We start from the raw sequence: 54319 nt of genomic DNA, 5'->3' as shown, positions 1-54319 counted from the left end.
GTCCACCTGGATGCCGTCTCGCCAGACCCTCGCCTCCTCAGCCGAGGAGAGGTCGTCGGTGAAGCCAGCGGGGTTCAGGGTCAGCTCGGCCTTGTCGAGGCGGCCTACCCCAGCGACATGATCCGCGATCTCGGCGGTCAGGCGGCCGTAGCCGGCGGCTGGGAGCGGTACGACGACCTCGGGTCGGCTCGACCAGGAGCCGCGCCACCGGGACAGCGCCGCGACTGCGCCCGCCTTGAGCGCCTCGAGCGCGTCGGGATCCGGCGGACCGTCGGTGAACGTGCTCCGGAGCACCTCGCGCCACTCTGGGGCGTCGGCGTAGATGATCGTCCGGCCGGGCTCGGCGCCGAGCCCGGGAGGGATCCGCCCCTTCGCGCCGAAGGCGCCACCCGGCCACATCTTCCGCGGCTCCAGCACGTGCACCTCACCGCGCAGCAACCGGATGATCGACTGCACCGTCTCCGGCGACGGCGCGGCCTGCAACGGATCCGGCAGCTCCCCGAGGCAGACCGAGCAGCGGCCGCACGGCTCGGCCGACGGGTCGTCCAGCGACTCCTGCAGAAGTTGCATCAAGCAACGGTCACCGCGGGTGTAGGCCCGCATGATGTCCGCCTCCCGGCGCCGCACCGCCACGATTCCGTCGTAGTGCGCGGCGTCGAACGTCCACTCCGCGCCGGTCCGCACCCAGCCGCGCTCGACCCGGTCGACCACCCCGTCGACTGCCAGCTGCTTCAGCATCAGCTCGACCCGAGTCCGCCGCAGACCAGTCTCGGCTTCTAGCGCTGGAACGGTGGCTGGCTGGTCCGGACCGTAGCCGTCCAAACCGCGTAGTAGGCGGTTCACGTTCTCCGGGACTGGGATGGTCGCGGTCGCGAAGTAGTCCCACACTCCGGCGTCCGCATCCGACGGCAGCAACGCCACGACGGCGTGGTCGATCCCGCGGCCCGCTCGCCCGACCTGCTGGTAGTACGACACCGGTGACGGCGGCGAACCCACGTGCACGACGAACCCCAGGTCCGGCTTGTCGTACCCCATCCCGAGCGCCGAGGTCGCGACGAGCGCCTTCAACGCATTCGCCCGCAACGCGTCCTCGAGACTCTCCCGCTCCCCCGCGTCCAAACCACCCGTGTACGCCGCCACCGGTACGTCGCGACCGTGCACCTCCTGGATCGCTGCCGCCAACCGCTGCGCGTCCGAGACCGTCAACGTGTAGACGATTCCTGAACCCGGCAGCTTCGGCAGATGGTCGACCACCCAGGCGAACCGATCCAACGGCGACAGCGCGTCGACGACCGCCAGTTGCAAACTCGACCGGGCCAGCGGTCCGCGCAGCACCAGCGTGGACTCACCCAGCTGATGCGCGACGTCGTCCGTCACCCGCGCGTTCGCAGTCGCTGTCGTGGCAAGCACCGGCGTCTTCGGGTTCAACTGCTGCAGCACGTCAGACACCCGCCGGTAGTCCGGCCGGAAGTCGTGCCCCCAGTCCGACACCGCGTGCGCCTCGTCGATCACCAGCAGCCCGACCTGCCCGGCCAGCCCGTCGAGGACCCGGCGGCCGAAGCCCGGATTCGCCAGCCGCTCCGGAGACACGAGCAGTACGTCGATCGCGCCCGAGCGCAGGTCGTGCTCGATACTCGACCACTCGTCGATGTTGTTCGAGTTCAGGGTCGCCGCCCGCAGTCCGGCGCGGCTCGCGGCCGCAACCTGGTCACGCATCAACGACAGCAGTGGTGACACCACCAGCGTCGGCCCGGCGCCCTCAGCGCGCCGGATCGCCGTCGCAGCCCAGTACACAGCCGACTTGCCCCACCCCGTCGCCTGCACGACCAGCACCCGCGCACTGGCCTCGCACAAGGCGGCGACCGCGGTCTCCTGATCGGCCCGCAATCGCGCGCTCTCCCCCGCGATCGCCCGGATCACGCCGCCGGCGATCCCGGCGCGCGCCTCGGTCAGCGTGCTGGTGGTCGAACTGGTGTCAGCCATGCCAAGCACCCTAGACGCCCGCACCCCCACATTTCTCGTCCCGATCGCCGGCCTGTGGACAACCCGGCGGGAGACCCAGGTCACGTCCGCGCCGGCCAGATCAACGGCTGTGGCTACTGCATCGACATGCACAGCAAGGACGCCGAGCACGCCGGCGAGACCTCGGTGCGGCTCAACCTGGTCGCGGCCTGGCGGGAGGCGACGGTCTTCACCGATGCCGAGCGTGCGGCCCTCGAGCTCACCGAGGAAGGCACCCGGATCGCCGACGCGGCCGGTGGCGTCAGCGACGAGGTGTGGGCCAACGCCGCCAAGCACTACGACGACGACCAGCTCGCCGCACTGCTCTCGCTGATCGCCCTCATCAACACCTGGAACCGCCTCAACGTGATCACGCAGCGGCCCGCCGGCGACTACGTGCCCGGTCAGTGGGGCTGACGGGTCAGGCGCACTTCCCGGGATGACATGGTTCGCCGCTGGTCGACACCAGCCGTTGCGGCCCCGGTCCCTTTGCGGCCAAGGCGTCGTACGGGTTGGCCAGCGCGCACCGGTCGAGGGACAGGCAGCCGCAGCCGACGCAGTCCTTGAAGTCGTCCCGGAGCTGTTCCAGGTGCAGGATCCGCTTGTCGAGCTCGGCCTGCCAGCACTCGGAGATCCGCTCCCAGTCCTGGCGGGTCGGGGTCCGGTTCTCCGGCAGCAGGGCCAGGATCGCGGCGACCTCGGCGAGCGGGATGCCGACCCGCTGGGCGATCCGGATCAGCGCGACCCGGCGGAGCGTGTCGCGCTTGTACCGGCGCTGGTTGCCCGACGTACGGCGGCTGACGATCAGGTTCTGCCGTTCGTAGAAGTGCAGTGCCGAGATCGCCACCCCACTGCGCTGCGACAACTGCCCGACCGTCAACTCACCCGGCTCGATGTCCACCCGTCATCCCTCCGACCTCGACCTGGATCGAGGCTAGCCGACGGATTCAGGCAGTCACGAGTCGGCGTCCGATGCTCGCGGACATCAACGCGGCCGCTGCGCAGAGGCCGCCGGCGAGGTACCACGCGAGGTTGTAGCTGCCCTGGACGTCGCGGATCGCACCGGCTCCGGTAGCCGCGAGTGCGGCGCCGATCTGGTGCGACGCGAACACCCAGCCGAACACGATCGGCCCGTCCACACCGAACCACTCGCGGCACAGCGCGACCGTCGGCGGCACAGTCGCCACCCAGTCGAGACCGTAGAAGATGATGAACACCCAGACGCTCGGCTGCGCGGTCGGACCGAGCAGGGACGGCAACACGAGCAGCGACAGCCCGCGCAGCGAGTAGTAGGCGATCAGCAGGTACCGCGGATCCCACCGGTCGGTCAGGTAGCCCGACACGATCGTGCCGCCGACGTCGAAGATGCCGACCACCGCCAGCAGCGACGCGGCGGTCGTCACCGGCATGCCGTGGTCGTGCGCTGCGGTGACGAAGTGCGTGCCGATCAACCCGTTCGTGGACGCACCGCAGATGGCGAAGCCACCCGCAAGCAGCCAGAACGCCGGCCGATGCATCGCCGACCACAGCGCAGTCAGCGCCCGCATCGCACTACTGCCGGTCGTCTCCACCCGCTGGCCCGCGGTGCTGCCTTCCGGAGCGCCGTACGCCCGCAGGCCGACATCGCTCGGGTAGTCGCGCAGGAAGAGCAATACCAGTGGTACGACGGCCAACGCCGTACCGGCCGCGACGAGTGCAGGGACCCGCCAGCCGTACGCGCCGGCCAGGCTCGCGATCAGGGGCAGGAAGATGAGCTGGCCGGTAGCACCCGCAGCAGTCAGGATGCCGGTGACCAGACCACGCCGCGCGACGAACCAACGACCGGTGATCGTCGCGACGAACGTCATCGACATCGACCCCGTGCCGACGCCGACCAGCAGGCCCCAGGTCAGCAGGAGCTGCCAGGACGAGGTCATGAAGACGGTCAGCCCGCTGCCGAGCGCGATCAGTACCAGCGCTCCGCTGACCACGCGGCGCAGGCCGAGGCGGTCCATCAGGGCCGCCGCGAACGGCGAGATCAGGCCGTAGAGCAGCAGGTTGATCGACACCGCCGACGAGATCGTCGCGTGCGACCAGCCGAACTCGTCGTGCAGCGGGTCGAGCAGCACCCCCGGCACCGAACGGAACCCGGCCGCTCCGATCAGCGTCACGAACCCGACCGCGGCGACTGCCCAGGCAAGGTGCACCCGGGCAGGCTTCTTCGTCTCCAGAATCTGCGTCACCCGCCTACTGTGCCGTCAGCCCGACCCGTGAACCAGTGGCCAGAACGCCAGCATGTGTCAAGATATGGCCATGAGCTCACCGACGAAGCGACGACTGCACGCCGTCGGCCCGCACGTGGTCGCGGTGCTCGCGCTCGAACCGGTGGTCGGGTTCGACCTGACCATTCCGCCGACCGTGTTCGGCGCCGCCACGAAGGCCGACGGCACCCCGCTGTACGACGTCCGGATCTGCGGCCTCGAGATCGCGCCGATCCGGGCCGGCGCCGGCTTCAGCCTGATCCCGGACTACGGGCCGGAAGTCCTGGCCGAGGCGGACACGGTCATCATCCCCGGCACCTACATCGCCCAGCCGCGGTACGAAGGCACCCTGCCCGACGACCTGGCGCAGGCGCTCGACACCATCCGGCCAGGCACCCGGATCGCGTCGATCTGCACCGGCGCGTTCGTGCTCGGCGCGGCCGGCTACCTCGACGGGCGGCCGGCCACGACGCACTGGCGCCGGGCCGAGATGTTCCGCGACCTCTACCCGCAGGTGAAGCTCGACGAGGACCTGCTGTTCATCGACGACGGCGACATCATCACGTCGGCCGGCCTCGCCGCGGGCGTGGACCTGTGCCTGCACCTGATCCGCCGCGACTTCGGCAGCGAGGTCGCCAACCGGGCCGCCCGGCACTGCGTCGTACCGCCGTGGCGTGACGGTGGGCAGTCCCAGTTCATCGAGCGGGTCGTGCCGGACGAGGGCAGCGAGGGTACGGCGCCGACGCGAGCCTGGGCGCTGGAGCGGCTGGACGAGGAGTTGAGTCTCACCGCGCTGGCCGCGCACGCGCAGATGAGCGTCCGCACGTTCAGCCGGCGGTTCAAGGCCGAGACGGGTCAGTCCCCCGGCACGTGGCTGCTGCAGCAACGCGTCCGGCACGCGTGCCACCTGCTGGAGACCACTGATCTGTCCGTCGACCGGGTCGCCGAGTCCGCTGGTCTCGGCACCGCCGCATCGCTGCGTCATCACCTCCGCTCCGAGTTGGGTGTCTCTCCACTCGCCTACCGCAAGACCTTCCGGGCGGGCTGAACTACAGCACCACAAGCTCGTGGGGCCGGTGGTTCATCGACTCCACACCGTCCGCGGTGACCACGACGATGTCCTCGATCCGCGCACCCCACCGCCCCGGCTGGTAGATGCCCGGCTCGACGCTGAACGCCATCCCCGGCTCGAGAATCAGCTCGTTCCCACTGACAATGTACGGCTCTTCGTGCACGTCGAGCCCGATGCCATGTCCCGTCCTGTGGATAAACAGCTCACCGAAGCCGGCCGCCGTGATCACGTCCCGCGCGGCCGCATCGATCGACTCCGCGGACACCCCGGGCCGCACCGCGTCCACCGCCGCCTGCTGAGCATCCCGCAGTACGGCGTAGGTCGCGGCGACGTCCGCATCCCGTGGCTCGCCGACGGCGTACGTCCTGGTCGAGTCGGAGTAGTAGCCCTCGGCAACCGGTCCGCCGATGTCGACGACCACCACGTCGCCTGCCTCGATCACCCGGTCGGACACTCCGTGGTGCGGGCTCGCGCCGTTCGGCCCGCTGCCGACGATGACGAACTCGGCCAGTACATGCCCCTCGTCGACGATCGCCGCCGCGATGTCAGCCCCCACCTCGGCCTCGGTCCGCCCAGGACGCAGCCACTCGCCGACCCGCGCGTGCACGCGGTCGATCGCCGCGCCCGCCTTCCGGAGTGCCTCAACCTCGGCCGCGTCCTTGCGCATCCGCAACTCGCGCACGATCGGACCAGCCAGCACCTGCTCCGCGTCGGGCAAGGCGTTGCGCAGCGCCAGCACATGCAGCGCAGGCGTGAAGTCGCTGACCGCCACCCGCTCCGATCCACGCAGGCGGTCGGCGGCCACGCCGTACGGGTCCTCACCGTCGACCCAGGTGATGACCTCGGCCCCAAGCTCGTCCAACGGCAGGTCGGCGAAGCCAGGCGCTTCCAGCTTCGGTACGACGAGCGCCGGCGAACCGTCGGCCGGGACAACCAGCGTGGTCAGCCGCTCGAGCGAGCCACCGGCCTGTCCGAGCAAGTACCGCAGATCCGACCCGGGTGCGATTAGCAGCCCGGTCCCGGCGGCGGCCTCCCGGGCACGCTCCAACCTGGCACGCAGTACGGCGACATCGGGGACAGGACCTTGTGGGCTTCGACTCGACATGCAGCCGACTCTAGTCAGCCACCGCGTGCACCAGCTGGATCGAGAGCTGCCGAGCGGCCAGCAGGCGGGCCAGACGCTCCACCTGGCGCGCAGCCAACGCGTATGCCTCGTCGGTCCGGTGCTTCGCTGCGATGGCCGCCGCCACCTGCTCCGCTCGGCGCGACCAGGACAGTGGGCAGCCGTCGGGGCGGGTGACCTGCTCCATGAGCTCGAAGCCGGCGTCATCCAGCAGCCCGATGAGCTCTCCCTGGGTCGGGAAGTGGTTACCCTCCGGCAGCGGCAGCAGCTGCCCCTGTCGGGCGACAAGCACGAGCAGACCGAGCGACGCGCCCGGCCGCATCACCCGGTGCATCTCGCCGAGCAGTGCCGCCTTGTCCTCGACTGTGCACAGCACGCCCAGGCACCACCCGACGTCGACGGAGTGTGTCCGTAGCGGAATCCGTCCGCCGTCGGCCGTCACGACCGGCAGCCCGAACAGCCGCGCCGCAGCCCGGCAGGCCGGGTGCATCGGCTCGACAAGGATCGGCCGCACGCCGAACCGCTCCGCCGCCCAGGCCGCCGGACCGCCCACACCGGCGCCGACATCCAGCAACCTGTCCCCCGGCGCGAGCTCGCACGCCTTGGCCAGCCAGGCCAGCCCGGCCGGGCTCGAACTGCCGCGGCAGGCGGCCGGAATCGCGTGCCCGGGCCCGAGCTGCTCGACCGCGTCGGCAGTCCATCCGGCAACGTCCCCGAACTCGGCAACCATCGCAGCTGTTGCCATGGTCAACCCCCTTGCACCCCCTACCGACAGGTGTAGCACCGATCGCGCACAACCGCACAAGCACATTGCTTACCGGGCTGTGACGGGAAACTGTCGGCGAGGGTTGCTAGAACTTGTCCCGGCTCGATCGAGACCCGGTCGGCACCCGGCGAAAGGCAACCACGATGGCGCTCCACCACGAGTCCTTCGGCGCAGGCGTTCCGGTGCTCGCGCTGCACGGCTGGACCCCCGACCACCGGCTGATGACCGGCTGCCTGGAGCCTGTGTTCGCCGACGTCCCCGGCTACCGCCGGCACTACCCGGATCTCCCGGGGATGGGCCAGACACCGGCCGGCGACATCGACAGCTCCGACGGGATCATGGCCGAGCTGCGCACGTTCATCGACGAGCAGATCGGCGCGGAGCCGTTCCTGCTGATCGGAGAGTCGTACGGCGGCTACCTCGCGCGAGGCCTGATCGCGGAGCGGCCGGAGCAGGTCCTGGGTCTCGCACTGATCTGCCCGATCGGCACCGCCCTCATGCACGCCGACCGGACCGTGCCCGAGCACGTCGCGCTGCGGACCGAGCCGGGAGTGCTCGAGTCGCTGGAGGAGGACGAGGACTTCACCGAGATCGCCGTCGTTCAGACCGCAGCCGCTCTGCACGCGTACCGCTCGGACATCGCGCCCGGCCTGGCCGCCGCCGACACCGCAGCGCTCGACCGGATCCAGAAGAACAGCTGGGCGCTGACGATCGCGCCCGAGAGCGGTCCTGCCTACCAACGTCCGACGCTGATCGTCTGCGGCAGGCAGGACTCGGTCACGGGCTACGAGGACCAGTACGCGTTGCTCCCGCACTACCCGCGGGCGACGTACGCCGTACTGGATGTTGCCGGGCACAACCTTCAGCTCGAGCAACCCGAGCTGTTCGGCGCGTTGATCCGCGAATGGCTGGACCGCACCGCCGAGTGAATCAGCTCGTCTGACCGGTCGGCATGATGGTGACCTGCTGCAAGTTCACCCGGGCCGGCAGGGACGCGATGAAGCCGACGGTCTGGGCGACGTCCTGCGCAGTCAGCCACTCCATGGACTCCTTGGCTCCGGCCAGCCACTGCAGTGCGCCCTCGTCGGTCACGTGGTTCTGCAACTCGGTGTCGGCGATGCCGGGCTCGACGCGCTGACGCGCGCCCTGCAGCTCGACACCGTCGAGCGTGAGCACCTCACCGATCTGCTCGCCAGGCCCAAGTCCGCTCGTCGTACGCCGGCCGCCCCGCAGCGGGTCCGGCCGGGCCTGTACCTCTGCATCTACAACGTCGAGCCGGGCTCCCCCGACAGCGAGCCACGGCCAGCTGACCGGGCCGGGACCAGGTCGGCGCTCCTTGCCTACGGCAACACGGCGCCGGCGGCGAAGCCGAGGAACGAGCAGGTGATGCGCTCGCGGGCTCCGAGCGCGATCAAGAGTGGGCCGGCGCCGGGGGGATAACGGTGGCGCCAGAACGAGGCGGCTCGCGAGCCGAGTCGCTGTGCTGGAACAGTAGGCTGCAGTGGGCCGCCGGTCGCCCAGGCGACCAGAGCAACCTCGCGCTGCGGCGCGGCGACTCCGGCCAAGGGGCGACGTACAGAAGACCGCGCGCCGGCGACGGCGCGAGGGCCGTCCGCTGAGCGGCGGCCGGCGGAGTGCTGAGGCGGTGCACCGGCGGTGACCCCAGCAACCCGGACCCGCGGCTGACGGGTTGTTTTCCGCTCAACCGGCTGACGGGTCGTGGTTGCGGAGGTACTGTCGATGGATGTGGTGGCTGTTTGCCGCCCTTGGGGGCGGTGGGATCGTGCTCGCGGGTCGCTATGTCTGGGACCGGCGGGCTGCGCAGCGTGGTGATGCAGAAGAGCTGGAGGAGATCCGCAAGCTCGCCGACGAAGATGTCACGTTGCTCGGAGAGGAGCTGCGGCGGCTCGACGCCGGTGTGACGGGGAAACCGCTTGATCACGACGGGCAGGCCGATTACCAGGTGGCCCTCGACGCCTACGAAGCGGCACAGCGCGCGGTCCAGCGGATCCGGAAGCCGGACGACATCAGCACTGTCACCGACACCCTGGCGACCGGCCGGTACGCCATCGTCTGCGTGCAGGCGCGGGTCCGGGGCGAGGCGGTGCCGGAGCGCCGGGTGCCGTGCTTCTTCAACCCGCAACACGGTCCGTCGACGACGGACATCGTCTGGACCCAGCCGAAGGTCGGCACGCGGACGGTGCCGGCGTGTGCGCAGGACGCCGCGCGGATCCGGTCCGGCGACGAGCCCGCGGTCCGCTTCGTCGTTCTCGGGAGCCGGCGGGTGCCGTACTGGGAGGCCGGCGCCGCGGTCGCGCCGTACGGTCACGGGTACTTCGGGGCCGGCGCCGGCGCGAGCTACCTCGCGTTGGCCAGCTTCGACCTCCCCAGCGCCACCTCCTGGAGCTCGGGTCACTACCCCGCCGACCACGACGTCGGCGGCGGCCTCGAAGGCGGTTGGGCTGACGGCGGCGGGGGTGGCGGCGGCGACGGTTGAGCTACATGCGCAGGTGTGAGCCGCCGTTGAAGTCCAGGATGGTGCCGGTCGCGAACTCGGCCTCGGGTGAGGCCAGGTAGAGGATCGCGGCCGCGACCTCGGACGGGTCCGCGACGCGCTCGAGCGGGCTCTCCAGCCGCCGCCGGTCGTAGCCCTCGCCGACCAGGTGCACCGACGCCATGTCGGTCGTCGTCCACCCCGGGGCGATCGCCGTCACCGCGATCCCCTCCGGCCCGAGCGCCCGCGCCAGCGACTGGGTGAACGACACGATGCCCGCCTTCGAGGCGCCGTACGCGGGCTGGTTCGGCTCGCCGCGGAACGCGCCGCGCGACGACACGTTCACGATCCGCCCGCCACGGCCCATGTGCCGGACCGCGCACCACGCGACGTTCGCCGGGCCGACCAGGTTCACCGCGAGCGTGTCGGCCCACGCCTGCTGCCACTCGGCGTACGTCGCCTCCCGGATCCGATGCGGGCGGTACACGCCGGCGTTGTTCACCAGTACGTCGATGCCGCCGAGCGCAGCCGCGGCGTCGTCGACCATCGTCTGGATCGCCGCCGGGTCGGCGAGATCCGCGTGCGCCAGCACGTGACCGGATCCCGGCAACTCCTTCAAGACCATCGCGGCAGCCTCGGCGGACGAGCCGTAGTGCACCGCCACTCGGTCCCCGGCCGCCGCGAACGCCCGCGCGGCCGCCGCACCGATCCCCCGTGAAGCTCCCGTCACCAGCACCGCTCGATCCATGCCCCGATCCTTTCATCAGGGTCGTGGCTTGAAATCCCGGCGGTAGGACTTCGAGGCGCGGGCCCACTCCTTCTTGGCCTCGGCGCGGAGGCGGGCGTCGGACCGCCTGGCCATGAAGGCTGCCTCGCGCTGGAGCTTCGTCCAGCTCTCGTAGCGGCGGTGCGGCAGACTGCCGTCCTCGAGCGCAGCCTGCACAGCGCAGCCGGGCTCGGTGACGTGCGCACAGTCCTTGAACTTGCACTTCTCGGCCAGCGCCGTGATGTCCGGGAACGCAGCCGCCAGACCTTCGCCCGACTCCTGCAGCCCGATCCCCCGCAGCCCTGGCGTGTCGATGACGACTCCGCCGCCCGGCAGCACGATCAGCTCACGCCGGACAGACGTATGGCGCCCCTTGCCGTCGTCACGGATCTCCTGCACGTCCAGCAACTCCACACCGGCCAAAGCGTTCACCAGCGACGACTTGCCCGCACCACTCGACCCCAGCAACGCCACGGTCGCGTCACCGGCGAGCAACGCCTGCACAGACGACAAACCCTCACCGGTCGTCGCACTGCACACCAGTACGTCGGCACCGGGCGCAGCCCGCGCCACGTCGTCCGCGATCGCGTCCGCATCGCCGACGAGGTCTGACTTGGTCAGTACGACGACCGGCCGCGCACCGCTCTCCCACGCCAGCGCGAGGAAGCGTTCGATCCGGCCGATGTTCGGCTCCGGATGCAGCCCGACCACGATCGCGATGACGTCGATGTTGGAGGCGAGCACCTGGCCCTTCGACGTACCGCTGACTTCTGCGCGGACGATCGCCGTACGGCGTGGGCCCAGCGACTCGAGCGTGATCCGGTCGTCCGGCCAGAACCGCAGTACGGCCCAGTCCCCTGTACATGGGCCGGCCTGGCTGTCGTGGGCCATCGCGGCGAGCAGCGCACCGGACCACGTGGCCCGGACCGGGCCGTCCTCGGTGAGCACCGTCGCGAGGCCTTTGTCGACGCGGGCGACGCGCCCCGGCACGAGGTCGTCCGGGACAGTGGTGAGGAATTCGGCCGTGGTGCTGTCGAGCCCCAGGGCCTGCAGTGTTGCGGACATGCGGCGAACCTTTCAGAGGGTCCGGCCGCGAGGTCAGCTCAGCGGACGGACAGTGCGGGAGACGTCGGCCCTTTGGGCCCGGTACAAGCTCATGGCGGCCGCCTCCCTTCGAAGTCCTGGGGTCCTGGTCGAGGACCGGCTGGTGCCGTCAGCGTAGGTCGTCGGGGTCACTCTGCGCACCGGATTTTCCGACCGGCGCCGGCTTGCGCGCCGCCGCCTTCCCGTCGGCCGCAGCCTCCCGGCCGACCTCGGGCTGCCCGCCGGCCGCGGTCGTCGGCGCGGCCTCGGTCTTCCGGTGGTGGGACTCGGCGGCCGGCGCCTTCGGCGGCTCCGTCGGCACGACCGGGGGCGGCTCGTCGACCGGGGTCAGCGGGTGCTCGTGGTGGTGCGGGTCGGGCTCGGCCTTCATCACCGGCTCGATTTCGTCCTCCACCTCTGCCTTGTCCGAAGCGGTGCCGGACGCCTTCTCCAGCGCCCGCGACTTGTGCGGCCACAGCCGGTCCACCACCGCGTTCAGCGCCGCCCCGATGAGCACCGCGATCGCCGTCATGTACAGCCACATCAGGACCGCGATCGGCGCCGCGAGCGGACCGTAGATCGAGGTCCCGCCGACCGTGCTCTGCAGGATCCAGCGCAGCACGAAGCTGCCCAGGATCCAGATCGACAACGCCAGGAACGACCCCGGCAGGTCCGACACCCACGGCGTCCGGACCGGCACCGACAGGTGGTAGAGGGTGTTCAGGAAGCCCGCCGACAGGATCGTGACCACAGGCCAGTACAGCTGGTTCAGGAAGTCCAGCCGGTGCGGCAGCAGCGCGTCCACCGCGTCCGGGCCGGCCAGCACCAGCGGCAGCACGATCACGCCGATGACGAGCGCGGCGCAGTACAAGGAGAAGGACAGTGCGCGGGTCCGGACGATGCCGCGCTTGCCGCCCATCCCGTACATGATCGTGATGGTGTCGACGAACACGTTCAGGGCCCGGCTGCCGGACCACAGGGCGAGCACGAAACCGATCGAGATCACGTCCGGCCGGCCACCGCTGAGCACCTGGTCCAGGGTCGGCACGATCACGCTCTGGACCGAGTCGACGGTCAGCGCCCGGGCGGCCAGGTCGGCGATCTGCTGCTTGATCTCGTCGATCGTCTCGACCTCGAAGTACCGGCTGGCGATGTAGCCCAGACTTCCGGCCAGCCCGAAGATCAGCGGCGGCAGCGAGAGGATGGCGAAGAACGCCCCCTCCGCGGCCAGGCCGGTGACCCGGTAGCGCAGGCAGACGCCGACGGTCTGGGTGAGCAGCTTCCAGGTCGTCGCCGGGATCTTGCGGACCCATGCCAATGAGAGGGAGCTCCCACCAGTGGGTCCTGCCCCAGAACGTGCCATACCGCTTACCGTACTGACATGGCGGACCCTTTCGCGGTAACGAATCAGGCCCCACCACTGCAGGGGGTGAACTTCTTCACCCGGGACGTGGGCCTCGGTGACGCTCTGCGTCCGTACGGCGGCCTCGCCGATGATCCCGGCCTGCGCCGGATCGGCGAGCTGGCCGGCTCCGAAGAGGCCCTCGCGCAGGCGCTGCCGGCGAATCAGAACCCGCCGGTGCTGCGCACCCACGACCGCTACGGGCACCGCGTCGACGAGGTCGAGTTCCACCCGTCCTGGCACTGGCTGATGGAGCAGGCTGTCGGCTTCGGCCTGCAGGCGGCGCCGTGGACCAGCGACCGGCCGTCGCCGCACCTGACCCGCGCCGCGGGGTTCTACCTGTGGTCCCAGGTCGAGCCGGGTCACGGGTGCCCGATCTCGATGACGTACGCCGCCGTACCCGCGCTGAAGGCCGACGGGCAGCTCGCCAAGGCGTGGATCCCGCAGCTCGCCTCGACGCAGTACGACGTCCGCCGGCTGCCCGCGGCGGACAAGGCCGGTGTGCTCGCCGGGATGGGGATGACGGAGAAGCAGGGTGGGTCCGACGTCCGGGCGAACCTCACCACCGCGACGCCGACCGGGAGCGACGGCGAGTACCAGCTGAACGGGCACAAGTGGTTCTGCTCGGCGCCACAGGTCGACGTCTTCCTGGTGCTGGCCCAGGCGCCGGAAGGGCTGAGCTGCTTCGTGGTGCCGCGGGTGCTTGCCGATGGCAACCGGAACGCGTTTGCCCTGCAGCGGCTCAAGGACAAGCTCGGCAACCGGTCGAACGCGTCCAGCGAGGTCGAGTTCCACGGCACCGTCGGCTACCGCCTCGGCGACGAGGGCGCCGGCGTCCGCACCATCATCGAGATGGTCGCCGCCACCCGCCTCGACTGCGTCCTGGGATCCGCCGCCCTCCAACGCCGAGCCCTGGTCGAAGCCATCTGGCACACCCAGCACCGCTCGGCGTTCGGCGGGTTGCTCGCGGACAAGCCGGCCATGCAGAACGTGCTGGCCGACCTGGCGATCGAGAGCGAAGCGGCCACCGCGCTGGGGATGCGGTTGGCCGCCGCGGTCGATGCCTCCGTCAACGGTGATGCGCAGGCTGCCGCGTTCCGGAGAATCGCCCTTCCGTTGGCGAAGTTCTGGGTTTGCAAGCGGACGCCGTTCATGGTGGCGGAGGCTTTGGAGTGTCTGGGCGGGAACGGGTTCGTGGAGGAGTCCGGCCTGCCGCTGTTGTTCCGGGAGTCGCCGTTGAACTCGATCTGGGAAGGATCCGGGAACGTCAACGCACTCGACGTACTGCGAGCCCTCCGGCGGCCGGAGTCGCTCGAGGCGTGGCTGACCGAGCTCGCCACGGTTCAGGGCGCCGACCAACGGCTCGACACCGCGGTGAACGACGTACTGCAAGCGCTTGCTGACATCGAAGGAGCCGAAGCAGGCGCTCGCCGGCTGGCCGCCCGGATGGCGTTGTGCCTGCAGGCTTCACTGCTGATCCGGCACTCCACACCCGACGTCGCGGACGCCTTCGTCGCCTCCCGGCTGGCGAACGACTGGGGCGGCGTCTTCGGCACGCTGCCGAGGACCACACCGTTCCAGGCGATCGTCGAGCGCACGATAGGGTGAGGCGTCGCGACTGGCGCGCTGAGGTGGAGAACCACCGGGGAGCGAAATCCGTCGGCACCGTGCGCCTGGGTGCCTTCGACCCACTGCAACCGCAGGAGAGACAACGATGACTCAACCCTTCGATGCCGCCGCCGCATCGGCCGCGTACCGCAATGCGCTCGAGGTGATCGCCTCCGTCGAGCCGACGATCGCCGGCGCGATCAAGTCCGAGCTCGCCGACCAGCGTTCCTCGCTGAAGCTGATCGCGAGCGAGAACTACGCCTCCCCCGCCACCTTGCTGACGATGGGCAACTGGCTGTCCGACAAGTACGCCGAGGGCACCATCGGGCACCGCTTCTATGCGGGCTGCCAGAACGTCGACACCGTCGAGCAGGTCGCCGCCGACCACGCCAAGGCACTGTTCGACGCGCCGCACGCCTACGTCCAGCCGCACTCCGGCATCGACGCGAACCTGGTCGCGTTCTGGGCGATCCTGGCCCAGCGGATCGAGTCCCCGGCGCTCGCCGAGGCCGGCGCGAAGCACGTCAACGACCTGACCGAGGAGGACTGGACCAAGCTCCGCAAGGCGCTCGGCGACCAGAAGATGCTCGGCATGTCGCTGGATGCCGGCGGTCACCTGACCCACGGCTTCCGGCCGAACATCTCCGGCAAGATGTTCAACCAGCACTCCTACGGCACCGACCCGGAGACCGGGCTGCTGGACTACGACGAGGTGGCGCGCAAGGCCCGTGAGTTCAAGCCCCTGATCCTGATCGCGGGCTACTCGGCGTACCCGCGGAAGGTGAACTTCGCGACGATGCGCGAGATCGCCGACGAGGTCGGCGCGACCCTGATGGTCGACATGGCGCACTTCGCCGGCCTGGTCGCGGGCAAGGTGTTCACCGGCGACTTCGACCCGGTGCCGCACGCGCACGTCACCACGACCACCACCCACAAGTCGCTGCGCGGCCCGCGCGGCGGCATGGTGCTGTGCCAGCCCGAGTACGCCGACTCCGTCGACCGCGGTTGCCCGATGGTGCTCGGTGGGCCGCTCAGCCAGACGATGGCGGCGAAGGCGGTCGCCCTGGCCGAGGCCCGGCAGCCGGCGTTCCGGGAGTACGCGCAGGCCATCGCGGACAACGCGGTCGCGCTGGCCGACGGCCTGATGAAGCGTGGCGTGAAGCTCGTGACCGACGGCACCGAGAACCACCTGGTGCTGCTCGACGTGTCGTCGTACGGGATCACCGGGCGGCAGGCCGAGTCGGCGCTGCTGGACGCGGGCATCGTGACCAACCGGAACGCCGTACCGCGGGACCCGAACGGCGCCTGGTACACCTCCGGTGTCCGGATCGGCACGCCGGCGCTGACCACCCGTGGTTTCGGCGCCGACGAGTTCGACCGGGTCGCGGAGCTGATCGTGGACGTGCTGTCCTCGACCACGCCGACCACCACGTCGGCGGGGGCGCCGTCGAAGGCGAAGTACGTGCTGGCCGACGGCGTCGCGGACAAGACCAAGGCCGCGTCCGCGGAGCTGCTCGACAAGCACCCGCTGTACCCGGGCCTCGAGCTCAGCTGACCGGCTCGAACTATCAGAAAGTTGTGATAGTTGCGGTAGGGTGCGGCCATGCCGCACCCTGACCCGGCTCCGGAGGAGATCAGCCAGTTCGTCGAGCGCTTCGCCGGCGTGCTGGCGAACAGCGGCGTGCCGACGATGTCCGCCCGGGTGATCGGGCGGATGCTGGTCAGCCCGACCGGCACGTTGACGTCCGCCGAGCTGGCCGAGTCCCTGCAGATCAGCCAGCCGGCGGTGTCCGGCGCCGTACGGCAGCTGCTGCAGGTCGGCTTCATCTCGCGGGAGCGGATCCCGGGCTCACGCAAGGACCACTATCGGATCCGGGACGACGTGTTCGCCGCACTTCTCGAGCGCCGCAACAACGCACTCGCCGAGTGGGAGTCCACCAGCCGCTCCGGCGCCGAACTGTTCGGCCCCGACAGTCCGGTCGGCCGCCGCCTGACCGAGGCCGCCGACTACTTCGCCTTCATCCACAAGGACCTGGAACAACTCATCAAGTCCTGGCGGGTGGACCACCCGCGATGACCGCCGCCGGTCGTCATGCGTGGATCGGCGGTAGCGGCAGATCGGCCTGAAGGCGCCGTGCCACCGCGAGCGCAAGCTCGTCAAGGCCATGCGGTGCAACGACCTGCAGCCCGACCGGGAGTCCGTTCACCAGGCCTGCTGGGACGCTCACCGCGGGATGGCCGGTCACGTTGAAGGCCCAGCAGGGGTCGGCAGTCACGATGTTGGGCTCGTGCTGGTCGTAGCCGTGGGCAACATTCAGCGTCGTCGGCGTGACGAGCACGTCGACAGTCTCGAACAGGTCAGCGAGTGCGGTGTTGTTGCGGTCGCGGACCTCGCGCGCCCGATTGGCGGCGGCCGCCTCGGCGCCCCGACCGGCGTCCAGACCTGACAGCGTCTGCCACGCCTCGTCCGGCGGGATGAGCTCGAGCGGTGCGTCGATCAGCGTGACGTCGCAGTCGGCCAGCCGCTTGCGGATCAGTACGTCGACCGCCGGGTCGGCCTCGGGTTCGGAGAGCGTCGACCGGTAGGCGACCCGCCACGGCCGGTCGGCGGTGTCCGGCACCGGCCAGTGCGGCAGCGCGCTCGGGTCCAGCCGGTGCGGCCCGCTCGCGATACTCGTCGCGAGTACGACGTCGTCGAGGTCGGATCCGATCAGACCGGCAGTCGTGAGCCCGCCCAACGTCCGCCCGACCGCACGCGGGATGCGACCGTACGTGCCCTTGAAGCCGACTACACCGCAGAACGCCGCCGGGATGCGCAGCGAACCACCGGAGTCGCCACCGGTCGCCAGCGGGACGACGCCGGCCGCGACAGCCGCCGCGCCGCCGGCCGTCGAACCACCCGGCGACCGGGACAGGTCCCACGGATTCCTGGTGTACTCGCGCCCGTTCCACCCGAACGTCTGGGACACCGCACCCGGCCGGGCGCGCGTCGCCGTACCGATCGGAATCGCCCCCGCGGCGACCACTCCGCACCTGCTCCGCGACCGCCGCCGCGGTTCTCGCCGTCACCGGCGCGAGTCTAACCAGCTCCAGGTGCCCCCGCGCGCGGTAGAACCGGGCCCATGTCTGAACAGCGGCCAGGCCCGCCCCCGATGCCCGGCGCGCCGGCGGCGTACGCACCGCCGCAGGCCCTGGGCGATCAGCGCCGGCTACCGGCGCTGGGCGAGGATTCTCAGCTGGCTGGCCATCGTCATCCGGCGGTCATGACGCGGCGCGTGCGGCAGCAGCGGTAGGCGGGAACCTAACGTCCGGTCCAACTGCTGCCGAGGGCGGTCTCGAGCTCGTCGAGTGCGGAGAGGCTGTGCGCGCTGACGACCGAGTCGCAGTACGGCCAGGCTGCGGCCATGCCCCGGACCAGTGGGCGGTAGTGCGGGCTCTGCGTCCGCGGGTTGGCCCAGACGATGCGATAGGCGATCCGGGACAGGCGAGCCATCTCCTGGGCGAGTTGGGTGGGATCGCCTGTCTCCCAGCCGTCGGAGATCACCAGGACCACCGCTCCACGGGCCACGCCGCGGCAGCCGTACCGGTCGTTGAAGTCCTTGAGTGCCGCGCCGATCCGGGTTCCCCCTGACCAGTCCGGTGCCACCGCCGCAGCCCGTGCCAGCGCCGCCGTGGGCCGGGACCGGGCGAGCACCCTGGTCAGTCGGGTCAGCCGGGTCGCGAACGTGAAGACCTCGGCCCGCCGCCCACCCGCCGCGCAGTAGAGCAGTTGGAGCATGGCCCTGGCGTACGGCTCCATCGATCCGGAGATGTCGCACAGGACGACCAGCCGCCGGTGGCGTTCCCGTCGCCTGCGCATGATCAGCCGGACCGGGTCACCTCCGGTACGTCGGGCATGCCTCAGCGTCGCGCGCAGATCGAGACGCGAGCCGTACGACGCGAGGCGGAACCGGCGGGACTGGTAGGTGGGTGTGACCAGCGTGAGCCGCCGCATCAGGTCGGCCAGTGCGAGCAACTCAGCGGGCGTCAGCGCGGCGAAGTCGCGAGTAGCCAGCCGCTCGGTCGCAGTGGCCAGTGCGCGCAGCGGCACCTCTTCCCCGGGCTGTCGACCGTCCGATCCACTCTCCTTCGATGCGCCGGCCTGGAACCAGCCCGGCCGGCCGGATCCGGGTGTGTCGTCCGTGGCCAGTGAGTCTTCGCGGGGCTCGGGTCGACGTACGACGTTCACGTCACCGCGACCCTCGGCCGGATCCACGAGCCCGCCGAACACGGCGCCGAAGACGCGGTCCAGCACCTCGATATGCATCTGATCGGACACCAGAGTCGCCAGTGCGCAACGGTAGAGCTCGGTGGTCGTGTCCGGCCGCACGACGGCGATCGCCCGGGCAAAGCGTTCACAGCGGTCCGGGCCGACCGGCAGGCCGGCGGCGTGCAGCGCCGCTCCGAACCGGGCCACCAAGGTCGGGAGGTCGGCCACTCCGTCCAGCACCGGCTCAGTCACCACCGACCACCGCAGCCAGTCCGGTTGCCCGTACGGTCTCCTGATCCTCCTGGTACTTCAGCACCGCACCGAGGGTCTGCTCGGCGGCGTCGGCGTCGAACGCGTCCACGCCGAGGACGTGCAACGCCGTCACCCAACTGATGGCTTCGGCTATTCCTGGGGGCTTCTGCAGGTCAAGGGTGCGCAGGCGGGCCACCGAGCCGGCGACCCGCTCGGCCAGCCAGTCCGCCGCGGCAGGAACCCGACGGCGGATGATCGCCGCGACGCGACCGGTGTCCGGATAGCCGATCCAGTGGTAAAGGCATCGCCGCTTCAGCGCGTCGTGCAGGTCGCGGGTGCGGTTCGACGTGAGCACGGCGACCGGGGGAAGGGCCGCCCGGCGGGTACCGAGTTCCGGAATGGTCACCGCCGACTCCGCCAGCACCTCGAGCAGGAACGCCTCGAACTCGTCGTCGCCGCGGTCCACCTCGTCGATCAGCAGCACCGCCGGCCGCGGCCCGGGATGCTCGATCGCCTGAAGGAGCGGCCGCGGCAGCAGGTACTCCTCGCCGAACAGATCAGCGTCGCGCAGCACCTCGCCCCGGGACTCGGCCAGCCGGATCGCCAGCAGTTGGCGCGGGTAGTTCCACTCGTACAACGCCTCGGCGGAGGTCAATCCCTCATAGCACTGCAACCGCACGAGCCGGGTGTCGAGCGCGGTGGCCAGGGCCTTGGCGGCCTCGGTCTTGCCGACGCCCGGCTCGCCCTCCAGAAGGATCGGCTGCCGCATCCGAATGCCGAGGAACAGCGTGGTCGCCAGGGACTCGGCTGCCAGGTAGCCCGTCGCCTCCAGCCGGGCACCCAGCTCGGCGATGTCAGCCACCCAGCCTTCGGGGTCACTCATCGAGGTAGCGTCCGGGATCGTCCGCGAACGCCTGCCGGCAGCCGGGTCCGCAGAAGTGCCAGACCCTTCCGTTGTGCTCCAGGCGCAGGCTCGCCGCCGTGACCGCGACAGTCATCCCGCACACCGGGTCGACGGCCTCAGCCGGCAGCACGGACGGCACCGAGACCTGTCTGGCCGGCTGGGGCCTGGTGGCGATGATCTCGGCGAGCACCGACAACGCGATCTCCGGGGCCGCACGGGCCCCGATGTCCAGGCCCGCCGGTGTATGCACCCGCGCCTTCTCGTCCTCGCTCAGGTCCAGTCCGGCCACCACCGCGTGCCCCCGGCGACGGCTGGCCACCAGCGCGACGTAGGGGACGCCGGCCCGGATGGCGGCGGTGAGCACCCGCTCCTCGTGCCTGCCGTGGGACGCGACCACGACCGCTGCCGTGTCGGCCGGGAACGGCTCCTCGGGGTTGCCGACGGCGCGGATCTCGTAGCCCAGCGCCTCGCCGACACGTCCCAGCGCGCGGGCGATGGGCGCATCACCGAACACGTGCACGAGGGTCGGCGGGATCATCGCCTCCAGGAAGATCTCCAGCGTGCCGCCGGACAGGCACGGGTTTCCGACGGTGACCAGCCCGTCCCCGACCACTTCCCGCTCGTCAGCCGCCGGGGTGATCCGGAGCAGCGTCGACTCGCCGGTCTCCAGCAGCCGCAGCCCCTCGAGCCGGACGGTCGACTCGGCGCAGGTTCCGCCGACGAACCCCTCGAGGGTTCCGTCGGGCAGGAGCAGCGCGCTGTCACCGGCCTTGGCGCTGGTCGGCCGTTCCGCGCGGACCACTGTGGCGAGGACGTACGGCGTCCGCCCGGACCGCAGGTGGTTCGCACGGAGCTGCAGGTCGGCTTGGATCATCTGCCTGCACCGGCGTCAGGTGATGGCCAGGTCGGTGCGGAACGGCCGGCCCTGGACCGCCCGCCATACGTTGGCCGGAGTGAGCGGCATGTCCACGTGCCGTACGCCATGCGGCGCAAGCGCGTCCACCACCGCGTTCACGACCGCCGCCGGTGAACCCACCGTGGCGGACTCCCCGACGCCCTTGGCTCCGATCGGATGGTGCGGCGAGGGGGTGACGGTCTCCCCGAGCTCCCACGACGGGCACTCCATCGATGTCGGCAACAGGTAGTCCATGAAGGTCGACCCGAGGTGGTTGCCGTCGTCGTCGAAGGCCATCACCTGCATCAGCGCCATACCGACGCCGTCCGCGAGCCCACCGTGCACCTGCCCCTCGACGATCATCGGGTTGATCCGGACCCCGCAGTCGTCGACGGCGACGAACTTGCGCATCGTCACCTTCCCGGTCTCCGGGTCGACGTCCACGACGCAGACGTAGGCGCCGAACGGGTAGGTGAGGTTGGGTGGGTCGTACACGCACGTCGCGTCCAGGTGTCCCTCCACTCCCTCGGGCAGCTCGAGCCCCGAGTGGGCGGCCATCGCGATCTCCTGAATGGTTCTGCCCTGGTCCGGGTCGCCCTTGACGAACCAGCGGCCCTTCTCCCACTCCAGGTCGTCCGGTGCGACCTCGAGCATGGCGGAGGCAACGATGCGAGCGCGCTCGCGGACCTTGCGGGTCACCACGGCTGTCGCGGCGCCGGACACCGGCGTCGAGCGCGAGCCGTAGGTCCCGAGGCCGAACGGCGTCTGGTCGGTATCGCCGTGCACCACCTCGACGTCGTCCGGCGAGATGCCGAGCTCCTCGGCGACGATCTGGGCGAACGTCGTCTCGTGGCCCTGCCCCTGCGACTGCACCGAGATCCGCAGCACCGCCTTGCCGGTCGGGTGCACACGGAGCTCGGCGCCGTCGGCCATGCCGAGGCCGAGAATGTCCATGTGCTTGCGCGGCCCCGCTCCGACCGCCTCGGTGAAGAAGCTGACGCCGATGCCCATCAACTCGCCGCGCTCACGCTTCGCGGACTGCTCCCGGCGGAGATCGGCGTACCCCGCCATGTCCAGGGCGAGCTCCAGCGCCCGCGGATAGTCGCCGGAGTCGTACTCCCAGCCGGTGGGTGAGTTGTACGGGAACTGCTCGGGCCGGAGCAGGTTCTTCATCCGCAGTTCGGCGGGGTCCATGCCGAGTTCGCCGGCCAGTACGTCGACCATCCGCTCGACCAGGTAGACGGCCTCGGTGATCCGGAACGAGCAGGCGTACGCGACACCCCCGGGCGCCTTGTTCGTGTAGACGCCGGTGACCTCACAGTGCGCCGCCTGGAGGTCGTACGAACCGCTGAACACGTGGAAGAAGCCGGCCGGGAACTTCGTCGGCTGCGCAGTGCCGTTGAACGCCCCGTGGTCGGCGAGAACCTTGACCCGCAGGCCGAGGATCTTGCCGTCCGGCGTGGCCGCGATCTCGCCGTGCATGTGGTAGTCACGGGCGAACCCGGTGCTCATCAGGTTCTCCGACCGGTCCTCGACCCATTTCACCGGCTTGCCGGTCACGATGGAACCGACGATCGCGAGCACGTAACCGGGGTAGATCGGAACCTTGCCGCCGAACCCGCCGCCGATGTCGGGCGCGATCACCCGGATCTTGTGCTCCGGCAACCCAGCGACCAGGGCGTACACCGTCCGGTGGGCGTGCGGAGCCTGCGAGGTCGACCAGATGGTCAGCTTGCCGGTGACCTTGTCGAAATCGGCCACCGCGCCGCAGGTCTCCAGCGGCGCGGGATGCACGCGGGGGTACAGGATGTCCTCGGCAACGACCACCTCGGCCGCCTCGAACACCTCGTCGGTCCGGGACCGGTCGCCGGCCTCCCAGTCGAAGATGCGGTTGTCGGTCCTGCCCTCGATGTCGTCGCGAATCACCGGGGCATCCGGGTCGAGGGCCCGGCGGGCGTCGGCGACCGGAGGCAGCGGGTCGTAGTCGACGTCGATGAGTTCGAGCGCGTCCCGGGCGGCGTACCGGTCCTCGGCGACGACGAACGCCACCTCCTGGCCCTGGAAGCGCACCTTGTCGGTCGCGAGCACCGCCTGGACGTCGTGGGACAGGGTGGGCATCCACGCCAGGTTCAGGCCTTCGAGCGTCTGGCCGGTGATGACTGCCTTGACCTTCGGGTGAGCCTCGGCGGCCGTCGTTTCGATGGACCTGATGCGGGCATGCGCGAACGGGCTGCGCAGGACGGCGCCGTACAGCATGCCGGGCAGCAGTACGTCGTCCACGTAGTTGCCGCGACCCCGGATGAAGCGAGCATCCTCCTTGCGGATCATCCGTCCGAAGCCCATCGGCGTCGTCCGCTCGCCGGTCGTGGTCATGTCGTCACCTTCTCGGCCGCGGGGTGCGCCGCCGCCCAGCGGACCGCCCGCACGATGTTCTCGTAGCCCGTGCACCGGCACAGCTGCCCGGAGATGGCCTCCCGGATCTCGGACTCGGACGGGTCGGGGTTGTGGTCGAGGAGCCAGCGGGTGGTCATCATCATCCCCGGGGTGCAGAAGCCGCACTGCAGGCCGTGGCACTCCACGAAGCCCTGCTGGACCGGATCGAGCTGCCCGTCGCGTTCCAGCCCCTCGACCGTACGGACTTCGCGGCCGTCCGCCATCACGGCAAGCACCGTGCAGGACTTCACCGGGCGCCCGTCCAGCCACACCACGCACGTGCCGCACTGCGAGGTGTCGCACCCCCAGTGCGTGCCGGTCAGGCGGAGATAGTCGCGGAGGAAATGGACCAGGAGCAGCCGCGGCTCGACGTCGTCGGCGTACTTCTGCCCGTTCACGGTCACCGAGATCTGCATGTCATGCCTCCTGCCCCCGCGCCCGGGCCGCGGCCCGGCGCAGCGCCCGCGTCGTGAGCTCGCCGGCAAGGTGTCGCTTGTAGTCGACCGGACCGCGCTGGTCCGCCCACGGATTGCAGTGCTCCGCGGCGAGCCGGCCGGCCTCGGCGAAGCTCGCGTCTGTCGCCGGCTGTCCACGCAGGAACTCCTCGGCCTCAGCGGCGACGAAGTGCTGGGCGCCGACCGCGGTCAACCCGATGCCGGCATCCTCGACGACGTCGCCCTCGAGCCACAGCGCGGCGCCGGCAGCAGCCACAGCCCAGTCGCCGGCGCGCCGCTCAACCTTCTCGTAGGCGCTACCGCCACCGGGGCGGATCGGCACCCGGACCTCGGTCAGCAGCTCCCCCGGTGCCAGCACAGTCTCGTACGGAGCCAGATGGAACTCCCGGATCGGGACTGTCCGGGTACCGCTCGGCCCGCGGATCACCGCGGTCGCACCAACGGCGGCGCAGGCCGCGGACAGGTCCTCCGCGGGATCGGCCTGGCACAGCGACCCGCCCACCGTGCCCCAGTTGCGGACGACCGGGTCGGCGATGACCCGCTCGGCGTCGGTGAAGATCGGGAAATGTTCGCCGACGACCTCCGAGGCGAGCAGCTCCGCATGGCAGACCAGCGCGCCGATCAGCAACTCGTCGCCCTCGACGCGGAGGTACGACAGCTCGGTGACCGAGTTGATGTCGATCAACGCCTCAGGTCGCGCGAGGCGCAGCCTCATCATCGGGATCAGGCTGTGACCGCCGGCGACCACCAGGGACTCCGGGCCGTAGCGGCCGAGCAGTTCGATGGCCTGTTCGACAGTGGTCGCCCTGGCGTACTCGAAACTCGCAGGTACCTGCATGCATCCCCCCGGACTCGGTCGGACGCGCCCCGGGCTGAGGCTGGTCAACATTCAACTACCTGCATGGTCCCTCTGCCGTCCACCAACCGCAATCAGGCAGCCCCAAGAACCCGACGGTCCCTCCGGTACGACGGAAAGTCGTCGGTGCTCATGGCTCCCCGGGCGGTGATGTGAGGCATCTCTCGGTTGGGGCGATCCCGGGGCGTTACGGCTCGGAAACGGCTGGAAACAATCATGACCAGACTTGTGGACATAGCCGCATCGTGAGACCTGGTCTCAACATGCAGGATTGGGAGTTGATTTGTCAGGCGTTGACGCTGACGCTTAACACCATGCTCGCTGCCCGCTCCACTCATCTCGTAGGTCGGATTCATGTCGACCTCGGGCGGATGCGCAGCGCCATCTGTTGTCCTTCGATGTTCTGACAGCCACCCTGCCGGGCCAATGACGGCCCCCTGATCACCCCCGATCACCGCTGGGTGCGCACCGCGGAACGCATCGAACCGACGACGCTTCGATCCCGCAGCCCGCGGACGCACCTGTCACGAGGACAAGGACACCCTCCCGGATGACTGGCGTCACGTCTGCTCCCCGCAAACCCGCCCGCCCACGCAAGGGCAAGGGCGAAGGTCAGTGGGCGCTCGGATATCGCGAGCCGCTGAACAAAAACGAGGAGAACAAGAAGAACGACGACGGCCTCAACGTCCGGGCCCGGATCGAGAACGTCTACGCGCACCGCGGCTTCGACTCGATCGACCCGGCCGACCTGCGCGGCCGCTTCCGCTGGTGGGGTCTGTACACCCAGCGCAAGCCCGGCATCGACGGCGGCAAGACCGCCACGCTGGAGCCGGAGGAGCTGGACGACCGTTACTTCATGCTGCGGGTCCGAATCGAGGGCGGCCAGCTCAGCACCGAGCAGCTGCGGGTGATCGCCGAGGTCTCCAGCACGTACGCGCGCGACACCGCCGACATCACCGACCGGCAGAACATCCAGCTGCACTGGATCCGGGTCGAGGACGTGCCGGCCATCTGGCAGAAGCTCGAAGCTGTCGGGCTGTACACCACCGAGGCCTGCGGCGACGTGCCGCGGGTGGTGATCTCCAGCCCGGTCGCCGGGATCGCCGCGGACGAGATCATCGACCCGACGCCGGCCATCGACGAGATCGTCGAGAAGTACATCGGATCCGCGGAGTTCTCGAACCTGCCGCGGAAGTTCAAGACCGCGATGACCGGTCACCCGTCGCATGACGTCGTACCCGAGGTCAACGACATCGCCTTCGTCGGGGTCGTCCACCCCGAGCACGGGCCGGGCTTCGACCTGTGGGTAGGCGGCGGCCTGTCGACGAACCCGATGCTCGCCCAGCGGCTGGGCACCTGGATCCCGCTGGACGAGGTCGCCGAGGCCTGGTGGGGAGTCACCAGCATCTTCCGCGACTACGGGTACCGGCGGCTGCGGAACCGGGCCCGGCTGAAGTTCCTGGTGGCCGACTGGGGTGTGGAGAAGTTCCGCGAGGTGCTCGAGGAGAAGTACCTGAAGCGGAAGCTGATCGACGGCCCGGCGCCCGAGGTGCCCGCGGTCCAGGGCGACCACGTGGGCGTCTACCAGCAGAAGGACGGCCGGTACTTCGTCGGCGTCGCGCCGGTGGTCGGCCGGGTGTCCGGCAGCTCGCTGGCCAAGGTCGCCGACGTCGTCGCCGCGCACGGCTCGGACCGGATCCGGACCACCGCACAGCAGAAGCTGATCGTGCTGGACGTCGAGGAGTCGAAGGTCGAGTCGCTGGTCGAGCAGCTCGCCGATCTCGGCTACCAGGCCCGGCCGTCGGCATGGCGGCGGAACACGATGGCCTGCACCGGGATCGAGTTCTGCAAGCTGGCGATCGTCGAGACCAAGGCCCGGGCCGCCCAGCTGATCGACGAGCTGGAGCAGCGGATCCCCGAACTGGATGTGCCGATCACCGTGAACGTGAACGGCTGCCCGAACTCCTGCGCCCGGATCCAGGTCGCCGACATCGGCCTGAAGGGCCAGCTGGTCCGCGACGAGGACGGCAACCAGGTGCCCGGCTACCAGGTCCACCTCGGCGGCGGCCTCGGCCTGGACGCCGGCTTCGGCCGCAAACTGCGCGGCCACAAGGTCACGTCGGCCGGCCTGGCCGACTTCGTCGAGCGCATCACCCAGAACTACCTGAAGGAGCGCAACGAGGGCGAGCGCTTCGCCCAGTGGGTCACCCGTGCTGATGAGGAGGCTTTGCAGTGAGTGAGCGAGCAGCACCGCTTTATTGCCCCTATTGCGGGGACGAGGACCTTCGTCCTTCCGAGGAAGGCCATGGCGCGTGGGAGTGCCGGCCGTGTGCACGGGTGTTCCAGCTGAAGATGATCGGACTGCGGGTGACGGTGGAATGAGCACGGACCTGAAGACGCTCGCCGAGGAGGCCAACGTTCGACTGGCCGACGCCTCGGCGCACGAGCTGCTGGCGTGGGCGCGGGAGACCTTCGGTGACGAACTGGTGGTGACCGCCTCGATGGCAGACGGGGCACTCCCCCACCTCGCAGCCGAGGCGGCCCCTGGTGTCGACGTGCTGTTCATCGACACGGGCTACCACTTCGCCGAGACGATCGGCACCCGCGACGCGGTGGCGGCGACGCTGCCGATCAACCTGATCAACGCCACCCCGCGGCAGACGGTCGCCGAGCAGGACGCCGAGTACGGCGAAAAGCTGCACGACCGCGACCCGAACAGGTGCTGCGCGCTCCGCAAGGTCGAGCCGCTCAACCGGTACCTGTCCGGCTACAAGGCCTGGGTCACCGGCATCCGCCGCGAGGAGGCGCCGACCCGGGCGAACACCCCGGTCGTCGAGTACGACGAGAAGCGCGACATGGTCAAGCTGAACCCGATCGCGCCGTGGACCCAGGAGGACCTGGACGCCTACATCGCGGACAACGGCGTACTGGTGAACCTGCTCCAGTACGACGGCTACCCCTCGATCGGCTGCGAACCGTGCACCCAGCGCGTCGCCCCCGGTGAGGACCCGCGCAGCGGCCGCTGGGCCGGCACGGGCAAGGTCGAGTGCGGGCTGCACACATGACCGCCACGATCGACACGCCGACCGCACCCATCGCCGCCCCGGAGGCAGCCCTGAACACCACCACCGTCACCGAACTCGACGCGCTGGAGAGCGAGTCCATCCACGTGTTCCGCGAGGTGGCGGCCGAGTTCGAGCGCCCGGTGATCCTGTTCTCCGGCGGCAAGGACTCGATCGTCATGCTGCACCTGGCCCGGAAGGCGTTCGCGCCGGCCGGCGTCCCGTTCTCGCTGCTGCACGTCGACACCGGCCACAACTTCCCCGAGGTCCTCGCCTACCGCGACCGGACCGTAGAGGCGCTCGGGCTGCGGCTCGAGGTGGCCAGCGTCGAGGACTACATCGCCGACGGCCGGCTGCGCGAGCGCTCCGACGGCACCCGGAACCCGCTGCAGACGATCCCGCTGCTGGACGCGATCAACGGGCACCGGTTCGACGCCGTGTTCGGCGGCGGCCGCCGCGACGAGGAGCGGGCCCGGGCCAAGGAGCGGATCTTCAGCCTGCGCGACGAGTTCGGCCAGTGGGACCCGCGCAACCAGCGCCCGGAGCTGTGGTCGCTCTACAACGGCAAGCACCGCCCGGGTGAGCACGTGCGGGTGTTCCCGCTGTCCAACTGGACCGAGCTGGACGTGTGGCACTACATCGAGCGCGAGCAGATCCCGCTGCCGAGCATCTACTACGCCCACGAGCGGGACGTGTTCGAGCGCGACGGCATGCTGCTGGGCGTGGGCCCGTACTCGCAGCCCCGCGACGGCGAGACCGTCACCAACCGGGTGGTGCGCTACCGCACCGTCGGCGACATGTCCTGCACCGGCGCGGTCGCGAGTACGGCGACGTCGGCGGCCGAGGTGGTCGTCGAGGTGGCGGCCAGCGAGCTGACCGAGCGTGGCGCCACCCGCGCCGACGACCGGGTCAGCGAGGCCGCGATGGAAGACCGCAAGCGAGAGGGGTACTTCTGATGAGCACACTTCTCCGCCTGGCCACGGCCGGCTCGGTCGACGACGGCAAGTCCACGCTGGTCGGTCGCCTGCTGCACGACTGCAAGGCGATCCTGGCCGACCAGATCGCGCACGTGCAGACGGTCACAGCGCAAAGACCAGGGGCCCGCGGCGACGGTACTGATTTCGACTTCGCGCTCCTCACCGACGGCCTGCGGGCCGAGCGTGAGCAGGGCATCACGATCGACGTCGCCTACCGGTACTTCGCCACCGACAAGCGCTCGTTCATCCTGGCCGACTGCCCCGGGCACGTGCAGTACACCCGCAACACCGTGACCGGCGCGTCCACCGCGGACGTGGTGATCATCCTGGTCGACGCCCGCCACGGTGTGCTCGAGCAGACCCGCCGGCACCTGGCCGTCGCCGGGCTGCTCCGGGTGCCGCACGTCGTACTGGCGGTGAACAAGATCGACCTCGTCGGGTACGACGAGGCCGTCTTCACCGGGATCGCCAAGGACGTCAACGACCTGGCCGACCAGCTCGGGATCGCCGACGTGCACGCCATCCCGGTGTCCGCGCTGGTCGGCGACAACGTGGTCGAGCGGTCCGCCGAGACCCCCTGGTACGACGGCCCGACCCTGCTGGACTACCTGGAGAACGCGACCGGCCGGATCGACAACTCGCAGCAGCCGCTGCGGTTCCCGGTCCAGTACGTGATCCGGCCGCAGTCCGACGACGAGTACCGCGACTACCGCGGCTACACCGGAACCGTTGCCTCCGGCACCGTCTCGGTCGGCGACCCGGTGCTGGTGCTGCCGGCCGGACGCCGTACCTCGGTCGCCGGGATCGACAAGGCCGTCGTCACCGCCACCTCGACCGCGGTCGCCGAACGGCCGTCCGCGGTCGCCGGCGAGGCCGTCACGGTCCGGCTGGCCGACGACATCGACGTCGCCCGCGGCTCGGTGATCGTCGCGGCCGAGGCCTCCCCCGGCACCCGCCGGGAACTGGCCGCCACCGTGTGCTGGCTGTCCGACCGCCCGCTGACCGTGGGCGCCCGGGTGCTGATCAAGCACACCACCACCACTGCCCAGGCCATCGTGACCAAGATCACCGGCGCGCTGGACCTGGACACGCTCGGAGTCATCGACGCCGCCGGGCTCGACCTCAACGACATCGGCAAGGTGCAACTCAAGGTCGCCGCACCGCTGGCCGCCGACCCGTACTCCAGCAACGCCATCACCGGATCGTTCCTGCTCATCGACGCCCACGACGGGTGGACGCTCGCAGCCGGCATGATCGACGACGAAGAAGGGGAACTGCTGTGACTGCTCCAGCGCTCGTGATCCTCGCCCACGGCAGCCGCGACCCGCGCTCGGCCGCCACTGTTCACTCGCTCGTCAAGTGCCTGCGCGACATGCGTGACGACCTGCGGATCGAAGCCTCCTTCCTCGACCACTGCCCGCCCACGCCGTACCAGGTGATCGGCAAGCTCGCCGCCGAGGGCGTGGAGGAAGTCGTCGTCCTGCCGCTGCTGCTGTCGTCGGCGTACCACGCCCGGATCGACGTCCCGGCCGTCGTCGACGAAGCCCGCACCCGGTTCCCGGACCTGCGGATCATCGCCTCGGACGTGCTCGGGTACGACGAGACGCTGCTCGACGTCCTGGACCGCCGGATGCGGGCCGAGCTCAAGGACGGCCGGGTGCGGGAGCTGGACGCGCTGGTGCTGGCGTGCGCCGGTTCGAGCGACTCGCAGGCGAACGCGAGCGTCACCCGCCTCGCGCGGCTGTGGGGTCAGCGGCACAAGCTCCCGGTCACCGCGGCCTTCACCTGCGCCGCGTCGCCGTCCCCGGCCGAGGCCGTCCTGCAGTGGCGGCTGGAGGGCCGGCGGCACGTTGCCGTCGGGTCCCTGTTCCTGGCGCCGGGCGTGCTCCCGGACCGCGCCGAGTCGACCGCTCGCCGCGCCGGCGCAGTCGCCGTCTCCCGCCCCCTCGGCGTCAGCGCCGAGGTAGCCCGCCTAGTCCTCCTCCGCTACGGCGTAGCCGGCCTGGACCTCCTCACCCTCGCCCCCGCCCCGAGGCCAACCGTCGTACGCGCCGAGCTGGTCCGCACGGCTTAGTACCGCAAGGGATCCATGAAGGAGACGTCCGTGTAGGGCGTCTCCTTTGTGGTTATTTGGGCGAGGAGCTCGCCGACGCCTGCGCAGTGTTTGAAGCCGTGGCCGCTGTCGCCGCCGGCGATCACGATCCGCTCGTCCCGCCGCCCGACCAGGAACTGCCCGTCGGGCGAGTCCGTCACCATGCACGGAATCACCTTCACCGGCTCCGGATCCAGCTCCGGGAAGTGCCCCGCGATCGCCGCGGACAACTCCGCGATGTCCTTGCGCGGATGGATGTACCGATCGAGCTCGTCCGGATCCACCCCACGGTCCCGCTGCGCACCGTCCAGGCCGACCTTCACCAAGAAGTCCTCGTCCGACCCGTGCCCCCACAGCCCACGCCCGTCCGCGAACTCCCAGATGAACGCCGGAAAGTTCGCCAGCCGGAACGCCTCCGAGCCCGCCTCCTTCGGCTGAAACCAGAACAACGGCGTACGACGCGGCGACAGCGGCAGCCCCGGCACCAGCTTCCCGAGCCACGCCCCGCCACACACCACGACCTGCTCAGCCTCGATCGCGATCGTCGGCGTCCGGACCGTCACGTGCCCCGCCTCGACATCGATCCCGGTCACCATCGTGTGCGGATAGACCGTCACTCCCAGCTTCTGCGCCTCCGCGACATGCGCGCGCACCGTCGGCTCCGCGTAGCAGATACCCGCCCCCGGATCCCAAACCGCCACATCGTCCGCGGCCAGGTCGTACTGCGGGAACCTGCCGGCCAACTCGTCATGACTCAGGTCGGTGGTCGACGCGCCGGCCTCGGCCGCGGCCCGACGTGCGCCACCGACCGGACGACTGTCCGGTGCGCCGACATTGAGCGAGCCCGTCTGCCGGACGTACACCTCTCCCGTCCTCGCCCCGAGCTCGGTCCACACCTCCAGCGACTTCCGCGCGATCGGCGTCAGCCCCGGGTGCTCCATGCACGCGACCCGGAACAGCCGCGTACTCCCGTGCGACGACCCGAACGGATGCCCGATCGCCTGCCGCTCGATCCCGATCACGTTCACCCCACGCGCCGCCAGCCGCCACAACGCGGCCGACCCGAACGCGCCCAGCCCCACCACCACGACATCCGCTCGCAGAGTCTCCACCCGCTCACCTTATCGAGTCCCTGATAGCGTGATATCTTGCTATCCATGGCGAAGGACGGGACGAAGAACATCCTGTTGCGGCTGGATCCGGAGCTGGCGGACCGGCTGCAGACAGTGGCCTCGGTCGAGGGACGGTCGGTGTCCGACGTCGCCCGGGAGGCGATCGCCGCCCTCGTGGACCAGCGCCGCCAAGACGGCCGCTTCAGCCGGCTCCTGGACGAGAACCTGGCCCGCCACGAGGAGTCGCTGCGCCGCCTCCGTGGAGACGACTGATGCGCTTCCTCGACCAGTACGACGTCCTCGCGATCGCGGCCCGCGTGTTGCGGTGCTCGTCGGACGACGCGGTCCGGCGGACGAACCTCGACGCGGTCGACGAGGTGCTGAGCGACGTACGCCGTACCGGCGGACTGGCCGAGGCGGCAGGGGTGTTGCTGGCCGGGCTGGTGCGGGCGCGTGCGTTCGAGGGCGCGAACCGGGTGGTGACGGTGGCGGTGGTGCTGCAGTTCTGCTCGCTGAACCGGTCGGAGCTGCGGCTCGAACCGGTCGAGGAGGTGGACGAGCTGCTGGACCGGATCGCCGCTGACGGGGTGTCGGCCGACGAGGTGGCCGACTTCCTCCGCGAGCGGCTGAAACCTGAGCACGTGACCGCTGAGGACCTGCAGGAGCACCTCAGGATCGACCTGCTGCTCGAGGACGAGGTCAAGGACCTGGCGTCCGCCGTCGAGGACGAGCTGTCGCGGAGGGGAGGCGGAATGTTCGAGTTGTTCACCGACTCGGCCCGGCGAGCTGTCGTGCTCGCGCAGGAGGAGGCCCGCATGCTCAGCCACACCTTCATCGGGACCGAGCACCTGCTGCTGGGGATCATTCACGAAGGGCAGGGTGGCGGCGGGAAGGTGCTGGCCGACCTGGGCGTCACCGCACCGGCCGTGCGCGACCTGGTGGTGGAGATCATCGGGCGCGGTACCGGCCGCGGCACCGCCGGCACGATCCCGTTCACCCCGCGGGCGAAGAGCACGCTCGAGCACGCCTATCAGGAGGCGGCCAAGCCCGGCCGGAAACAGGCACGCGCCCGCCGGCTCGGCTCCGAGATCCTCGGCACCGAGCACCTGCTGCTCGGCCTGCTCCGCGACGGCGAGGGCGTCGCGACTCAGATCCTGCTGAAGCTGGGCCACGAACTCGACGACGTACGACGCAAGACGCACGACTGGATCGATCACCGCCAGCGGCTCGAGTCAGCCGTCTCCGGCTACCTCACCGACGAGGCCGAAACCGCCTGGACCACACCCGAGGCCGAAGCCGCCTGGACCACCTACGGCCGTCGCCACCACCTGCTCGCCGAGCTCAACGCCGTACTCGACGAGAACGAGCGGCTCCACGAGCAGGTCGCAGCGCTCCGCGCCCTCCTCCGCCGCCACAACATCGACCCGGAGGACTGAAGGCGTACGTCGTCAGAGGGGGGCTACGTCGTCGGCTGGAAGAGCTCGATCGGGTTGCCGGACGGGTCGTCCAGCAGGATCTGCAGCCCGCCACGGCCGGTGACGATCTCGTTCCGGAACGACGCGCCGTCCGCGCGGAGTGCACCGACCGTGGACTCGAGGTCGTCGACCTCCAGCTGGATCCGGTTCCACCCGCCCGGTTCCGGCGTGCGCCCGTCCGGCATCGCCTGGGCCGCGCCGCCAGGTCCCTTCGGCTCGGACAGCAGCAGCCGGAGATCACCACGGGTGATCCCGGCGAACCCCGGCCCGGGCCGCATCTGCACCTCGAACCCGAGGTGCTTGGTGTAGAAGTCGACCGCCGCGTCGACGTCGCTGACGATGTACCGAACCGAAACCGCGCTCATCGTTGTGCTCCTTCCGCCCCCTGTGTACCCAAATTGGGCCGCAGCGCACAGGGTCAGGTGGCAGCCAGGCGCTTCTTCTCGGTGTCCACGTCGAAGTCCGCGGCCGGCCACTGCGGGTTCAGCGACTGCAGCGTCTCGAGGAGGATCGTGGTGACCGCCCAGTTGCGGTACCACTTGCGGTCGCTGGGGATCACCAGCCAGGGCGCGTCAGCGCTGTTGCAGCGCTCCAGAGCGGCCTCGTACGCCTCGGTGTAGGCCGGCCAGAGCTTCCGCTCGTCGACGTCGCCCGGGTTGTACTTCCAGTGCTTCGTCGGGTCGTCCAGGCGGGCCTGGAGCCGGAGCTTCTGCTCCTCCGGCGAGATGTGCAGGAAGCACTTCAGCAGCGTCACGCCGTTGGCCGCGAGCTCGGCCTCGAAGTCGTTGATCTGGTTGTAGCGCCGGTTCCACACCGTCGGCGCGACCAGGCTGCGGACCCGCGCGATCAGCACGTCCTCGTAGTGCGACCGGTCGAAGATCCCGATCATCCCGGGGCCTGGCAGCGCCTGCCGGATCCGCCACAGGAACCCGCGCCGCTTCTCGGCCGGCGTCGGCGCCTTGAACGAGGTGATCTTCAGGCCCTGTGGGTCCATCAGGCCCGCGCCGTGCCGGATCACGCCGCCCTTGCCGGACGTGTCCATCCCCTGCAGTACCAGCAACACGCTGCGCTGCCCGTCCTGGCGGCCTTCGGCGTACAGGCGCTCCTGCCAGTCGGACAACTCGGCGTCGAGGCTTTCCAGCGCGAGCTTCCCCTCGTCCTTGGTCCCGGTGAACCCAGGCGTGGCCCGCGTGTCGTACTTGCTCAGATCGACCGGCCCCGGCGGAATCTTCAACTGCTCGAGCAGCCCACCCATGTCCGCCTGGCTCTTCTTCTGCTTCGCCATCGCACCATCCTGCCTCATCCACTGCGCAAGCCCGGCGGTTAACCTCCCGCATTTGCGAGGGCGATCAGCCGGGAGAGCGCCCTCAGGTACTTCTTGCGGTAGCCGCCCTTGAGCATGTCGGCGGAGAACAGTTGGTCAAGCGGCACGCCACCGGCCAGCAGCGGCAGGTTGCGGTCGTACATGCGGTCGGCGAGAACAACCATGCGCAGGGCAACGTTCTCGTCGGTCAGCGGCCGGATCTCGGTGATGGCGACCGCCTCGACGCCGTCGAGCAGAGCGCCGTACTTGCTCGGGTGCAGCTCGAACAGGTGGCGGTGCAGGTCGACGAAGTGGTCGCATGACGCGTTGGCGCGCTCGGCCGCCTTCGCCTCGACCTTGTCGTCCGGCCACGGCTCGGGCGCAACGGGCAGGCCGCGATGCCGGTAGTCCGGCCCGTCGATCCGCCGTACATCGAAGTGCGCGGCCAGCGCCTGGATCTCGCGGAGGAAGTCGACCGCCTGGAACCGGCCCTCCCCCAGCTTGTCGGGCAGCGTGTTCGAGGTCGCCGCCAGCTCGACGCCGGCCGCGACGAGCTGACCCAGCAGCCGCGAGATCAGCATCGTGTCACCTGGATCGTCCAGCTCGAACTCGTCGATGCAGATCAGCCGGTACGACGACAACGCCTCGACAGCTGTCCGCAGGCCCAGCGCCCCGACGAGGTTGGTGAGCTCGACGAAAGTGCAGTACATCTTCGGGCCGGCCGCCTCGTGCCACAGCGACGCGAGCAGGTGGGTCTTGCCGACGCCGAAGCCGCCGTCGAGATAGATCCCGGGCTTGCCAGGCGCTTCGGGGCGCTTGCGTAGCCGCGACCAGAGGCTCGGCGCCGGCTTGGGCTTGGCCAGTCCGACGGCGCGATTGGTGAGCACTGCGAGCGCTTCGGCCTGTGACGGCTCGTCGGGCGCGGGCTCGTAGGTGGCGAACCGGACGTCTGCGAACCGCGGCGGCGGCACGCACTCCGACAGCAGCCGGTCCGGGCTCACCTCCGGCCACCGCTCACTCAACCGAATCACCATGCGCCCAACCCTAAGTGGGACACCCCCACCACCCGCCCCGCCGCCCAACCTGCGGTCTAGCGGGTTGGGTCACCGGTGGGGGGTTGCAGCACCCCAGTGGTGACACAAGCCGCCCGAGGGGCCCGGCCCGGAAACTCCGGGAAACTTCCACGTGACCTTGACCACTTTCTTACTTTCAGTTAGGAAGTTGATGTGAGGTTCGTGAGGTGACTGACTGAGGAGTCGGTATGGGCGAACGGCGGGAAGCCGGCACAGTGGGCCGGCGGACGGTACTCAAGGGGGCGCTGGGCGGCGCCGCGGCACTCGGGCTCGGGCCCGCCCTGGCCGCATGCGGCGGCAGTGACAGCGGGGGCGGCACCACGAGCGGCGGGAAGGCCGTGGTCCGGATGTGGTCCTGGTACAACGACCAGGAGGCCCAGTTCCCGAAGCTGATCGAGAAGTTCGAGGCGGCGCACAGCAACATCAAGATCGAGAACCGGATCTTCGGCACCCCGGACCAGTACCTGCCCGCCCTGCAGGCGGCGGTCGCCGGCGGCGACGTCCCGGAGATCTTCGCGCCGCACACGCGCGCGCTGACCTACGGCACCGGCGGGGTCTCCGCCGACCTGAAGCAGGAGCTCGGCGACGACTTCCTGAAGGACTTCTTCGACTCGGCCAACCAGGAGTACACCCTGGACGGCAAGCAGTACGCAGTCGGCTGGATGGCGCAGACGTTCGGGCTGTTCTACAACCCGGACCTGCTGAAGAAGGCCGGGGTCGGCGAGGACGAGATCGAGACCTGGGACGACCTGATCGCGGCCGCGGCCAAGATCCGGGCCATCGGCAAGCATCCGGTCGCGCTCAGCTGCAACCCGACGACCAGCTCGCTGGACTTCTTCCTGCCGCTGATCACCCAGGTCGCCGACGACCCGACGTTCTACCTGAAGCTCGACCAGCTGAAGGACGGCACGACGTACGAGGACCCGAAGGTCCTCGACGCGATCAAGCTGCAGCAGAAGATCGTCAAGGGCGGCGTGTTCCAGCCCGGCACGACCGGCACCAGCGGCGACCAGGCGCCGCAGCTGTTCTACACCGAGAAGTCCGCGATGCTGTTCAACGGGTCGTGGACGCCGCAGGGCCTGACCCAGGACGCCCCGCCGGCCTTCGTGAAGAAGTACAAGGTGATGAAGACGCCGGCGATCGCGCCGGGCAAGCGGCACTGGACCGCGAACCAGGCCGGCGCCGGCTGGGCGGTCTCGGCGACCAGCAAGAACAAGGACGCCGCGCTGGAGTTCCTGAAGTTCCTGTACTCCGCGGACGAGTACTCCCCCACGATGAACGAGTCCAACTCGATGCCGGCCACCAAGAGCGCGGCGGGCCGGATCGAGCTGCCGATCATGAAGCAGATGACATCCTGGCTGCTCGACGGCGACGGCTGCCCGCACATCCCGTTCGGGCCCGGCTCGGTCGCGGCCGGCGATCCGCTGGCCAAGATCTTCGACGGCAAGGGCGATCCGGCGGCGGTCGCGAAGGAGATGCAGCAGGCCGTGCTGAACGCCAAGGGCGGCTGATCGGATGGCGACAGCCCTGTCCCGGTCGGAGACCAGACCCCAGGCGGTCCCCCGCCGTACGTCGTACCGGTTCGGCTCGCCGCTGCGCCGGTCGCAGCGCGCGGCGGGATACCTGTTCGTGCTCCCCACGTTCGCGCTGTTCCTGGCGTTCGTGCTCTGGCCGATCCTCTACACGGCGTACCTGAGCCTGACCTCATGGGGCGGCTTCGGCGCGCCGCGGTTCGTGAACTTCGACAACTACAGCCGGATGCTGTCCGACCCGGTCGCGCGCCGGGCGATGGTGATCACGCTGGTGCTGACCGGCGTGACCACGGCGCTGCTCACGTTCCTCGGACTGGTCACCGCCGTACTCGTCAACGCTGTCTGGCCGAAGGTCGGTGTCCTGGTCCGGACGATCCTGTTCATCCCGGGCATCGTCTCGTTCGTGGTGTCCGCGGTGCTGTGGAAACTCATCTACGACCCGAACATCGGCACGCTGAACCGGCTGCTCGGGGCGGTCGGCCTCGACAGCCTGCAGCATCCGTGGCTGGCCGACCAGAAGACGGTGCTGCCCGCAATCATCGTGGTGACGGTCTGGGGCGGGATCGGTTTCACGATGCTGATCCTCTACGCCGGCCTGCAGGGCATCGACCCGAGTCTGTACGAGGCCGCGGCCGTGGACGGCGCCAACACCGTGCAGCAGTTCCGGCACATCACCGTCCCGAGCCTGCGGGTCGTCACCGGCCTGGTCGTCAGCCTCGGCCTGCTCAACGGATTCAAGGCCTTCGACGTCATCTTCGTGATGACCGGCGGCGGACCGAACCACGCCAGCGAGGTCCTCGGCACGTACCTGTACTCGCTCGCGTTCGGCTCGACGTCCGGTTCCATCCCGCAGCTCGGCTATGCGAGCGCCTTCAGCGTCGTGACGATGGTGCTCTGCACGCTTGCCGTGATCGCCCAGCTCTGGCTGACCAGGAGGGCGGACCGATGAAGCGTACGTCGTGGGTCGGCAAGTCGTTCGCCACCTTCGTGCTGGCGCCGTTCTGCGTGCTGATGGCGTTCCCGTTCGTGTGGATGCTGCTCACGTCGCTGCGTGAGCAGAACACGATCTTCAACGGACCGTTCTTCCCGCGGTCGGTCACCGGCGAGGCCTACCAGGAGGCGTGGACGTCGATCGAGTTCCCGCTGCACTTCTGGAACAGCGTCTGGATCACGTCGGTCACTGTCGTCGGGGTGCTGGTCTTCGCCACGCTGAGCGGCTACGCGTTCGCGAAACTCGACTTTCCCTTCCGCAACACCCTCTTCGTCTTATTGTTGACAACCCTGATGATGCCGTCGACGGCGCTCATCATCCCGCTCTACCTCGAGCTCAAGTCGCTCGGCCTGCTCGACACCCAGACCGGCCTGCTGGTGCTCTACATCTCCGGGTCCGCACCGTTCGCGATGTTTCTGATGCGGGCGTTCTTCCAGACACTGCCGGACGAGCTGATCGAGGCAGCCCGGGTGGACGGCGGTAGCGAGTTCACCATCTTCCGCCGGGTGATCCTGCCGCTCACCCGGCCCGGGATCGCGACCGTGGTGATCTTCCAGTTCCTCTCGACCTGGAACGAGTTCCTGATCGCCAACACCGTGCTGCGCAACACCGACTCCTTGCCGCTGCAGCCGGTGCTGTTCACCCTGATGGGTCAGTACTCCACCAACTGGCCGGCGCTCACCGCCGGCCTCACGCTGTCCGTCGTACCGGTCGTCATCGTCTACGTCCGGATGCAGCGGCAGTTCGTCGCCGGGATGATGCTCGGCGCCGTCAAGAACTAGCTCCCACCCCGAAAGAGGTCCGATGGCGATCAAGAACGTCGTGGTCAACTGCACGGACGTGCAGCGCTCGGTCGAGTACTACACCAAGTTCCTGGAGCTCCCGGTCGTCGGCGAGCCGACCGCGGAGCGGGCCGTGCTGGACGCGGTCACCGCGACCATCGAGTTGCGGGCCGTCGGCAACGGCCGCGAGCTGACCACCTGGGTCGGCGACGACCTGCAGAAGGGCTTCCGGCACGTCGGGTTCAAGGTCGACCGGCTGGACGAGCGGGCCGCCGTACTCAAGGCCGCCGGGGTCGAGTTCAAGCTGGACCCGCTCGATGCCGAGGGCAAGGTCCGGATCTGCTTCTTCTACGACCCCGACGGCACGCTGCTGGAGATGATCCAGGGCGACCTGCAGTACGCCGAGATCCTCGACACCTACGGCGTCGCCCGGGAGCGGGCGCTCGGGGTGCCGCAGCGGCCGCGGTTCGACCACGTCGCGATCACGATCGAGGACCGCGAGCGGACCAGCTCGTTCTACGACCAGCACTACGGCTTCTCGTTCATCGGCACCATCGAGCAGCCGCACGACCACCGCGGTTTCAGCATCGGCTACCTCAAGGGCGGCGACACCGTGCTCGAGGTCTTCACCTACCAGGTCCCCAAGACGTCCCGCGATCCGCAGCTCGCCGTGGCCGGCTTTGCATACGCCGAGCTCGAAGGCAAGCCTCCGGCCGATCTCGGCAACCTCGTCTCACCTGACGGCACGACCGTGTACGTCGATCCGGACGGGTTCGCGTTCGCCGTAGGCTCCGAGGCATGAACAAGGACTGGCTTCGGCCGCTCGGATCCACCGGCCTCACCGTCTCCGCCGTCTGCGCCGGCGGCAGCGGGATCGCAGGCATGCCCGCGGTCTTCGGGTACGACGTCACGCGCCAGGAGGCCGTCGACCTCGTGCTCCGCGTCTTCGACAGCCCGCTGAAGTGGATCGACACCTCCAACGGGTACGGCGACGGCGAGAGCGAGCTGCGGATCGGCCAGGCCATCAAGGAGTACGGCGGCCTGCCCGACGGGTTCCTGGTCGCGACGAAGGTCGACGCTCGCGACGGCGACTACTCCGGCGCCCGGGTCCGGGCGAGTGTCGCGGAGAGCAAGGAGCGCCTCGGCCTGGACAACCTGCCGCTGGTGCACCTGCACGACCCCGAGTTCCACGACTTTGACACCATGCGTGACGCCGTCGACACGCTGATGCAGCTGCGCGAGGACGGCGAGATCGGTCATGTCGGACTCGCCGGCGGCAACACCCGCGAGCTGTCCCGCTACCTCGACCTCGGCGGTTTCGAGGTGCTGCTCGTCCACAACCGCTGGAGCCTGGTCGACCACTCGGCCGGCGCGCTGTTCGAGCGCGCGCTCGCCGACGGGCTCGGCGTGATCAACGCGGCGATCTACGGCGGCGGCATCCTCGCGAACCCGCAGGGCTCGACGAAGTACGCGTACCGCGAGGCGCAGCCCGCCGTACTGGAGGCTGTGCAGGAGATGGACAAGGCCTGCCGCGAGTACGGCGTCGACCTCGCGACGGCCGCGCTCCGGCACTCCACCGACACCCCGGGCGTCGCCGGGACCGTGGTCGGGATCAGCAAGCCGGCCCGGGTCGACGCGCTGGTCGCTGCCATGGAAGCGGACCTGCCCGACGAGCTCCTTAACCGGTTGAGTAGCCTCCTTCCCCAAGAGCAGTACTGGGTCGAGGGTTAGGTCGTGTCCGATGGTCCCGCGCCTACTGCGCGGCACTCGGCACCTGCTCGCTACGGCTCGGGACCATCGGACACAACCTGAAGGAGACATCGTGACGAACGGCTTCCCACCCGGATTCACCTGGGGCGCGGCGACGGCGTCGTACCAGGTGGAGGGTGCGGTCTCCACGGACGGGCGCGGTCCGAGCATCTGGGACACCTTCGCGCACACCCCCGGCCGGATCTCCGACGGGACCACCGGCGACGTCGCCGACGACCACTACCACCGGTTCGCCGAGGACATCCGGCTGCTCGCGGACCTCGGGCTGACGGCATACCGGTTCTCGATCGCCTGGCCGCGGATCATCCCGGCCGGCTCCGGCGTGACGAACCCGTCCGGCCTCGCGTTCTACCGGCGGCTCGCCGAGACCTGTCTCGAGTACGGCGTCACGCCGTACGCGACCCTCTACCACTGGGACCTGCCGCAACCGCTCGAGGACGCGGGCGGCTGGCTGGTCCACGACACCGCGGAGCGGTTCCGCGACTACGCCGCCGTCACGCACGCGGCGCTCGCGGACGTGATCAAGAACTGGATGACGCTGAACGAGCCCTGGTGCTCGGCGTTCCTCGGCTACGGGAACGGCGAGCACGCGCCCGGGCGGACCGAGGGCGCCGACGCGCTGAAGGCCGTGCATCACCTGCTGCTCGGGCACGGGCTCGCGCTCGAGGCGATCCGCTGCCCGGAGGGTTCGTACGGCATCGCGCTGAACCCGGCGCCGATCCACGCCGCGTCGGACTCGGCCGCGGACCGCGACGCCGCGCGGCGGGTCGACGGGCTGCGGAACCGGCTGTTCCTGGAGCCGTTGCTGGCCGGGAAGTACCCGGCCGACGTCCTCGAGGACACCGGGATGACCGACTGGTTCGCGCAGTTCGAGGCGGACCTGCCGGTGATCGGCGCCCCGCTGGACTTCGTCGGCGTGAACTACTACTGCCCGACCACCGTGGCCGCGCCGGACGGGCCGGTCTCGTCGCCGGGCGTCCCGACGACGCAGCCGGGCAGCGAGAACGTGGTTGCCGTCGACACCGGCCTGCCGAGGACGCAGATGGGCTGGCCGATCCAGGCGACCGGGCTGCGCGACATCCTGGTCACGATCAACAAGCTCGCCCCGGACCTGCCGCTGTACGTGACGGAGAACGGCGCGGCGTACCCGGACTCGTTGACCGCCGACGGGACCGTCGAGGACGACGACCGGCTGGACTACTTCGAGCAGCACCTCACGGTCTGCCGGGAGCTGGTCGCCGAGGGCCTGCCGCTGAAGGGGTACTTCGCCTGGTCGCTGATGGACAACTTCGAGTGGGCGTGGGGCTTCAGCCGCCGGTTCGGGATCGTGTACGTCGACTACGAGAGCCAGCAGCGGATCGTCAAGAAGAGCGGGCGCTGGCTCCAGGAGTTCCTCAGCTCGTGACCGACCGGGTCGACTTCTGGTGCGGCGTGAGCTGACTGTGCAGGACGAGCGATGCGGCGCCCAATGCCGCAGCGCTCGGCCCCAGCTTCGACAGCTCGACCCGGGTCGGATGCATCGCGCGGACGAACGACAGCCGGTTGATCTCGGTCGCCGCGACCCGAACGTAGATGTCGCCGGCCTCGCTGAACCCGGGGCCGGCCAGGATGATCTGGTCCAGGTCGAGCAGATTCGTGATCGACAGCAACGCCTTGGCCAGATAGGTCGCCGACTCCTCGATCAGCTGCACGCACCGGGGATCACCGGCCGCGGCCAGCCGGGCGATCTTCGCGAAGTCCGAGCGCAACGCCGTACGGCGACCGCGCAGGGCGAGATCGTTGACCAGGGACGGGTCCTGCTCGGCGCGCTTCACGACCGCGGCCGGCGCGGCCAGGCTCTCCAGACAGCCCTGACCGCCGCACCAGCACTGCGGGCCGTTGACGTCCAGGACCATGTGGCCGATCTCGCCGACGTTCGAGGACGAGCCGCGGTAGACGTCGCCGTTGGTGACCAGGCCGAGCCCGAAACCGGCCGCCATGTAGACGGTGGCGAAGTCGTTCACCGATGGGATCCGGCCGGCCCAGAACTCGCCGATCGCGGCGCAGGTCGAGTCGTTTTCGACCACGATCGGGTGGTCGATCGCCGACTTGAGCGTGTCCCGGACGGCGAACGGCTCCCAGACGTACTTCGCCGCGTTCGTCCGCAGCAGCCGGATCCCGCCGCCGCCCTGCCGGCCGGCCAGCGCGACGCCCACCCCGACCAGGGTGGCCGGCTCGATGTTCGCCTTCACGACCAGGTCCTCGAGCTCGGTGGTGATCCGCTGGACGACCGTGGCCGGCGCGTCCCGGCCGATCCCCCGCGACGACATCTGCTCGATCACACGGCCGCTCATGTCGGTGACGACGTACGTCGTACTGGGCGTGTCGATCGAGATGCCGACCGCGTGCCGGGCACGCGGGTTGAACTGCAGCAACGTCGCGCGCTTGCCGCCGGTCGGGTCGCCGAGGCCGGTCTCCACGATCAGGCCGTCGGCGAGCAGTTGCTTCACCACCCGGGAGATCGACGCCCCGGTCAGCCCGGAACGGTCGGCCAGATCGACCCGGGTGACCGTGCCGCTGGACCGGATCAGGTCCAGGATCGCGCTGTGCGTCTCCTGCGCGGTCGCACCCTTCAGAATCTTCCCCACGTCACCGTCCTCCCTCGGCTCACCCCGCACTTTAATACACAAGGTAACAAAGTGGCATCAGCTTGACCTCAACCAATCTTGAGGTCCTAGCGTCTCGGGCTGTGAAGACGATCAGATTGCACGAGTTCGGTCCGGCGGAGAACCTGCGGTACGAGGAGGTCCCGGACCCGGTGCCCGCCGCGGAGCAGGTGCTGATCCGGGTGGAGGCGGCCGGGGTTCACCTGGTCGACACGACGCTGCGGGCCGGCACCGGCGGTGGCGGGCCGATCCCGCTGCCCGAGCTGCCGACCATCCCCGGCCGCGAGGTCGCGGGCCGGGTGGAGGCGGTCGGCCCCGGGGTCGACGAGGGGTGGATCGGCAAACGGGTCGTGGTGCATCTTGGCATGGTGCCAGGTGGGTACGCCGAACTCGCCGTCGCCAAGGTGGAGTCGCTGTACAAGCTCCCGGATCACGTCGACGCCGCCCAGGCCGTCGCCGCGATCGGGACCGGACGGACGACCGCCGGGATCCTGTCGCAGGCGCGGTTGTCAGCGGACGACGTCGTACTGGTCACGGCGGCCGCGGGTGGGATCGGCAGCTACCTGGTCCAGGCGGCGCGCAACGTCGGGGCGACTGTGATCGGCCTGGCCGGTGGACCCGAGAAGGTGCAGCTGGTCCGCGACCTGGGGGCTCACTACGCGGTCGACTACAAGAACCCGGACTGGCCGACCGACCTCAAGTCCGACCTGGGTGATCGGGCAATTACGGTCCTCCTGGACGGCGTGGGCGGCGACAACGGCCAGCGAGCCTTCGACCTCCTCGGCGTCGGCGGCCGCCTACTCATGTTCGGCTGGTCCGGCGGCGGCCCCATCCACCTGACCACCGAAGACCTCATGTCCCGAGGCCTCACAGCCACCTGGGCCATCGGCCCCAAACTCCTCCCCCACCTCCGCCCCCTGGAATCCACCGCCCTAGAAGAAACCTCCTCCGGCCGCTGGCAAGCCGTAATCACCACCTTCCCCCTCGCCGAAGCAGCCAAGGCCCACCACGCCCTCGAAACCCGAGCAACGACAGGCAAGGTAGTACTTCTCCCCTGACAACAACCAGCAAAGTCCCCCCGCGCCCACCTTCCGGTCAGAACGTGCGAACCGCCCTGCCACCAGCGAGTCGTGCCGCGCGGACGGCAAGCACCCACCCGGACAACCACCCGACGATCCTCGATCCCTAGCAGCGACGTCGCGCGGGCTTCGCAGAGATCTGTTTCACACTCGGACGACGTCACGGCCGGGCCGCGGGCGGCGTCTGGTGGGCGAACTCTCAACGTCAGGAGGACATGATGAGCAAGCCCGACCAGACCACCGTGCTGATCACGGGGGCGAACAAGGGCCTTGGCTACGAGGGGGCCCGGCGGCTCGGCGAGCTGGGCTGGAAGGTGTTCCTCGGCAGCCGCGACAAGGCCCGGGGCGAGGCGGCCGCCCAGAAGCTGGCCGCCGAGGGTGTGGACGTCGTACTGGTCCCGCTCGACGTCACCTCGGACGAGTCCGTGGCGCGTGCACTGGAACTCGTCCGCGGTCACACCGACCGGCTCGACGTACTGATCAACAACGCCGGTGCGCCGGGACACGCCGTCCACCCCAGCCAGGCGACTGCCGACGAGCTGCACCCCGTGTACGACGCCAACGTCTACGGGCCGGTGCGGGTCACCCAGGCGTTCCTACCTCTGCTGCAGGCGGCCGAGAACCCACGCGTGGTGAACGTGACCAGCGCCGGCGGCGCGTTCAGCGTCATCCTCGACCCGGACCAGCCGGTCGCCAACATGCACGAGCTTGCCTACAGCTCGTCGAAGGCAGCGATGAACATGATCACCGTCCGGTACGCGCAGGCGCTGCCGGGCATCAAGTTCAACGCCGTCACCCCTGGCGAGACCGAGAAGCACACGTTCGCGGCCACCGACATGAACAACCACCGGGGCCAGCTGACGGTGACCGAGGGCACCGACTCGATGATCCGGATGGCAACGCTCGGCCCGGACGGCCCGACCGGCACCTTCGAAGACCGCCTCGGCCCCATCGGGTGGTGACTCAGCCCTGACCGGGTGGCCTAGTCGCGGGGTGCGTACATGATCACGGCGACGCCGACCAGACAGATGGCGGCGCCGAGGATGTCCCAGCGGTCGGGGCGGAACTTGTCGACGAGCATGCCCCAGGCAAGCGATCCGGCGACGAACACCCCGCCGTACGCGGCGAGGATCCGGCCGAAGTGGGGATCCGGCTGGAACGTCGCGACGAAGCCGTACGCGCCGAGGGCGATCACGCCGCCGGCGATCCACCAGATCCCGCGATGCTCCCGCCAGCCCTGCCAGACGAGCCAGGCGCCGCCGATCTCCGCGAGTGCGGCCAGCACGAACAGCACCACCGACCGCAGGACCGTCACGGGCGCGCGACCAGGTCGGTGAACGGCAGCGGGCAGTCGGGGTCGCCGGCGCAGGTCTTGAGGTCGTCGCAGCCGGCCGCGATCCCGGCGCGCAGGCTCTCGGCGATCACGGTCAGGTCGGCGATCTTGGTTTCCACATCGGCAAGCTTCTCGCGAGCGCGCGCCTGCAGCCCGGCTCCCTCGCCGAGGCGATGCCGATGCCTGGCCGCATCGAGCAACTCCGCCACCTCGGTCAGCGTGAACCCGAGCCGCTGGGCGGCCTTGATCACCCGCAGCGTGGTGACGGCCTCATCCGGGTAGAGCCGGTGGCCGCCGAGGCTCCTTGTCGGCTCCTCGATCAGTCCGCGGCGTTCGTAGTACCGGAGGGTCTGCAGGTTCACGCCCGCAGCGGCCGCGACCTGACCCGAGCGCAGGCCATCAGCCATAACGGGTGTTCAGGGCATCCAGTACGGCGACATGCGCCGGCGGGACCGTGATGCGGAGGGTCAGGTGGGTGGCGGTCGGGGTGAGCTCGAAGGTGAAGAACGAGCAGCACTCGGTCTCGCGGGCGGTGAGGTCGGCCGTGGTCGTCTCGGCCTCGGCGGCGAGCGTGAGCTCGAGGGCGGTCGGGTCGACGCGGGTGACCGTTCTCAGGTGGTCGGCGAAGAGTTGGTCGAACTCCGCGACCCGCAGGGGTTGCTCGGCAGTTGGCAGGGTGCAGGCCTCTGGGGCCCAGTCCGTCGTACTCATGCTTCACGGTAAACCTGTACCCAAGTACAGGATGCAACTACTCGGCCCAAGTCAGCAGGTAGGCGACGGCGCCGAAGCGGATGTGGTCGCCGGGGCGGACGCGGACCGGGGTCGTGATGCGCAGACCGTTGAGGTGGGTGCCGTTCATCGAGCCGAGGTCGCGCAACATCCAGCCGTCGCCGACGTGCCGGAGCTCGGCGTGGAAGCGGGACACCGAGATGTCGGCCATCCGCAACGTCGCGCCCGGTCCGCGGCCGATGCGGACCGTCGGCGAGCCGGCAGGTGGCAGCGCGAGGCCGGGAAGCTGCACCGGCGGCGGTACGACGGTCAGCCGCGGGAGGCGGGCCAGAACGCCGCGGACCCAAGCGAGCGCGCGTGGTTCCTCACGCGGCAGGTCACGCGTCGCAGCGGCAAGCTCGCCACGGGTCTGGGCCCGCAGTACGAACGTCATCCGCCGGATGAAGGTGTCGTGCGACAACCGCCCCGAACCGGCGCCGTCGCGCAGGATCGCCAGTGCCCGGTCACGCTCCGCGTCCGACGGACGTGCCCCCTGCACCGGCACCGATGTCATCTCCGCATTGTCAGTGCCGCCCAGGGCCACTGTCCACATCCACCCCCGCACCCCACTTTGTGCATCCACCGATCGTTTTTTGGCGCGGAAAGTGGTTGGTGGGTACACAAAGTGGGGTTGAATGGCGGAATGCGACTGCCGATCATGCCGCCGGTGAAGCCGATGCTGGCCAAGCCGGTCAAGGAGATTCCGCGGGGCTCGCTGAGCTACGAGCCGAAGTGGGACGGGTTCCGCTCGATCATCTTCCGCGACGGGGACGAGGTGGAGATCGGCAGCCGGAACGAGAAGCCGATGACCCGGTACTTCCCCGAGCTCGTCGATGCGGTGAAGGCGAACCTGCCGGAGCGGTGCGCGATCGACGGCGAGATCATCGTGATCGGCGAGTCCGGCGACCGGCTCGACTTCGAGGTGCTGCAGCAGCGGATCCACCCCGCCGCGAGCCGGGTGAACATGCTGTCGGAGAAGACTCCGGCCCGGTTCGTCGCGTTCGACCTGCTGGCCCTCGGCGACGAGGACTACACCGAGCGCCCGTTCAGCGAACGTCGTACGGCGCTCCTCGAGGCGCTCGCCGACGTCGAGGCGCCGATCCATGTCACCCCGGCGACCACCGACCATGCCACGGCCGGGCAGTGGTTCGAGCAGTTCGAGGGCGCCGGGCTGGACGGGCTGATCGCGAAGCCGCTCGACGGGATCTACCAGCCGGACAAGCGGGTGATGTTCAAGGTGAAGCCCGAGCGCACCGCCGACTGCGTGGTCGCCGGGTACCGCCTGCACAAGAGCGGCCCGGACCGGATCGGCTCGCTGCTGCTCGGGCTCTACAACGACGACGGCACGCTCGCCAGCGTCGGCGTGATCGGCGCGTTCCCGCTGGAGCGGCGTAAGGAGCTCTTCCAGGAGATGCAGCCGCTGGTCACCACGTTCGACGAGCATCCGTGGGCGTGGGCGAAGCAGGAGGAAGGTGTCCGGACGCCGCGGAACGCGGAAGGCAGCCGCTGGCAGGCCGGGAAGGACCTCTCGTTCACCCCGCTGCGGCCCGAGCTCGTGGTCGAGGTCCGGTACGACCACATGGAGGGGATCCGGTTCCGGCACACCGCGCAGTTCGTCCGCTGGCGCCCGGATCGCACGCCGGAGTCCTGCACCTACGAGCAACTCGAGGAGCCGGTGAAGTTCGACCTCGCCGACGTACTGACGAGCGCAACCACCTGATGCTCCACCGCCTCTACACCCGCGCGCTGCGCCGCCAGCTCGCCGGCCTCCCGATGCCGCAGCACGTGGCGATCGTGATGGACGGCAACCGCCGCTGGGCCCGCCAGGCCGGGTACGACGACGTGCGACAGGGCCACCGCTTCGGCGCCGAACACCTGGAGACGTTCCTCGAGTGGAGTCGCGCGGCCGGGATCAGCTGTGTCACCGCGTGGGTGGCGTCCGCCGACAACCTCCGCCGCCGGGACTCGGCCGAGGTCGACTACCTGATGCAGCTCGCCGAGACCGTGATCGCCGACCACGTACGACGCGACCACCGCTGGCGGCTGCATGTCGCAGGACAGCTCGATCTGTTGCCCTCGTCAACGGCCACCGCCTTGAAGGAGGCAGTCGAGGCGACCCGCGACCGCGCCGACGCAGGCGACCTGACCATCGCAATCGGCTACAGCGGCCGCGGCGAACTCCTGAACGCCGTCCGCACCCTCCTGGACGAGGCAGCCGAATCAGGCCGCTCACTGTCGGACGTTGCCGACGGCCTGACCGAGGACGACATCCGCCGGCACCTGTACCTCCCGGAGTTGCCCGACCCCGAACTGGTGATCAGAACCAGCGGTGAGTTGCGGATGTCGGACTTCCTGTTGTGGCAGACGACGGGGTCCGACATCGTGTTCTGCGACCTGTACTGGCCGGCCTTTCGGGAGGTCGACCTGCTGCGGGCGCTGAGGACGTACGGAAGGCGGAAACTGGATCGATGCAGTTGACGGTCAAACGGCCGTCGTAGGGGCATCATGGGGGTATACCGACTGGTACGAACCGGAGGTTGCGAGATGTACGACGTCGTACTGCTCGTCGAGCAGGAACTGTCCGAGCCGGACGCGAAACGCGTCGTCGAACTGCACCAGGACATGCCCGAGCCGGTCAAGTACCACGTGCTCGTGCCGTGCCACAACGCCGAGGCCGGAGTGGAGGCGTCCATCAGCGCCCTCGGGACCGCCGACCTCTACGGACCCGGGCTCGCCACCCAGCGCCAGGACCTGGCCGAGGCGCAGAAGGCGATCGACACCGAGGCGAAGGGCTGCACCGGCCGCAGCGTGCAACGCCTGCGCGACCTGAGCCAGCACGCGGACGGCGGGATCTCCCACGACCGCCCGATCGACGCCCTGATCGCCACCGTCGACCAGGTGAACGCGCAGGAGGTCATCATCCTGACCCGCTCGCACGTCGTCGCCGAGTTCTTCCACCTGGACTGGACCAATTCCGCCCGGCGGCATCTCCGGGTCCCGGTCCTGCACCTGCTGGAGCACGACCCGCAGAAGGCGGCCAGCAACTAGTGCGGTAGCAGCGCCGCGTAGGTGACGCCGGCCGCGAGGCCGGCGATCACCAGGGAGAGGGTTGTGCGCAGAGTCTTCTCGCCGACTTTCCCGTAGTGGCGGCCGTCCTCGGAGTGGTAGGCGACCTTGAAACCCGCGTAGCCGGCCGCCAGAACCAGCGCCAATTTGATCATCGCGCCCCTCCCCTACCTCAAGCTCACGGTACCCCTAGACATTCGCCGCGGTCCCGGACTCCGTGAACTGGGTGCGGTACAGGTCGGCGTACTCGCCGTTCTGTGCCAGCAACTGCTCGTGCGTGCCCCGCTCGACGATGTTGCCGTGGTCAACCACCAGGATCAGGTCGGCGTTCCGCACCGTCGACAACCGGTGCGCGATCACCAGCGACGTACGCCCCTCCAGTGCCGTGTCCAGAGCCCGCTGCACGGCCACCTCGGACTCCGAGTCGAGATGCGCAGTGGCCTCGTCCAGTACGACGATGCGCGGTGCCTTCAGCAACAACCGGGCGATCGCCAGCCGCTGCCGCTCACCACCGGACAACCGGTGACCGCGATCCCCGACCACGGTGTCCAGCCCGTCGGGCAACGACGACACCAGCTCCCAGATCTGCGCCGACTTCAGCGCCTCGACCATCTCCTCGTCGGTGGCATCCAGCTTCGCGTAGGCGAGGTTGGCCCGGATCGTGTCGTGGAACATGTGCGCGTCCTGCGTCACGTAGCCGACCGCGTCGTGCAGCGACTGCAACGTCACATCCCGTACGTCGCTCCCGCCGACCCGGACCGCTCCACCTGAGACGTCGTACAGCCGCGCGACCAGGTTCGTGATCGTGGTCTTGCCGGCGCCGGACGGCCCGACCAGCGCGACCATCTGACCGGGGCGAACGACGAAGCTGACGTCCTCGAGAACCTGCGCGGACACGCGCTTGTCCAGCACGGCCACGGACTCCAGGCTGGCCAGCGACACCTGGTCGGCCGTCGGGTACGAGAAGGCGACATGGTCGAACTCGACACTCGCGGCGTCGGCCGGCAACGACTTCGCGCCGGGCGCGTCCTTGATCATCGGCTCCAGGTCGAGGACCTCGAACACGCGCTCGAAGGAGACCAGCGCGGTCATCACGTCGACGCGGATGTTCGAGAGCGCAGTCAGCGGACCGTAGAGCCGCCCGAGCAGCGCGACCAACGCCAGCAAGGTCCCGACGGTCAGCACCTCGCGGACCGCGAGGTTGCCACCCACGCCGTACACCAGGGCCGTGGCCAGCGCGGCGACCAGGGTCAGCGCGGTGAAGAACACCCGGCCGAGCATCGCGATCCGGATACCCAGGTCGCGGACCCGCCCGGCTCGCTCACCGAAGCCCTCGTTCTCGATCTCCGGCTTGCCGAACAGCGTCACCAGCATCGCTCCCCCGACGCTGAACCGCTCGGTCATCGCGGTCGACATGTCCGCGTTCAGCTGCATCTGCTCGCGCGTCATCGCGGCGAGCCGGCGGCCGAGGATGCGTGCCGGGATCAGGAACACGGGCAGCAGCAGGATGGCCACCACGGTCAGCTGCCAGCTCAGGACCAGCATCGCGCCGACCACGAGGATCAGGCTGATGATGTTCGACACCACGCCGGACAGCGTCGAGGTGAACGCCTGCTGCGCGCCGATCACGTCGTTGTTCAGCCGCGACACCAGCGCGCCGGTCTGGGTCCGGGTGAAGAAGGCGACCGGCATCTGCTGGACGTGCTCGAACACCTTGGTCCGCAGGTCGAAGATCAGACCCTCACCGATCCGGGCCGAGAACCACCGCTGGATCAGGCCGAGCACCGCCTCGAACACTGCGAGCAGCGCGACCACCAGAGCCAGCGCGGTGACCAGGCCGGCGTCGCCCTTGCCGATGCCGTCGTCGACGATCTTCTTGAACAGCAACGGCGACGCGATCACCAGGAAGGCCGACACGATCACGAGCAGCAGGAACAGCGTGATGTGCCACCGGTACGGCCGGGCGAACCGGAGGATCCGCCGCAACGTGCCCTTGGCGAGCTTCTGGCCGGCCACCGACGCGTCCTGCCGCCGCCAGCCGTAGGCGCCCATACCTCCGGGCATCCCACCGCCCATGGGCCGCATTCCCGACATCCGGTTCCCTCCCTGCTCTTCTCGTCAACGGTGACAACACGCGGTCACGTCCCGAACTTCCTTCGAGCAACCAATGGTTGCACATCGGCGACGAGCGCCGTACAGTCATGTGCAACCAAAGGTTGCGGGATGACGAGGAGACGTGGGATGGCGCAGCGCAGCATCGACCGGGAGATCCACATCGACGCCGCTCCGGAGGTGGTGTACGAGGTCATCAGCATGCCGGAGCACCTGCGCGAGTGGTGGCCGGACGAGGCGGAGTACGAGCGGGCGCCCGGCGCAACCGGCACCGTCTCGTTCACCAACCGGCCGGACGGGAAGGTCGTGCCGCTGACGGTCCTGGAGGCGGACCCGCCACGGCGGTTCAGCTTCCGGTGGGCGTACGAGCTGGATGCGGTCGCGACCACGGCGAACTCCTTGCTCGTGACGTTCGACCTGGTCCCGGTGGGTGCGGGCACGCTGCTGCGGTTCTCCGAGACCGGGTTCGACGAGTCGGCCGCCCCCGACGAGGTGTACCGCGACCACATCACCGGCTGGGACTACTTCCTCCCCCGCCTCACGCCGTACGTCGACCGGCTGGTGTCGACGCCATGAACGTCGCCATCGACGACGACCTCTGGTCGGCCGTCGGCGACCCGACCCGGCGGCGAATGCTCGACCTACTGCTGGCCGGCAACGGCGGTACGGCGACCAGCCTGAGCGACCAGTTGCCGGTCACCCGGCAGGCGGTCGCCAAGCACCTCGGCGTCCTCGACCGGGTCGGCCTGGTCCAGGTCACCCCTTCCGGCCGGGAACGCCTGTACACGGTCGACGAGGCCCAACTCGCCCGCGCGGTCGCACAGCTGTCGACCGTCCGCGACGCATGGGACGGCCGGCTCCAGCGGATCAAGCGGATGGCGGAGGCCATCCACACCCAAAGACATCAGAAAGGCACGTGAAATGGTCGACATCTTGCACAGAATCGGGGCACGGGCATCCCTCGACGACGTCTCCGAAGCCCTCACCACCATCGACGGACTGGCCGGCTGGTGGACCGAGGACACGCACGGCGACCCCGGCATCGACGGGGTGATCAAGTTCCGGTTCGCCGGCGCGGGCGGCGAAGGCTTCGACATGAAGGTCCTGGAGTCGAAGGCCGGCGAGCTCGTCCGGTGGGAGGTCGTCGACGGACCGGACGAGTGGATCGGCACGCACGTCGGGTTCGAGCTCTCCCAGGTCGACGACTGGGCGATCGTCGTCTTCAAGCACGAGGGCTGGAAGGAACCCGTCGAGTTCATGCACCACTGCAGCACCAAGTGGGCCAGCTTCCTGCTGAGCCTGAAGAAGTACGTCGAGACCGGCAAGGGCGACCCCTCGCCGAACGACGTGGAGATCAGCAACTGGCCGTAGTGTCCTGAGTCGGAGGTTCGGACACCTAACCCAGGCTTGCCAGAAGCTCCTTGAGGCGACGCTCCTGGGCCTCGCGCTCGGCCTTCAGCTGCTCCTCGTAGCCTCGGTCTGCAGCGCCCAGGAGCAACGCCTTCGTCTCCCGGACCGCGCCAGGCAGCGGAGCCAGCAGTGCGTCCGACAGGTCCTTCACCGTGCCGGCCAGCTCCTCGGCCGGTACGACGATGTTCGCCAGGCCGAGCTCCTTCGCCTCGGCGGCCTCGACCCACCGGGACGTCGCGCAGATCTCGAGCGCCCGGGAGTAGCCGACCAACTGGACGAGCGGCTGCGTGCCACCCAGATCCGGCACCAGGCCGAGCGCGGGCTCACGCATGCTGAAGCGAGCATCCGGCGTGACCACGCGGAGGTCACACGCCAGCGCGAGCTGGAACCCGGCGCCGACCGCGTGGCCCTGCACCGCCGCGATGCTGACGATCTCAGGACGCCGCAGCCAGGCGAACCCCGCCTGGAACCCGGCGATCGTCTCGTGCACCTCGGCGGCCGGCTTCGCGCCGAGCGCGAGCAGCGGCTCCTCGCCGTCGGCGTTCTCGCCCATGATCAGCCGCCGGTCGAGGCCGGCCGAGAACGACGGCCCCTCCCCCGACACGACGACCACGCGCACCTCGGGCGGCAGCGCCGTACCGAAGTCGGCCAAGGCTCGCCACATCGCCGGAGTCTGCGCGTTGCGCACCTCCGGCCGGTCCAGCACGACCCGTGCGACCGGCCCGTCCACCGTCAACCGCAGTCCCAAGTCCGTCATACGGAGGAAGATACTCTGGAGTAACTACGCCAGCGAGATCAGGTCGGCGTACTCGTTCGTCCAGAGGTCCTCGACGCCGTCCGGGAGCAGCAGGACGCGCTCCGGCTCGAGCGCCTCGACGGCGCCCTCGTCGTGGGTGACGAGCACGATCGCGCCGGCGTACGAGCGGATCGCGTTCAGCACCTCGGCCCGGGACGCCGGGTCCAGGTTGTTGGTCGGCTCGTCGAGCAGCAGCACGTTGGCCGCCGAGACGACCAGGGTCGCCAGCGCGAGCCGGGTCTTCTCGCCACCGGACAGCACCCGGGCCGGCTTGTCCGCGTCGTCCCCGGTGAACAGGAAGGAACCGAGCACGCTGCGGGCCTGCGTCTCGTTGAGGTCCGG

The 54319-nt window shown here is 69.7% G+C and carries 58 protein-coding genes and 1 riboswitch (2 of these 59 cut by a window edge); of the genes, 29 read left to right on the top strand and 29 right to left on the bottom strand.

Annotation, left to right across the window (positions count from 1 at the left end; all coding sequences use genetic code 11):
- Window positions 1-1983: the 5' portion of a RecQ family ATP-dependent DNA helicase gene (locus tag ACIBGM_RS33275; protein WP_396387786.1), read on the bottom strand. Its footprint begins 150 nt before the window's first position; 1983 of the gene's 2133 nt are visible here — the first part of the coding sequence; the start codon lies at window positions 1981-1983; its stop codon lies off the left edge, out of view.
- Window positions 1984-2037: 54 nt separating this feature from the next.
- Here ACIBGM_RS33275 and ACIBGM_RS33270 point away from each other — a divergent pair, with 54 nt between their 5' ends.
- Window positions 2038-2418, top strand: coding sequence for a carboxymuconolactone decarboxylase family protein (locus ACIBGM_RS33270; RefSeq protein WP_360521130.1), 381 nt, complete (start codon window positions 2038-2040; stop codon window positions 2416-2418).
- 4 nt (window positions 2419-2422) lie between these two features.
- Here the strand turns inward: ACIBGM_RS33270 and soxR are convergent, their stop codons facing one another.
- Both soxR and ACIBGM_RS33260 read right to left on the bottom strand, forming a co-directional pair.
- On the bottom strand, window positions 2423-2902 hold the full coding sequence (gene soxR / locus ACIBGM_RS33265; RefSeq protein WP_360521133.1) for a redox-sensitive transcriptional activator SoxR: 480 nt from the start codon (window positions 2900-2902) through the stop codon (window positions 2423-2425).
- Between the two features lie 46 nt (window positions 2903-2948).
- Entirely contained in the window at window positions 2949-4223 is a 1275-nt protein-coding gene (locus tag ACIBGM_RS33260; RefSeq protein WP_396387785.1) for an MFS transporter, read from the bottom strand.
- 70 nt (window positions 4224-4293) lie between these two features.
- Here ACIBGM_RS33260 and ACIBGM_RS33255 point away from each other — a divergent pair, with 70 nt between their 5' ends.
- The gene (locus ACIBGM_RS33255) at window positions 4294-5289 is read left to right on the top strand and encodes a GlxA family transcriptional regulator (RefSeq protein ID WP_396387784.1); all 996 of its coding nucleotides are present in this window, start codon (window positions 4294-4296) and stop codon (window positions 5287-5289) included.
- A 1-nt stretch (window position 5290) separates the two neighbouring features.
- Here ACIBGM_RS33255 and ACIBGM_RS33250 read toward each other — a convergent pair whose 3' ends face one another.
- Window positions 5291-6418: a M24 family metallopeptidase gene (locus ACIBGM_RS33250; protein WP_396387783.1), complete on the bottom strand. Its 1128-nt coding sequence runs from the start codon at window positions 6416-6418 to the stop codon at window positions 5291-5293.
- Between the two features lie 10 nt (window positions 6419-6428).
- Window positions 6429-7181: a class I SAM-dependent methyltransferase gene (locus ACIBGM_RS33245; RefSeq protein ID WP_360521145.1), complete on the bottom strand. Its 753-nt coding sequence runs from the start codon at window positions 7179-7181 to the stop codon at window positions 6429-6431.
- A 113-nt stretch (window positions 7182-7294) separates the two neighbouring features.
- Between ACIBGM_RS33245 and ACIBGM_RS33240 the strand changes: the two genes are divergently transcribed.
- On the top strand, window positions 7295-8131 hold the full coding sequence (locus tag ACIBGM_RS33240; protein WP_360521148.1) for an alpha/beta hydrolase: 837 nt from the start codon (window positions 7295-7297) through the stop codon (window positions 8129-8131).
- A gap of 1 nt (window position 8132) precedes the next feature.
- Here the strand turns inward: ACIBGM_RS33240 and ACIBGM_RS33235 are convergent, their stop codons facing one another.
- Window positions 8133-8294, bottom strand: coding sequence for a hypothetical protein (locus ACIBGM_RS33235; RefSeq protein ID WP_360521151.1), 162 nt, complete (start codon window positions 8292-8294; stop codon window positions 8133-8135).
- Between ACIBGM_RS33235 and ACIBGM_RS33230 the strand changes: the two genes are divergently transcribed.
- Both ACIBGM_RS33230 and ACIBGM_RS33225 read left to right on the top strand, forming a co-directional pair.
- Complete coding sequence (locus tag ACIBGM_RS33230) at window positions 8295-8642, top strand: hypothetical protein (protein WP_360521154.1); 348 nt, start codon at window positions 8295-8297, stop codon at window positions 8640-8642.
- Between the two features lie 304 nt (window positions 8643-8946).
- Window positions 8947-9699, top strand: coding sequence for a hypothetical protein (locus ACIBGM_RS33225; protein ID WP_360521157.1), 753 nt, complete (start codon window positions 8947-8949; stop codon window positions 9697-9699).
- Window position 9700: 1 nt separating this feature from the next.
- Here the strand turns inward: ACIBGM_RS33225 and ACIBGM_RS33220 are convergent, their stop codons facing one another.
- From ACIBGM_RS33220 to ACIBGM_RS33210, 3 genes are all read right to left on the bottom strand, one after another.
- Window positions 9701-10444, bottom strand: coding sequence for an SDR family oxidoreductase (locus tag ACIBGM_RS33220; RefSeq protein ID WP_360521160.1), 744 nt, complete (start codon window positions 10442-10444; stop codon window positions 9701-9703).
- 15 nt (window positions 10445-10459) lie between these two features.
- Complete coding sequence (gene rsgA, locus ACIBGM_RS33215; RefSeq protein WP_360521164.1) at window positions 10460-11527, bottom strand: ribosome small subunit-dependent GTPase A; 1068 nt, start codon at window positions 11525-11527, stop codon at window positions 10460-10462.
- 148 nt (window positions 11528-11675) lie between these two features.
- Entirely contained in the window at window positions 11676-12908 is a 1233-nt protein-coding gene (locus ACIBGM_RS33210; protein WP_360521167.1) for a YihY/virulence factor BrkB family protein, read from the bottom strand.
- 18 nt (window positions 12909-12926) lie between these two features.
- On the opposite strand from ACIBGM_RS33210, the gene ACIBGM_RS33205 reads away from it, so the two are divergent.
- The 3 genes from ACIBGM_RS33205 to ACIBGM_RS33195 all read left to right on the top strand — a co-directional run bounded on the left by ACIBGM_RS33205 (window position 12927) and on the right by ACIBGM_RS33195 (window position 16632).
- Window positions 12927-14555, top strand: coding sequence for an acyl-CoA dehydrogenase family protein (locus ACIBGM_RS33205; protein ID WP_360521170.1), 1629 nt, complete (start codon window positions 12927-12929; stop codon window positions 14553-14555).
- A riboswitch (ZMP/ZTP riboswitch) is annotated at window positions 14552-14633 on the top strand. Its footprint overlaps the gene before it by 4 nt.
- 28 nt (window positions 14634-14661) lie before the next feature.
- A complete protein-coding gene (locus ACIBGM_RS33200; RefSeq protein WP_360521173.1) occupies window positions 14662-16110 on the top strand; it encodes a glycine hydroxymethyltransferase in 1449 nt (482 codons plus the stop codon).
- A gap of 48 nt (window positions 16111-16158) precedes the next feature.
- On the top strand, window positions 16159-16632 hold the full coding sequence (locus ACIBGM_RS33195) for a MarR family transcriptional regulator (protein ID WP_360521176.1): 474 nt from the start codon (window positions 16159-16161) through the stop codon (window positions 16630-16632).
- A gap of 13 nt (window positions 16633-16645) precedes the next feature.
- Here the strand turns inward: ACIBGM_RS33195 and ACIBGM_RS33190 are convergent, their stop codons facing one another.
- From ACIBGM_RS33190 to ACIBGM_RS33160, 7 genes are all read right to left on the bottom strand, one after another.
- Window positions 16646-17581, bottom strand: a complete 936-nt coding sequence (locus ACIBGM_RS33190; RefSeq protein ID WP_360521179.1) for an amidase family protein — start codon at window positions 17579-17581, stop codon at window positions 16646-16648.
- A 275-nt stretch (window positions 17582-17856) separates the two neighbouring features.
- On the bottom strand, window positions 17857-19056 hold the full coding sequence (locus tag ACIBGM_RS33185) for a VWA domain-containing protein (protein WP_396387782.1): 1200 nt from the start codon (window positions 19054-19056) through the stop codon (window positions 17857-17859).
- On the bottom strand, window positions 19049-19939 hold the full coding sequence (locus ACIBGM_RS33180) for a MoxR family ATPase (RefSeq protein ID WP_360521188.1): 891 nt from the start codon (window positions 19937-19939) through the stop codon (window positions 19049-19051). The genes ACIBGM_RS33185 and ACIBGM_RS33180 overlap by 8 nt, the downstream gene beginning before the upstream one ends.
- A complete protein-coding gene (locus ACIBGM_RS33175; protein WP_360521191.1) occupies window positions 19932-20834 on the bottom strand; it encodes an XdhC family protein in 903 nt (300 codons plus the stop codon). Before ACIBGM_RS33175 ends, ACIBGM_RS33180 begins: the two co-directional genes overlap by 8 nt.
- Window positions 20835-20849: 15 nt before the next feature.
- Window positions 20850-23228 carry an aerobic carbon-monoxide dehydrogenase large subunit gene (locus ACIBGM_RS33170; RefSeq protein ID WP_396387781.1) on the bottom strand — a complete coding sequence of 793 codons (2379 nt, stop codon included), beginning with the start codon at window positions 23226-23228 and terminating at the stop codon, window positions 20850-20852.
- Entirely contained in the window at window positions 23225-23704 is a 480-nt protein-coding gene (locus ACIBGM_RS33165; RefSeq protein WP_396387780.1) for a (2Fe-2S)-binding protein, read from the bottom strand. The genes ACIBGM_RS33170 and ACIBGM_RS33165 overlap by 4 nt, the downstream gene beginning before the upstream one ends.
- Before the next feature lies 1 nt (window position 23705).
- Window positions 23706-24581 carry an FAD binding domain-containing protein gene (locus tag ACIBGM_RS33160; RefSeq protein ID WP_396387779.1) on the bottom strand — a complete coding sequence of 292 codons (876 nt, stop codon included), beginning with the start codon at window positions 24579-24581 and terminating at the stop codon, window positions 23706-23708.
- A gap of 568 nt (window positions 24582-25149) precedes the next feature.
- On the opposite strand from ACIBGM_RS33160, the gene ACIBGM_RS33155 reads away from it, so the two are divergent.
- The 5 genes from ACIBGM_RS33155 to ACIBGM_RS33135 all read left to right on the top strand — a co-directional run bounded on the left by ACIBGM_RS33155 (window position 25150) and on the right by ACIBGM_RS33135 (window position 30712).
- The gene (locus ACIBGM_RS33155) at window positions 25150-26835 is read left to right on the top strand and encodes a nitrite/sulfite reductase (RefSeq protein WP_396387778.1); all 1686 of its coding nucleotides are present in this window, start codon (window positions 25150-25152) and stop codon (window positions 26833-26835) included.
- A gap of 142 nt (window positions 26836-26977) precedes the next feature.
- Window positions 26978-27664, top strand: coding sequence for a phosphoadenylyl-sulfate reductase (locus ACIBGM_RS33150; RefSeq protein ID WP_360521206.1), 687 nt, complete (start codon window positions 26978-26980; stop codon window positions 27662-27664).
- Window positions 27661-28617: a sulfate adenylyltransferase subunit CysD gene (gene cysD, locus ACIBGM_RS33145; RefSeq protein ID WP_396387777.1), complete on the top strand. Its 957-nt coding sequence runs from the start codon at window positions 27661-27663 to the stop codon at window positions 28615-28617. Before ACIBGM_RS33150 ends, cysD begins: the two co-directional genes overlap by 4 nt.
- Window positions 28617-29921 (top strand): GTP-binding protein, encoded by a 1305-nt coding sequence (locus tag ACIBGM_RS33140; RefSeq protein ID WP_360521211.1) that lies wholly within the window; start codon window positions 28617-28619, stop codon window positions 29919-29921. Before cysD ends, ACIBGM_RS33140 begins: the two co-directional genes overlap by 1 nt.
- A complete protein-coding gene (locus ACIBGM_RS33135) occupies window positions 29918-30712 on the top strand; it encodes a sirohydrochlorin chelatase (RefSeq protein ID WP_360521214.1) in 795 nt (264 codons plus the stop codon). Before ACIBGM_RS33140 ends, ACIBGM_RS33135 begins: the two co-directional genes overlap by 4 nt.
- On the opposite strand, the gene solA is transcribed toward ACIBGM_RS33135, so the two are convergent.
- On the bottom strand, window positions 30709-31842 hold the full coding sequence (gene solA, locus ACIBGM_RS33130; protein ID WP_396387776.1) for an N-methyl-L-tryptophan oxidase: 1134 nt from the start codon (window positions 31840-31842) through the stop codon (window positions 30709-30711). The genes ACIBGM_RS33135 and solA overlap by 4 nt on opposite strands.
- Before the next feature lie 45 nt (window positions 31843-31887).
- Between solA and ACIBGM_RS33125 the strand changes: the two genes are divergently transcribed.
- A complete protein-coding gene (locus tag ACIBGM_RS33125) occupies window positions 31888-32115 on the top strand; it encodes a ribbon-helix-helix protein, CopG family (RefSeq protein WP_360521220.1) in 228 nt (75 codons plus the stop codon).
- The gene (locus tag ACIBGM_RS33120; RefSeq protein WP_360521223.1) at window positions 32115-33278 is read left to right on the top strand and encodes a Clp protease N-terminal domain-containing protein; all 1164 of its coding nucleotides are present in this window, start codon (window positions 32115-32117) and stop codon (window positions 33276-33278) included. Before ACIBGM_RS33125 ends, ACIBGM_RS33120 begins: the two co-directional genes overlap by 1 nt.
- A gap of 23 nt (window positions 33279-33301) precedes the next feature.
- On the opposite strand, the gene ACIBGM_RS33115 is transcribed toward ACIBGM_RS33120, so the two are convergent.
- From ACIBGM_RS33115 to zapE, 3 genes are read right to left on the bottom strand one after another with little or no spacing between them, the layout of a single operon-like run.
- On the bottom strand, window positions 33302-33682 hold the full coding sequence (locus ACIBGM_RS33115) for a VOC family protein (RefSeq protein WP_360521226.1): 381 nt from the start codon (window positions 33680-33682) through the stop codon (window positions 33302-33304).
- A gap of 53 nt (window positions 33683-33735) precedes the next feature.
- A complete protein-coding gene (locus ACIBGM_RS33110; RefSeq protein WP_360521229.1) occupies window positions 33736-34602 on the bottom strand; it encodes a polyphosphate kinase 2 family protein in 867 nt (288 codons plus the stop codon).
- 38 nt (window positions 34603-34640) lie between these two features.
- Window positions 34641-35654, bottom strand: a complete 1014-nt coding sequence (gene zapE / locus ACIBGM_RS33105) for a cell division protein ZapE (RefSeq protein WP_360521232.1) — start codon at window positions 35652-35654, stop codon at window positions 34641-34643.
- 227 nt (window positions 35655-35881) lie between these two features.
- Between zapE and ACIBGM_RS33100 the strand changes: the two genes are divergently transcribed.
- From ACIBGM_RS33100 to ACIBGM_RS33075, 6 genes are all read left to right on the top strand, one after another.
- The gene (locus ACIBGM_RS33100; protein WP_396387775.1) at window positions 35882-37204 is read left to right on the top strand and encodes an ABC transporter substrate-binding protein; all 1323 of its coding nucleotides are present in this window, start codon (window positions 35882-35884) and stop codon (window positions 37202-37204) included.
- Between the two features lie 4 nt (window positions 37205-37208).
- Complete coding sequence (locus ACIBGM_RS33095) at window positions 37209-38174, top strand: carbohydrate ABC transporter permease (RefSeq protein WP_396387774.1); 966 nt, start codon at window positions 37209-37211, stop codon at window positions 38172-38174.
- On the top strand, window positions 38171-38998 hold the full coding sequence (locus ACIBGM_RS33090) for a carbohydrate ABC transporter permease (protein ID WP_396387772.1): 828 nt from the start codon (window positions 38171-38173) through the stop codon (window positions 38996-38998). The genes ACIBGM_RS33095 and ACIBGM_RS33090 overlap by 4 nt, the downstream gene beginning before the upstream one ends.
- A gap of 22 nt (window positions 38999-39020) precedes the next feature.
- Window positions 39021-39800, top strand: a complete 780-nt coding sequence (locus ACIBGM_RS33085; protein ID WP_396387771.1) for a VOC family protein — start codon at window positions 39021-39023, stop codon at window positions 39798-39800.
- Window positions 39797-40729, top strand: a complete 933-nt coding sequence (locus ACIBGM_RS33080) for an aldo/keto reductase (RefSeq protein ID WP_360521246.1) — start codon at window positions 39797-39799, stop codon at window positions 40727-40729. Before ACIBGM_RS33085 ends, ACIBGM_RS33080 begins: the two co-directional genes overlap by 4 nt.
- 91 nt (window positions 40730-40820) lie before the next feature.
- Window positions 40821-42173 (top strand): GH1 family beta-glucosidase, encoded by a 1353-nt coding sequence (locus tag ACIBGM_RS33075; protein WP_396387770.1) that lies wholly within the window; start codon window positions 40821-40823, stop codon window positions 42171-42173.
- Here ACIBGM_RS33075 and ACIBGM_RS33070 read toward each other — a convergent pair.
- Window positions 42163-43395, bottom strand: a complete 1233-nt coding sequence (locus ACIBGM_RS33070) for an ROK family protein (RefSeq protein ID WP_396387769.1) — start codon at window positions 43393-43395, stop codon at window positions 42163-42165. The two genes, ACIBGM_RS33075 and ACIBGM_RS33070, sit on opposite strands and share 11 nt — an antisense overlap.
- A gap of 101 nt (window positions 43396-43496) precedes the next feature.
- Here ACIBGM_RS33070 and ACIBGM_RS33065 point away from each other — a divergent pair, with 101 nt between their 5' ends.
- Window positions 43497-44471, top strand: coding sequence for a zinc-binding dehydrogenase (locus tag ACIBGM_RS33065; RefSeq protein WP_396387768.1), 975 nt, complete (start codon window positions 43497-43499; stop codon window positions 44469-44471).
- 239 nt (window positions 44472-44710) lie between these two features.
- Window positions 44711-45454: an SDR family NAD(P)-dependent oxidoreductase gene (locus ACIBGM_RS33060; protein ID WP_360521258.1), complete on the top strand. Its 744-nt coding sequence runs from the start codon at window positions 44711-44713 to the stop codon at window positions 45452-45454.
- Between the two features lie 20 nt (window positions 45455-45474).
- Here ACIBGM_RS33060 and ACIBGM_RS33055 read toward each other — a convergent pair whose 3' ends face one another.
- Genes ACIBGM_RS33055 through ACIBGM_RS33040 form a run of 4 tightly spaced genes read right to left on the bottom strand, consistent with a single transcriptional unit; the run spans window position 45475 to window position 47107 of the window.
- Entirely contained in the window at window positions 45475-45807 is a 333-nt protein-coding gene (locus ACIBGM_RS33055; RefSeq protein ID WP_360521261.1) for a YnfA family protein, read from the bottom strand.
- Window positions 45804-46232, bottom strand: a complete 429-nt coding sequence (locus ACIBGM_RS33050; protein ID WP_360521264.1) for a MerR family transcriptional regulator — start codon at window positions 46230-46232, stop codon at window positions 45804-45806. The genes ACIBGM_RS33055 and ACIBGM_RS33050 overlap by 4 nt, the downstream gene beginning before the upstream one ends.
- Window positions 46225-46536 (bottom strand): hypothetical protein, encoded by a 312-nt coding sequence (locus ACIBGM_RS33045; protein ID WP_396387767.1) that lies wholly within the window; start codon window positions 46534-46536, stop codon window positions 46225-46227. The genes ACIBGM_RS33050 and ACIBGM_RS33045 overlap by 8 nt, the downstream gene beginning before the upstream one ends.
- 37 nt (window positions 46537-46573) lie before the next feature.
- On the bottom strand, window positions 46574-47107 hold the full coding sequence (locus ACIBGM_RS33040; protein WP_396387766.1) for an FHA domain-containing protein: 534 nt from the start codon (window positions 47105-47107) through the stop codon (window positions 46574-46576).
- A gap of 129 nt (window positions 47108-47236) precedes the next feature.
- On the opposite strand from ACIBGM_RS33040, the gene ACIBGM_RS33035 reads away from it, so the two are divergent.
- From ACIBGM_RS33035 to ACIBGM_RS33025, 3 genes are all read left to right on the top strand, one after another.
- Window positions 47237-48313 (top strand): ATP-dependent DNA ligase, encoded by a 1077-nt coding sequence (locus tag ACIBGM_RS33035; protein ID WP_396387765.1) that lies wholly within the window; start codon window positions 47237-47239, stop codon window positions 48311-48313.
- Entirely contained in the window at window positions 48313-49071 is a 759-nt protein-coding gene (gene uppS / locus ACIBGM_RS33030; RefSeq protein WP_360521276.1) for a polyprenyl diphosphate synthase, read from the top strand. Before ACIBGM_RS33035 ends, uppS begins: the two co-directional genes overlap by 1 nt.
- Window positions 49072-49137: 66 nt before the next feature.
- Entirely contained in the window at window positions 49138-49641 is a 504-nt protein-coding gene (locus ACIBGM_RS33025) for a hypothetical protein (RefSeq protein WP_360521279.1), read from the top strand.
- Here ACIBGM_RS33025 and ACIBGM_RS33020 read toward each other — a convergent pair.
- On the bottom strand, window positions 49638-49814 hold the full coding sequence (locus ACIBGM_RS33020; RefSeq protein WP_360521282.1) for a hypothetical protein: 177 nt from the start codon (window positions 49812-49814) through the stop codon (window positions 49638-49640). The genes ACIBGM_RS33025 and ACIBGM_RS33020 overlap by 4 nt on opposite strands.
- A gap of 34 nt (window positions 49815-49848) precedes the next feature.
- Window positions 49849-51753, bottom strand: a complete 1905-nt coding sequence (locus tag ACIBGM_RS33015; RefSeq protein ID WP_396387764.1) for an ABC transporter ATP-binding protein — start codon at window positions 51751-51753, stop codon at window positions 49849-49851.
- A 129-nt stretch (window positions 51754-51882) separates the two neighbouring features.
- Between ACIBGM_RS33015 and ACIBGM_RS33010 the strand changes: the two genes are divergently transcribed.
- The 3 genes from ACIBGM_RS33010 to ACIBGM_RS33000 are packed head-to-tail and all read left to right on the top strand — an operon-like array spanning window position 51883 to window position 53142.
- Window positions 51883-52347, top strand: a complete 465-nt coding sequence (locus tag ACIBGM_RS33010) for an SRPBCC family protein (protein WP_360521287.1) — start codon at window positions 51883-51885, stop codon at window positions 52345-52347.
- Complete coding sequence (locus ACIBGM_RS33005; protein WP_360521290.1) at window positions 52344-52691, top strand: helix-turn-helix domain-containing protein; 348 nt, start codon at window positions 52344-52346, stop codon at window positions 52689-52691. Before ACIBGM_RS33010 ends, ACIBGM_RS33005 begins: the two co-directional genes overlap by 4 nt.
- Before the next feature lies 1 nt (window position 52692).
- Entirely contained in the window at window positions 52693-53142 is a 450-nt protein-coding gene (locus tag ACIBGM_RS33000; protein WP_396387763.1) for an SRPBCC domain-containing protein, read from the top strand.
- A gap of 25 nt (window positions 53143-53167) precedes the next feature.
- Here the strand turns inward: ACIBGM_RS33000 and ACIBGM_RS32995 are convergent, their stop codons facing one another.
- Both ACIBGM_RS32995 and ACIBGM_RS32990 read right to left on the bottom strand, forming a co-directional pair.
- Window positions 53168-53938, bottom strand: coding sequence for an enoyl-CoA hydratase/isomerase family protein (locus ACIBGM_RS32995; protein WP_360521296.1), 771 nt, complete (start codon window positions 53936-53938; stop codon window positions 53168-53170).
- Between the two features lie 24 nt (window positions 53939-53962).
- Window positions 53963-54319, bottom strand: partial view of an ABC-F family ATP-binding cassette domain-containing protein gene (locus ACIBGM_RS32990; RefSeq protein ID WP_396387762.1) — the final stretch only. The gene runs 1242 nt beyond the window's last position; the window shows 357 of its 1599 coding nt (coding positions 1243-1599); the start codon falls outside the window, past its right edge; its stop codon occupies window positions 53963-53965.

The organism is Kribbella sp. NPDC050470, assembly GCF_044458365.1.
GTDB lineage: Bacteria > Actinomycetota > Actinomycetes > Propionibacteriales > Kribbellaceae > Kribbella.
The sequence above is the reverse complement of the archived record's forward strand: the minus strand, read 5'-3'. Positions and strand labels throughout refer to the sequence as shown.

What these genes read in the sequence shown, in the direction of transcription:
- ACIBGM_RS33155 (WP_396387778.1), top strand. Translation starts at nt 25,150, where the DNA reads ATGACTGGCGTCACGTCTGCTCCCCGCAAACCCGCCCGCCCACGCAAG.
- ACIBGM_RS33050 (WP_360521264.1), bottom strand. Translation starts at nt 46,232, where the DNA reads ATGGCTGATGGCCTGCGCTCGGGTCAGGTCGCGGCCGCTGCGGGCGTG.
- ACIBGM_RS33100 (WP_396387775.1), top strand. Translation starts at nt 35,882, where the DNA reads ATGGGCGAACGGCGGGAAGCCGGCACAGTGGGCCGGCGGACGGTACTC.
- ACIBGM_RS33010 (WP_360521287.1), top strand. Translation starts at nt 51,883, where the DNA reads ATGACGAGGAGACGTGGGATGGCGCAGCGCAGCATCGACCGGGAGATC.
- ACIBGM_RS33085 (WP_396387771.1), top strand. Translation starts at nt 39,021, where the DNA reads ATGGCGATCAAGAACGTCGTGGTCAACTGCACGGACGTGCAGCGCTCG.
- ACIBGM_RS33170 (WP_396387781.1), bottom strand. Translation starts at nt 23,228, where the DNA reads ATGACCACGACCGGCGAGCGGACGACGCCGATGGGCTTCGGACGGATG.
- rsgA (WP_360521164.1), bottom strand. Translation starts at nt 11,527, where the DNA reads ATGTCCGCAACACTGCAGGCCCTGGGGCTCGACAGCACCACGGCCGAA.
- ACIBGM_RS33025 (WP_360521279.1), top strand. Translation starts at nt 49,138, where the DNA reads ATGTACGACGTCGTACTGCTCGTCGAGCAGGAACTGTCCGAGCCGGAC.
- ACIBGM_RS33125 (WP_360521220.1), top strand. Translation starts at nt 31,888, where the DNA reads ATGGCGAAGGACGGGACGAAGAACATCCTGTTGCGGCTGGATCCGGAG.
- ACIBGM_RS33175 (WP_360521191.1), bottom strand. Translation starts at nt 20,834, where the DNA reads ATGATCCAAGCCGACCTGCAGCTCCGTGCGAACCACCTGCGGTCCGGG.
- ACIBGM_RS33080 (WP_360521246.1), top strand. Translation starts at nt 39,797, where the DNA reads ATGAACAAGGACTGGCTTCGGCCGCTCGGATCCACCGGCCTCACCGTC.
- ACIBGM_RS33045 (WP_396387767.1), bottom strand. Translation starts at nt 46,536, where the DNA reads ATGAGTACGACGGACTGGGCCCCAGAGGCCTGCACCCTGCCAACTGCC.
- ACIBGM_RS33180 (WP_360521188.1), bottom strand. Translation starts at nt 19,939, where the DNA reads ATGAGTGACCCCGAAGGCTGGGTGGCTGACATCGCCGAGCTGGGTGCC.
- ACIBGM_RS33205 (WP_360521170.1), top strand. Translation starts at nt 12,927, where the DNA reads ATGGCGGACCCTTTCGCGGTAACGAATCAGGCCCCACCACTGCAGGGG.
- ACIBGM_RS33150 (WP_360521206.1), top strand. Translation starts at nt 26,978, where the DNA reads ATGAGCACGGACCTGAAGACGCTCGCCGAGGAGGCCAACGTTCGACTG.
- ACIBGM_RS33250 (WP_396387783.1), bottom strand. Translation starts at nt 6,418, where the DNA reads ATGTCGAGTCGAAGCCCACAAGGTCCTGTCCCCGATGTCGCCGTACTG.
- ACIBGM_RS33095 (WP_396387774.1), top strand. Translation starts at nt 37,209, where the DNA reads ATGGCGACAGCCCTGTCCCGGTCGGAGACCAGACCCCAGGCGGTCCCC.
- ACIBGM_RS33015 (WP_396387764.1), bottom strand. Translation starts at nt 51,753, where the DNA reads ATGTCGGGAATGCGGCCCATGGGCGGTGGGATGCCCGGAGGTATGGGC.
- ACIBGM_RS33115 (WP_360521226.1), bottom strand. Translation starts at nt 33,682, where the DNA reads ATGAGCGCGGTTTCGGTTCGGTACATCGTCAGCGACGTCGACGCGGCG.
- ACIBGM_RS33160 (WP_396387779.1), bottom strand. Translation starts at nt 24,581, where the DNA reads ATGCAGGTACCTGCGAGTTTCGAGTACGCCAGGGCGACCACTGTCGAA.
- ACIBGM_RS33005 (WP_360521290.1), top strand. Translation starts at nt 52,344, where the DNA reads ATGAACGTCGCCATCGACGACGACCTCTGGTCGGCCGTCGGCGACCCG.
- ACIBGM_RS33165 (WP_396387780.1), bottom strand. Translation starts at nt 23,704, where the DNA reads ATGCAGATCTCGGTGACCGTGAACGGGCAGAAGTACGCCGACGACGTC.
- ACIBGM_RS33210 (WP_360521167.1), bottom strand. Translation starts at nt 12,908, where the DNA reads ATGGCACGTTCTGGGGCAGGACCCACTGGTGGGAGCTCCCTCTCATTG.
- uppS (WP_360521276.1), top strand. Translation starts at nt 48,313, where the DNA reads ATGCTCCACCGCCTCTACACCCGCGCGCTGCGCCGCCAGCTCGCCGGC.
- ACIBGM_RS33090 (WP_396387772.1), top strand. Translation starts at nt 38,171, where the DNA reads ATGAAGCGTACGTCGTGGGTCGGCAAGTCGTTCGCCACCTTCGTGCTG.
- ACIBGM_RS33200 (WP_360521173.1), top strand. Translation starts at nt 14,662, where the DNA reads ATGACTCAACCCTTCGATGCCGCCGCCGCATCGGCCGCGTACCGCAAT.
- cysD (WP_396387777.1), top strand. Translation starts at nt 27,661, where the DNA reads ATGACCGCCACGATCGACACGCCGACCGCACCCATCGCCGCCCCGGAG.
- ACIBGM_RS33255 (WP_396387784.1), top strand. Translation starts at nt 4,294, where the DNA reads ATGAGCTCACCGACGAAGCGACGACTGCACGCCGTCGGCCCGCACGTG.
- ACIBGM_RS33040 (WP_396387766.1), bottom strand. Translation starts at nt 47,107, where the DNA reads ATGACATCGGTGCCGGTGCAGGGGGCACGTCCGTCGGACGCGGAGCGT.
- ACIBGM_RS33220 (WP_360521160.1), bottom strand. Translation starts at nt 10,444, where the DNA reads ATGGATCGAGCGGTGCTGGTGACGGGAGCTTCACGGGGGATCGGTGCG.
- ACIBGM_RS33020 (WP_360521282.1), bottom strand. Translation starts at nt 49,814, where the DNA reads ATGATCAAATTGGCGCTGGTTCTGGCGGCCGGCTACGCGGGTTTCAAG.
- ACIBGM_RS33195 (WP_360521176.1), top strand. Translation starts at nt 16,159, where the DNA reads ATGCCGCACCCTGACCCGGCTCCGGAGGAGATCAGCCAGTTCGTCGAG.
- ACIBGM_RS33225 (WP_360521157.1), top strand. Translation starts at nt 8,947, where the DNA reads ATGTGGTGGCTGTTTGCCGCCCTTGGGGGCGGTGGGATCGTGCTCGCG.
- ACIBGM_RS33245 (WP_360521145.1), bottom strand. Translation starts at nt 7,181, where the DNA reads ATGGCAACAGCTGCGATGGTTGCCGAGTTCGGGGACGTTGCCGGATGG.
- ACIBGM_RS33110 (WP_360521229.1), bottom strand. Translation starts at nt 34,602, where the DNA reads ATGGCGAAGCAGAAGAAGAGCCAGGCGGACATGGGTGGGCTGCTCGAG.
- ACIBGM_RS33120 (WP_360521223.1), top strand. Translation starts at nt 32,115, where the DNA reads ATGCGCTTCCTCGACCAGTACGACGTCCTCGCGATCGCGGCCCGCGTG.
- ACIBGM_RS33060 (WP_360521258.1), top strand. Translation starts at nt 44,711, where the DNA reads ATGAGCAAGCCCGACCAGACCACCGTGCTGATCACGGGGGCGAACAAG.
- ACIBGM_RS33000 (WP_396387763.1), top strand. Translation starts at nt 52,693, where the DNA reads ATGGTCGACATCTTGCACAGAATCGGGGCACGGGCATCCCTCGACGAC.
- ACIBGM_RS32995 (WP_360521296.1), bottom strand. Translation starts at nt 53,938, where the DNA reads ATGACGGACTTGGGACTGCGGTTGACGGTGGACGGGCCGGTCGCACGG.
- zapE (WP_360521232.1), bottom strand. Translation starts at nt 35,654, where the DNA reads ATGGTGATTCGGTTGAGTGAGCGGTGGCCGGAGGTGAGCCCGGACCGG.
- ACIBGM_RS33140 (WP_360521211.1), top strand. Translation starts at nt 28,617, where the DNA reads ATGAGCACACTTCTCCGCCTGGCCACGGCCGGCTCGGTCGACGACGGC.
- ACIBGM_RS33035 (WP_396387765.1), top strand. Translation starts at nt 47,237, where the DNA reads ATGCGACTGCCGATCATGCCGCCGGTGAAGCCGATGCTGGCCAAGCCG.